The sequence below is a fragment of the Kocuria sp. WRN011 genome, assembly GCF_002295155.1.
GTDB lineage: Bacteria > Actinomycetota > Actinomycetes > Actinomycetales > Micrococcaceae > Kocuria > Kocuria carniphila.
In genome coordinates, this window is record NZ_NSGI01000001.1 from 342370 (window position 1) to 398404 (window position 56035).

The window sequence follows — 56035 nt, forward strand, 5'->3', positions numbered from 1 at the left end:
GCGACCAGCGTCGGAACCCAGGCCAGCGCCGGAACCCAGGCCCGACCCGGGCGAGTAACGCCGCACCGCCACCGTGGTCAGCTCCGTCCCCGATGCCAGGAGCGCGCGCTCCAACATCGCCAGGTCGGTGAGGCCGCCGGTACCCATGATGAGCCGCGAACCGAGCGTCACGCCGTCGATGGTCAAGTCGTCGGTGGTCATTTCAGCCTCCCTGCACGGCGGTGACGATCTCCACGGTTTGGTTCGCCTCGAGCAGTGTGTCGGACCACCGCGAACGAGGAACCACGGCGTGATCCAGGGCCACAGCAATGCCCAGTGGCCTGCCGTCAGCCGCGCGGCCCGCGGCGGTGATGTCACGGCCGGTCAGATCCGCAACGGCATCGGCCACGGACAGGCCCTCGGTGAGAGGAACCGGATGTCCGTTGACCTGGATGGTGTCCTGAGGAGCGGTATTCATGTTGTTCACCTGTTACATCTCGGGGTGCGCGGGAGAATGCCGCGCGGGGTCGGTCGAGGTCAAGAAGTCGGAGTCGTGCTCGTGGCTGACGGCCGGGTCCGCGACACCGGTCGCCAGTTCTGCGGCCAACCGGGCGGCCACGGGAGTCAACAGAATTCCGTGCCGGAAATGACCGGTGCTGATCACCAGGCCGGTCACGGAGCACAACCCCATGTACGGCAGATCGTCCGGAGTCCCCGGGCGAGCGCGGGCCAGCATCTCCAGCACATCGCAGTCGTCCACAGCGGGCAGGATGGCGCGTGCGTCCCGCAACAGTTGGTGCACGCCACCGGCCAGTACGGACGCTCGCCCGTCTTCGCGACTCGTGGCGCCCAGCACCAACGTCCGGTCGGCTCGGGGCACCAGGTACACGGCCCGCCCGTGGACCTGCCCGCGAACCGTGCGTGTGATCAAGTGTTCTTCCCCGGGCAGGAGCAGCGAATCGGGCACGCTCAGCCGCAGAATGTCGCCGTACACAGGGCGCAGCCGCAGGGTCAGGCCCGCGGGTAGCTGTCCGGTATCGCTGGTGTTCAGTCCAGTGGCCAGCACGACGACGTCGCTCTCGACCGTCTCGCCTCCCTCCAGGAGCACTCCGGTCACCTGGGGTTCGGTACCGCGGGTTGAGAGAACTCGTTCGACCTTCGCGTGGAACCAACGCGCGGGGCCGGGGTCTGTGGCACCGTTCAGCGTGTCAATGGCCGGTGCGTCCAGGGCTTGGATCAGGGATGCGGCGAGCAGTCGGGGGTCCACCTGATGGTCCGTGGGAACCCTGATGGCACCCGCGACATGCGGTGCGAGAGCGGGCTCTAGTTTCCGGGCCTGACGAGCTGTGATGTTCTCGACCTGCATGCCCGCGGCGCGCTGGTGGGCTGCGAGGTCCTGCAAGGCGTGTGCATCGGCGGAGTCGACTCCCAACACCAGGGTCTCTTCGGTGCGGTAGCCGGTGGGGAGCCCGGAGGCAGCGGAGACCCGCTCGATGAATGCCGGATACTCCACGGCGGAGGCAGCCATGAGGGGGTACAGGCTTTCCTGGCCGTACTGGGTTTCGGCGATCGGGGCGAGCATGCCCGCGGCAGCGTGGGTGGCTCCCGAGGCGGGACGGGGGTCTGCGAGCGTGACTGCTACGCCGCGGCGTCGTAATTCGAAAGCGGTCGCCAGACCAATCAAGCCGGCGCCCGCGACCACTGCGTGCCGTGGCGCACTGTGGTGCTGGACGGGTGGCATGGGTGCCACAACACTCCCTCCGGCGGCATGATCCGCATCAGGTTTCCGGTCGGCGGCTCACGCCCTCTCAGCCCGCTGCGGTGGTTGCCGGGGCAACAGTCGCGGACTCCCGTGGAACTACCGGTCATGTGACCGGTACCTCTCAGTGTAACCGTGACCCGTGGCACCATGGCCACATGAGTGAGCAACAGAGTCAGGGAACCCGTAGGCGTGATGCGTTCGCGAATGCCAAGTTGTACGTGTGTGTCACGGCGCGAAAAGAGCGCGGTGACCTGCGGGAATTCCTGCATGCCGCGTACGAGGGCGGCGTGGACATCATCCAGCTGCGTGACAAGAAACTCGAAGCCGCGGCAGAGATCGAGGCCATCGAGGTGCTCGGCGAGGTTGCACGGGAACACGGCAAGCTGTTCGCGATCAATGATCGGGCAGACGTAGCGATGCTCACCGGTGCGGATGTTTTCCACGTGGGGCAGGGCGATCTCACCACCCCGCAGGCGCGCCAGTTGCTGGGCGATGACGTGATCATCGGCCGCTCGTGCCTGTCTCGTGAGCAAGTGGACGGAGCGATTGCGGACGAGGGCCTGGACTACTTCTGCACCGGACCCGTGTGGGAAACGCCCACCAAACCCGGACGTGCCGCCGTGGGGCTGGAACTGCCGAAGTATGCCGCGGAGCACGCGGGAGACAAGCCGTTCTTCGCCATCGGCGGGATTGACGCCGAGCGGTTGCCGTCCGTGCTCGAGACCGGCGCGTCACGGATCGTGGTGGTTCGGGCGGTCACGGATGCCACCGACCCGGAAGCTGCCGCTCGCGAGCTGCGGAAATTCTTGTAATTACGTAGTTCTGGGCTCGCAGTTTTCCGGGTGACATTCGCACCACGGCGTGACACCGGGGAACTTTCCGCGGTGATCCGCGACCCATTGGTACACGCGATCCTGGGCCGTTCGTACTGGTGGGATGCGGTAGAGCTTGCCAAAAATGCGGGTGCCGAGGGCGGTGTCCAGAGTCTCGGCTACGGCCGCTGCGCCGGCCGATGGTGTCCCGCCGACCACGGCCCAGACCGCAGTGTGAGCTTGTGATTCGGTGAGACCGAAGCGCTCCAGCACGTCAGGTTCCTGATACGCGTGGGTGCTGATGCGACGGTAACGGTCGAGTCTGTGCACCCACCCCACGGCGCGGGTGCAGAAGCCGCAGCGGCCGTCGAAAATCAGGTCCAGGTGCGCCTCGGTCGGTGTGACTTGTCGGTCGGTCACAGAAGCACCGACCCACTGATGCACGTGGTGCAGTGCCCACCCACCCAGACATTCTCAGCGGCATCCGACGTGACGGTCACGCGCCCGCGGCGCCCCATGGCCGTGCCTTGCTGGGCAAAGTACGACGACGCCGCCTGGCCGGTTCGCATGAGCCACTGCGCCAGGCTCGCGTTGAGACTTCCCGTGACGGGGTCTTCGTAGCCGCCGGTGCCGGTCACGAACGCGCGGACCTCGAACTGCTGCGGGCTGCTCTCCGGATAGGGGCCCACCACGCCGATCTTGTAATTCCCCAGCGCCGGGTAATCCGGTTCGATGGCCAGGACATCGTCTGCGGAGGGCAGCAAGACAGCTGCCCACCCCGGCCCGTTGTCGACCCACTGATGGGCCACGATCTCCTCGTCATCCAGACCCAGTCCCGCAGTGACCTGCTCCAGCATGGCGGGATCGAAGTTTCCCGAGCGCGAGGTGGGCGGGGCGGCAAAGGTCAGAGCGCCGTCGTCGGTGGGGCGGACCTCGACCAGGCCCGCGGTGCATTCCTGAACAATGACGTCGCGGGAGCGAGGGGTATTACCCGCCTCGAGCCAGGCGTGGGCCGAGCCGAGCGTGGGGTGACCCGCGAAGGGGAGTTCACCGCCGGGAGTCCAGATGCGTAGCCGGTAATCGGCGTCTGGCGAGGTGGGCGGCAGGACGAACGTGGTTTCGGACAGGTGGGTCCACCGCGCGAAGCGGGCCATGTCCTGGTCGCCGAGGTCCGTGCCGTCGAGGACGACCGCCACCGGATTGCCCATGTAGGGCTCACGGGAGAAGACATCGACCTGGGCGAACGGGCGCTGGCGCTGCTGATCAGTCATGGGTCGATTCCATCACATGCTTGACTGCGCGCATCATCTGTTCGAAACCCGGTTCCTCCACCGGAAAGTGTCCGGCGTTCTCCAGCAGCCGCCACGACTTGTGGGCACCAATGCGTTCGAAGAACGGGCGGCTGATCTCCAGCGGGGTCCAACGGTCGTCACCGGGGTGGAGGAGTAGCACGGGCGTGTCCGTGAAGTCCTCAGGTTCGATCAGGGGCGCAGATTCCATGTAGCTGCGTATCCAGCCCAGAGGCACACGGCCACCGCCGCCGCGCCGGTCTCTGACGACCTCACGTACCAGTCCCGGATCGTTGGAGATGTGCCGGATGTCCGCGATCCAACGGATCGGCACGCGCAGGTTGGCAGGTGGCCCTTGCACCAACTTCAAAAATGGCCCGGTGAGTCGTGCCAGCAAGGGATGCCACGTCAACCGCGCCCGCACACGGGGATCACGCGGATCCAGAAGGCACGTGACGATCAGACGAGCGGCGAGACCTGTGGCCGCGGCGGCGTCGTAAGCCAAAAGCCCACCCATGCTGGCACCCAGGATGATCAGGGGGCGCTCGTCTTCCTCCGCGCGAAGCAGGTCGATCAGGAGTTCGCGCCAATCGTCGTAGCGGATGCGCTCCGGGCGATCGGTAACGGTCATGCCGTAGCCGGGGAGGTCCGGCACCGTGACATGGGCCCCGAGCGAGGCGAAGTGCGCGGCGTACGGCCAGAAGGCATCGCTGTTCCCGCCGGCGCCGTGAACCAGGAGGATGCGTACCGGCGCGTCCGGGGCACCCACGCGGTCCAGGTGGACCTGGGAGTCACGCCAATGCCAGGTGTCGTGGGAACGGCGGATGTCCTGGCCGTTCACGGCCGGAACATGCTTCTCGTAGCGGCGGTCATGCGGAGTGGTCACTGCAGCCTTCCGATATGAAAAAATCCCCTTGCCGTCACGGATCGTGATGACAAGGGGATCGTTGGTCGGGATGACAGGATTTGAACCTGCGACCTCGTCGTCCCGAACGACGCGCGCTACCAAGCTGCGCCACATCCCGAAATTTGCAGGCGTGCCCGCAAACAACTGCTCCAGCTTAGCGGCAGGGGAGCGTGAATGTGAAATCCAGTGGCGGACTCGAACGTGCCGGCTGTCCACGACTTACTGACCACAGTGTCGGGAATCACAGGTAAGGTCCCCTATATGAATGCGCGGCCCGCCTCCGGTGACAACAACTCCCCGTCGAAGAGCAGCCCCATCACTTCTCGCACCTGGATCCGCGTGGGACTCGCAATGTTCGCGGTGGGTTTCGGAACTAACCTCTTCGCGCCGATGCTCGAGGTCTACCGAGATCAGGACGGCATTTCGGAAGCCTCCGTAACCGCGATGTTCGGCATCTACGCGGCGGGACTGGTGCCCGCGCTCCTGATCTTCGGCCCCGTGTCCGACCACTACGGCCGCCGCGCCGTGGTGCGACCGGCACTGATTCTCGTGGCGGTGGCATCAGGAATCCTCGCGGCCGGCAGCCAAGCGCCCGAGTGGGTGCTGTACGTGGGCCGGTGGATCATGGGCTTCGGTGTGGGCATGGCCATGTCCTCGGGCTCGGCGTGGATCAAACAGCTGTCCGTGGACCGCCCGACCGCCGGCCCGCGTCGCGCGACCATTGTGCTCTCGGCCGGTTTCGGCGGCGGACCGCTCATCGCGGGCCAGTTCGCGGAGTTCTTGCCGGGTCCGCAAATCACGCCCTACCTCCTGCACATCGCACTGGTCGCGGTGACCATTCCGCTCGTGTGGGGTGTCCCCGAAACGCAGTTCCCCGTGGAAGGGCGCATCAAGCGGCCACCGCTCGTGCCGCGTATTGCGCTGACGGGTCGGTTCTTCTGGGCGGTCGCCGCGTGGGCCCCGTGGGTCTTCGGTACGGCAACCGTCGCGTTCACGAGCATCCCCGGTTTCGTCACGGACAACGTCGAATACCCGGTCGCCTACCTCGGCCTGATCTCCGGCGTGGGCATGTTCTCGGGTGTCTTCATCCAGCCGGTCGCCGCGAAGCTCGCCTCGTACGGCTGGTTGCCACTCTCGGTCGTGGGCCTTGGCGCCGCGAGTGTCGGCCTGGTGCTGGGCGCCGTCGCGATCGAGGTGGACAGCGCACTGTTGGTGATTCCGGCCGCGATCATCCTGGGCTGCAGCTACGGCATCATGATGGTTTCCGGTCTGCGCGAGGTGGAGATCATTGCCGAACCCCACGAATTGGGTGCGCTCATCGGCGTCTTCTACACCCTCACCTACACCGGATTCGCGGTGCCGTTCGTGCTTGCCGTTCTGGGTCCCTTTGTGGGCGATCTCTTCGGCATCGGCCCGGTCCGTGGCTTCATCGCATGCCTGGCCTTCGGCGTGGTCGTGTGCCTCGTCTCGACCGTTCCGGTGGCGCGGGCAGCCTCACGAGCCGTACCGCACCCGCGTCGCGAAGTCTGACGACGCCGCTCGCTCACGCCATCGACATAGCTCCCGACTCGCGGGCCGGCTGTTCACCAACGTGCGTCCCGAGAGAGCGGTGCCACCCCACGAACGACGCCGCTCTGGGGCCAAGCCTGCTTAGCGTCACCTACTCACGCGCTCGAGCACTTGCAACACATGCTCGTAGGGTTTGCCGGTGGCTTCGGTCATGCCCTGCTCGCACGTGCGGTTGAGGGAAACGTAGGCATCGTAGTAGGTGCCGTTCACCTCGGCAGCTTCCGGGGCCGTGGCGGCCGCGGTGAGCTCGGGGTGCAGCATGCCGCGATCGCCGGCGTAGCCACAGCAACCCCAGGCGAAGGGAACGGTGGCTCGTTCCGCTGCAGCATTGGCCAGCCGCATCAGGTGGTCGTTGATGCCCAGCTGAACCGACGAGCACGTGGGGTGGACGGCCACAGAACGCAACGGGTCAGATACGGCGATCCGATCAAGCACATGCTCCGAGACGAATTCCACGGCGTCCACGAAACGCAGCGGTGCGTACTTCTCGGACTCCGCCGCCAAGGTCTGCATGGTCTCCAACCCCTCGGTGCACGAGGATGCATCACACACCACCGGCAACCGACCGTGACCCGATGTCTCCCACAGCGTCTCCAGCGTGCGGTGGGACATGGTCTTGTAGCCGGTGGGTAGGCCCTTGGACTTCCAGGGTGTGCCGCAGCACGTGGCGGTGATGCCCTCGGGGATGCTCACGTGCACACCCGCCCGTTGGCACAGTTTCAGGAACGCTTCGGACACCGACGGTCCCGAGCCATCCACCGTGCCGAACATGGCACCGATGCACGCGGGGAAGAACACGGCCCGGGCTTGTTCGGCAGGAACGTTCGCGGGCGACGTCGTCAAGAAATCCCGCGATCGGCCGCCCGCCGGGAGTTGAGGCGTGTACTGCGGAACGTTGTCCGCGCCCACCACGGCACGGGCCACCGTGGTCGCACTGACCGGCAATGCGGCGGGCAGTCGCTTGGCCACGGACAACGCGAAGGCTGCGCCGGGTGCCGTCACGGACCACGAGCGTGCCAGGCCCGCCCACACGAAATCGGCGACCTTTGAGTGGTTCTCGGAGCGCAGCCGACGCACCAGGTCGCCGGTGTTGATGTGCACCGGGCACGCGGTCACACACATGCCGTCCACGGCGCAGGTGTCCAGCCCGGCGTAGTCGTACTCGCGGGACAATCGGGTGGCCAACTCGTGCTTGCCTGCCAACTCCGCCTCCGCGATCTCGCGGCGCCCGGCAATGCGCTGCCGCGGCGTGAGCGTGAGATTCTGCGACGGACAGACCGGTTCGCAGTACCCGCACTCCACACACCGGTCGACCTCCTCTTCAACGGTGGGCGCCGTCTTGAGGTCGCGCAGATACGCGGTGGGGTCATCAGTGAGGATCACGCCCGGGTTGAACCGGTAGGCGGGATCGATCAGTTGCTTGAGTTCGAGCATCACAGCGTAGAGCTCATCGCCGTACTGCCGTCGCACGAACGGCGCCATGATGCGCCCGGTACCGTGCTCGGCCTTGAGCGCGCCGCCGCGATCAAGCACGAGATCCACCATGTCCTCGGTGAAGCGTTCATAGCGCTTGAGCTGCTTGGGGTCCGTGAACTGCTCGTTGAGCATGAAGTGCACGTTGCCGTCCTTGGCGTGCCCGAAAATCACCGAGTCCTCGTAGCCGTGCGCGTCGAACAGCGCAGTCAATTCCTCGCACGTCTCACCCAACTGCGGCACCGGCACCACGATGTCCTCGAGCAGCGCATTGGAACCGGTCGGCCGGTTGCCGGCCACTGTTGTATAGAGGCCCTTGCGCACGGTCCAGAGGCTCGCGCGTTCCTTGGGGTCGGTGGCCAGCTGCGCGGGACTTTCCAACCCCAGGTTTTCGAACAACGACGACGCCGCCCGCGCTTGGTCCCGGACCTCGGCTTCCGAATCCGCCTGGTATTCCACGAGCAGCGCGGCCTGTTGGTCCACGGAGATGTCCATGATCACCGGAGGAGCCTGGCCGGTGCGTTGGGAGACCTTCAACGAGGTGGCGTCGAGGAGTTCGACGGTGGCGGAATGGACATCCACCAACTGCGGAACGGAGCTCGTAGCCGCCACCACCGTGGGGAACACGAGCAGGCCGGTGGCCACGAACCGATGAATGGGAACGGTGCGGAAGACCGCCTCAGCCACGAAACCGAGCGTGCCTTCCGAACCAATCATGAGGTGCTCGAGGACCCGCACCGGTTCCTCGAAGTCGACGAACGAGTTGAGCCCGTAGCCCATCGTGTTCTTCATGGCGAACAATCGCTCGATGGTGCGCACCGACTCGGGGTTCTCCACGACCCTGCGTCGCAGCCTGAGTAGACCCTCATGAAGTTCGGGTTCGGCGGCACGCAACTGGGAGTCCGCATCCGGGGCCGCAGTGTTGATCACTGTTCCGGAGGGCAGCACCACGGTCATGGATTCCAGGGTGCGGTAGGTGTTGAACTCGGTGCCGCACGCCATCCCTGATGAGTTGTTGGCCACCACACCGCCCACGGTGCATGCGGCCTCACTCGCGGGATCCGGACCCAGCTTGTACCCGTGGGGAGCCAGGCGGGCATTGACCTGCCGGATGGTTACCCCGGGCTGAACGCGCACCCGGGCACCGTTGTCCAGGACCTCGACGTCGCGGAAATGGCGGCGCGTGTCCACGAGAACCTGATCGGTGACGGCCTGCCCGGACAGCGACGTACCGCCCGAGCGCAACGTGAGACCCAGCCCGTGTCGAGCGGCGGCCGCGAACATACTGCCCACGTGCTCTGCGCTCTGGGGGCGTACCACTGCTTGCGGTTGCAGCAAATAGTGGGATGCGTCATGAGCCAGAACGCGGCGTTCCAGCTCGCTCTCGGCAATCGCGGTCGTACCGCATGCCTCGCGCACCTGCGCCACGAAACGCTCGGTGGCGGTGATGGATTGTTCCTGAACGGGTGCGCTCATCTGATGCTCCTGCCGGGTGTGACGGTCCTGACACCCATTGTAAGACCACAGGCCGACATGCACTCGGCACTGCCACCGGAAGCGTGGTTCTTGACAGTCAGAGGGCCGGCCGATCGAAGTCAGGCGGCGTCGGCGGGTCTTAGTCCGTGAGCGTGACCAGCACCGCTTGGGGAGGGCAGAACAACCGCACAGGGGCGAAACGGGATTCGCCGAGCCCTTGCGAAATATTGACTGGCACGCCGCGGTGATCGATCAGGCCTTTGCACAGGGCGGGGTCCAGGTCACAGTTGCTCACCAGAGCGCGGCCGCCAGGGAGGCAGACCTGCCCGCCGTGCGTATGTCCGGCGAAGATGAGGTCCGCACCGTCCGCGACGAACCGATCCAGGGTTCGCAGGTATGGGGCGTGCGCCACGCCGATGCGGAGGGCGGCGGCGTCGTCATCAGAAGGTGTCTCCGGGAAACCGGGATGGCGGTCGTACGCGAGGTGCGGATCGTCCACACCCGAGAAGTCGAGCACCGTGTCCCGCACGCGCAGGCGATTGTGGCGATTGATCAGGCCGGTCCAGCCAGCGGCGTCGAAGGCGCGGTGCATGTCCGCGGTGGGCAGACGTGTGTTGTCCGTCGGATCTTCGCTGGCAGTGGTCTTCCACAGGTACCGGAAGGGGTTCTTCAGCTCCGGCGCGAAATAGCAGTTGGAACCGGGAACATACACGCCCGGGAACTCGAAGAGCGGCTCGAGGATCTCCAGCAGATAGGGCAGCGCCCGCATGTGGGACAGGTTGTCGCCCGTGTCGATCACCAGGTCCGGACGAAGTGCCGCCAGCGATTGGACGAAACGTTTTTTGGATTCCTGGCCGGGAACCGTGTGTAGGTCGGAAATGTGCAGGATCCGCAACGGCCTGGAGCCCGCGGGGAGCACCCGCAGCGTCTCGTGCCGCAACTGGAACCGGCGCCGTTCGCCGAAGACCGCCCACGCGGCGGTGCCCGCGCCCACGGCACTTACTCCTGCGGTAAGTGCGGTGGCTGCGCGGGCACCGTTACTCATGGAACTCATTTGTCTGTGGACAGTACGCGGGACGGCGGATCCGAGAACTCGGACGTGTCGTAATCGCGGGCCACGTCACGCATGTAGTTCTCCCACTGAGCACCGGCGTACGTGGAGCCGTCCACCCAGTCGGTGTCGGTGCCACCCGTGCGGCCGCCGATCGACAGACCGTTCAACGAACGAGAACCCAACTCGTAGTTACCGACCCACGAGGCGGTGGAGAGGCCCTTGGTGTAGCCCATCATCCAGGTCTGGGTGGAGTTGTCGGTGGTGCCGGTCTTGGCTGCAGAGGCACCCGGGAGCCCGATTTCACGCTGCCAACCGGAACCGCGCGTCAGGGTCTGGTTCAGGGTGTAATTCACGCCCTGCGCCACTTCCTGTTTGATGGCGCGTTCACACTTGTCTGCGGGGACGTCGTAGGTCTTGCCGGTGAAGTCCTCGACCTTGGTCATAGAGCGGACTTCACACATCACGCCATCGTTGGCGAAGGCCGAGAATGCACGAGCCATGGTCATGGGCGCGATGTCCACCGAACCGCCCAGCAGCGAGGACAGGATGGTCGTGTCCACGGGTTCACCGGTCTTGCCGTCGTGGATGCCCAACTGCTCGGAGATCTCACCGATGTCGCACAGGTCCAGATCGGCAGCCATGGCGAACAGCGCGGAGTTGATCGAGTTGTACAGGCCGTAGTCGACCTGCATCCGACGCTCGTAACCGCGCTCCGCGTTCTGGAACTCGAAACCGTTGCCGTCGTCGCCGGGCTCGTACTTCACGCCGCCGGGCAGGCAGGATGCGCGCCACTTGTAGTCGGCCGGGTAGTGCGTGCGGCTCGCGTCAATGGTGGCCTTCACGCCCTTACCCGCGTTGATCCACTGGGCCAGGGTCAGCGGCTTGTAGGTCGAACCCACCTGGAAGCCACCGGCACCACCCATCGTGGTGTCCACGTTGAAGTTGTAGGTGGTGTTGGAGTCGCCCTCGGCACCGGAGTAAAAGGTGTTCTGTGCCATCGATGCGATGTGACCGTTCTCGGGCTCCAAGGACACCAGGGCAGTGGAGACGTTGTCCGGGTTGTTGTCACGCGGCTGGGTCTTGTTGACCTCGCGCTCGGCGGCGCGCTGCGCGTTCATGTCCAGCGTGGTGTGGATGGTCAGGCCGCCGCGCTGCAGGGTGGCCAGACGCTCGTCCGGGGTGGCACCGAAGGCCTCGGACTGCATGAACTCGTTCTGCACGTAATCGCAGAAGTACGGTGCGGTTTCAGCGGCAGTGCAGCCGGAATTGCTCGTGTGGATGTCCAGATCCAGGGGAGCCGCAACGGCCTGATCGTGTTGCTGCTGCGTAATGGAACCGGTCTGCAGCATGGTGTCGAGCACCAGGTTGCGACGCTGTTCGGAGGCTTCCGGGTTCGCTTGAGGGTTGTAGTAGTTGGGGGACTGGACCATGCCGGCCAGGACTGCCGACTGCTGAATGTCCAACTCGGACGCCGGGATGCCCCAGAAGTACTGGGCTGCGGCCTCGACACCGTAGTTCTGGCCACCGAACAAGACAATGTTGAGGTAGCCCTCCAAGATCTCGTCCTTGGACATCTCCTGTTCCATGGACAGTGCGAGCTTGATCTCCTTGATCTTGTCCACCACGCTCTTGTCGGAACCAATGGTGCTGGCCTGCTCGCCGGCACGGACCTGCTGGTCGATGAGCAGGTTGTTCACGTACTGCTGAGTGATGGTGGAGGCACCCTGACGGGCACTCGGGCGCAAGATGTTGTTGCCCATGGCGCGCACGATACCGCCGGTGTCCACGCCACCGTGCTCATAGAAGTCACGGTCCTCAATGGCCAGGATGGCATCCTGCATGTGCGGGGACATGTCCGCCAGCTCGACCGGTTCACGGTTCTGAGCGAAGAACGTCGCAATTTCGGTTCCGTCGCGAGCGACCACCGTGGAGGAGCGGGACAGCGGACCCATCTCCATCTCATCCGGGAGGGACTTGAACCATCCGATGGAAGCGTTGGAAGCCATGCCAACTGCCGCTGCGGGCGGAACGAGTAACCCTGCTGCCACGATGCCTGCGACGACTGCGGTGGCGAGGAAAGCCACAACGTTGCCGAAGACCGAGGTGGACTCGGAGTCCGAATTCTTGCGTGATGCCATTGCGCCAGTGTACAAGCCAGGACTGGAAGCAAGTGTGCACCAGAGAGCACTGTCACAGTGGTTCGCCAGCAAACTTTGAACGGACATGACCGGAGCCTGGCACTAGGGTGGTGACCATGACCACTTGGGAGTATGCAACCGTTCCGCTCATGATCCACGCTACTAAGCAGATCCTCGACAACTGGGGTGACGACGGCTGGGAGTTGGTGACCGTCCTGCCGGGCACTCAGGCCGCCGATGTTCCCGCCGGTAACGTCAACGCACCGGTCCAGACCAACCCCATCGCGTATTTCAAGCGACCCAAGAACTGATCGACCTGCATCGAAAGGGCCACCCAGAACCATGAGCAGCTCGATTGAAGAACGCATCAAAGAACTAGGACTCACCCTGCCCGAGGTGTCCGCGCCGGTGGCGGCTTACGCTCCCGCCGCGGTCTCGGGCAAGTACGTCTACACCGCGGGTCAACTGCCGTTCGTCGACGGCGCTCTGCCCGCCACGGGCGTGGTGAGCGAGACCGAGGGTGAGAACCACGTCAGCCCGGAACGCGCCAAGGAATTGGCCGCGCGCTCGGCCCTCAATGCCGTGGCGGCCGTCAAGGCCGAGATCGAAGACCTGGACCGCGTGGTCCGAGTTGTGAAGGTCACCGGGTTCGTGGCCTCGGCCCCCGATTTCTACGGTCAGCCCGGCGTGATCGATGGCGCATCCACGCTCCTGGGCGACATCTTCGGAGAAAAGGGTAAGCATGCCCGTTCAGCGGTGGGTGTGAGTGTGCTACCGCTGAACTCGCCCGTGGAGGTCGAACTGATTGTCGAGTTCAGCTAACACCACGGCTCGCGGGTCGGCCGAACGGTTGTTCCACGTTCCGCAGGCGCATCGGAAGGCCGCGTTGGCCTGGTTGGATCGGGGCGTGGGAATCCACGGTTCGGCCCCCAGGCACGCGTCCTCCGTAGTGGTGGTCCGCGATGGCGACCACGGTGTGGAAGCGCTGATGATGTTCCGCCCGGATCGGCCGTCATTTGGACAGCTTTCCTTCCCCGGCGGGCTCCTGGAACCCAGTGACGACGAACCGCTCATCTGGTCCGGACCTCGCCCCACCGAGTGGGCCAACAAGCTCGGCTCGGATGATATCGGCCTGGCTCGTCGAGCCGTGGTCGCCGCTGCACGGCGGGTGTTCGTGGAAACAGGGTTGCTCTTCGCCGGTTCCGAGGGCGACGGCATAGCCGAGCACGTGGACGGCGCGGACTGGATGCTGGCGCGTCAACAACTCTCGGACCTGGACATCTCTTTCGCCGGGGTCCTGTCCAACAGGGTGTTCGCCTTCAGAACCGAACTGCTGCGTCCGCTTGCTCGCTGGATGACCTCCGACTTCGTCCACCAGCGCGTGGACCTGAGATACTTCGCCGCGGTGCTCCCCGTGGGGCAGCGGTGTTCGCCCCTGAAAACCCGCGCCAGGGACTCATGGTTGGGGTGGGTTGATGCCGCGACCCTGCTTGAGCATCCCCACGACACTGCGGTACCCGCACTCTTTGCGGACCGGAACGCTCAGCACGGAGAATCCGGCCAGGAGTTCAATCTGGGAGAAGTGGCCACCCCGGGTGTCCAGACGATCCTCGGCATGATCGCGCGGGCGAATTCGGCCATTGCTTTCCTCAGCGCCCGCCGGGACATGACCGTTCAAACCCCGTCATTGGATGTTCGAAACGGTGACCCGGTGCTCGTACTGAACAACTGAAAACGCCGCGGCACCCGAGTGGGTGCCGCGGCGTCGTCGGCGGGTCGGCGCGTGACACGCGACCGCCGCGCGGAAGTCTTAGCGCGAACGCTGCTTGAGGCGCTGCAGGTCCAGGATGACCACGGCGCGCGCCTCCAGACGGATCCAACCGCGCTGTACGAACTCGGCCAGGGCCTTGTTCACGGTTTCACGGGAAGCGCCCACGAGCTGAGCCAGCTCTTCCTGGGTGAGCTCGTGAGCCACCAGGATGCCGTCCGTTGCGGGGCGGCCGAAGCGGTCCGCGAGGTCGAGCAGTGCCTTGGCGACGCGGCCCGGAACGTCCGAGAAGACCAGATCGGCCAGGTTCTCGTTGGTGCGGCGTAAGCGGCGGGCCAAAGCCTGCAGCAACTGCGCGGAGACCTCCGGGGAGCGGGTGATGACCTTGCGCAGGTTCTCGTGCTTCAACCCGGCCAAGCGCGTCTCGGACACGGCGGTTGCCGACGTGGAGCGGGGGCTCGGGTCGAACAAAGCCATCTCCCCGAAGATCTCACCCGGGCCCATGATGGCCACCAGGTTCTCGCGGCCGTCGCTGGCGGTGCGGCCCAGCTTGATCTTGCCGGAAATGATGAAGTAGAGCTGATCTCCGGGATCGCCTTCGTAGAAGAGGGCGGAGCCGCGGGAGAGGTCAACCTCGGTGATCTCCTCGGTCAGCGCGGAAAAAGCTTCATCGTCCAGTGAAGCAAACAGCGGGGCGCGGCGGAGGACGTCGGTATCCAAGGTGGTTCTCCTCAACAGTTGGGGGTGCGCCGACTGAAGGCGCTATTTGTCACCATCGTAACGAGTTTCACACTTGACGGGGCTGACAAGCCCTTGCGCTGAGTGTGAACGCATCGTGTGACGGGTTTATGACGGTCTGTGATCAGCGTAACGCACGGCCCGGTTTCACGGTTTTCTCAGACCCGAGCCCTAAGCTCACTAACTACTTGTCTCCCGCCCGCAGCCTGCGGCGCGACCTCGAAGGACGTACATGAACCTGGCCCTTAACCTGCTCGACATCATTTTGGTGATGGTGTTGGTGGGCTACCTGATCGCTGGGCTGTCCAGGGGTTTCTTCCGCTCGCTCGCCTCACTGGTGGGCTTTGTGCTCGGCGCTGTGGCCGCGTTCTGGGCGGGGCCATGGATCTCCGCGCAGGTGGGTTCCGAGCTGCGCATCCCCTTTGTTCTCGTCACGGTGCTGGGTCTCCTGGTTCTCGGGCAGATTTTGGGCGGACTTGTCGGAAACTTTCTGGCACGTCTTACCGAAAAGACAGGTTTGGGTGTGTTGGACCGTATTGGCGGCGGCGTTCTGAACGTTGCCGTTGCGGCCATCGTGCTGGCGCTGCTCGGTTCTCTAGTGGGCCAGTTGGGTATGCCGTCTCTGTCGCAACAGGTGGCGAGTTCCTCCGTGCTGCGCACCATTGAGAAGTACACGCCGGAGCCGGTCCGTGAGGCCATGACCCACACGCGCGACGCCGTGAGTGGTTCCCAGGGCATCCGCCAACTCGATTCTCTGCTGTTCCCCGTTGAGGCGGCCCCCGAACCGGAGCAGACCACCGACTCCAACGCGGTGGAGGCCGCGGGCCAGTCCGTGGTGCAGGTTTACGGCACCGCGGATCAATGCGCACAGAACCAGACCGGTTCAGGGTTCGTGGCCGCGTCCGGACTGGTCGTCACCAATGCCCACGTGGTGGCCGGTGTCGATCAGCCCGTGGTGCAAACCCGCGACGGTCGCGTGTATCAGGCCCACGCCGTGCAGTACGACGACGCTTCGGACCTCGCCGTGCTCTACGCCCCGGATCTGCCGGAGGCACCTTTGCCCATGAGCAATTCGGTGGAGCGAGGCCAACAGGTTTCCTTCGCTGGGTACCCGCTGGGCGGTCCGTACACGGTGCGCCCGGCAACGATCCAGGGTGAGGCGTTCGCCCCGGTCCAGAACGTGACCACCGGTGACACTCTCTCGCGCAGCATCATCCAGATCGCGGGTCGTGTGGAACAGGGCAACTCCGGCGGACCCATGTTGGACGCCAACGGCAACGTGGTGGGCGTGATCTTCGCCAAGGCAGTGGAGGGCGAGGCCGGCTACGCGATTCCCATGGAGCAGGTCACCACCATTCTGGAAGCCGCGGCAGGGTCGACCGCCCCGATTGCCACCGGCGAGTGCGTGATGTCCTGATCAGGCGAACCAGCCGTTGACCGTTTCAGGATTACGTTCCATCCAGTCCCGAGCCGCTTGCAACGGATCCTTGCCGTCCAGGTTCACGGCGCGATCCATTTCATTGACGGCCTCTAGCGGGTAATTGATCCGGGCCACCACGCGGCGAGTTTCCTCCGGAAGGTTGTCCCAGCTCTGGCGGTACGCCAAGAGCGACGCACGATCGGGTGCGGGGAACGCCCCGAGCGGATCGGCCAGCGGGCGCAGCTCGTACACGTCATTGAGGTACTGCGGCTGCCACAGGGGAGTGGCGAACCAATCCCCGGCCTTCATGCGCTGGTTGACGGTGTCGATGATGGCCTGCAGGTCACCGATCTCCTGATGCCAGCCGAGCGAGGCCAAACCGTAGGACTCGATGAGCTGCTCGGAGCGCATGGTCAACCCCGCGCCGGAAGTGGTGCCCTGCACGGTGAGCGTGGTCATCCGTTCGGCCACCCCGGGCTTGGCCAGGTCCTCGAGCGAGAAGACCAGATCCTCTGGGATGTAAGCCGGAACGGCCCAGTAGAACATGCAGCCCTCGTAGAGCACGGCGGCTTCGACCGCATTGTCCTTGACCTGTTCCCAGTAGACCTCGTGCCCGTCGGGCAGCCAGGCGTCCGCGAACAGATCCATCTCACCGGCGGCCAGTTGCGGATACATCTCCGGGTGCGGTCCTTCGACCACGTCCACGGTGTGGCCCAGTCGCACCAAGACCTCCTCCACCACGGCGGCCGCTACCTGGTGGAAGGATTCGTCGATGCGTCCGTAGACCAGACGAGCGTTCGAAGACTGTTCAGCGGTGGTCATGGAGAGGGTCCTAACTGGTCGACGTGGACGAAGTCTTGTGAAGTTCGTTGGCCACGACCTGCACGCCCAGCTCGTACCCGAGCACACCGGCACCGGCGATGACGGCCGTGGCCTGCGGGGACACGAAGGAGACGTGGCGGAATGATTCGCGCTGGTGCACATTGGAAATGTGGACTTCCACAATCGGGATTTCGCACATCTCCAGGGCGTCATGCACGGCGATCGAGTAGTGGGTGAGGGCCGCGGGATTGATCACGATTCCACACGCATCGGTGCGCGCCCGCTGGATCCATTCCACGATCTGGCCTTCGTAATTGGACTGTTCGAAGATCACGTCCAGTCCGTACTCGGAAGCCTTCGCGCGCACGTTGGCTTCAACGTCCGCGAGGGTGGTGTGGCCGTAGATCTCGGGCTTGCGCGTTCCGAGGGTGTTCAGGTTGGGGCCGTTCAACACGAAGATCGGGAGCTCGCTCATGCTCCCATTCAACACGACTTCAACGCGACGACGCCGCTCGGCGACCGTTTCGGACGAAAGGTCACCGAGCGGCGTCGGCGGTGGGTGAAGGCGATCGGCTACTTGGTGCCGAGCGAATCCACGATCTGCTGCATGACCGTCTGGTCCGCGAGCGTGGACACGTCGCCCACGGGACGATCCTCGGCCACGTCCTTGAGGAGGCGGCGCATGATCTTGCCGGAGCGGGTCTTAGGCAGCTCGGGGACGATCAGGACTTTCTTGGGCTTGGCAATCGGGGAGATCTCCTTGCCCACGTGAGCGCGGATCTCTTCGGAGAGTTCAGCCTGGTCGCGGCCTTCGGAGGTCGCCTGGTCCGAGAGGATGACGAACGCGAACACTGCCTGACCGGTGGTCTCGTCCGCGGCACCCACCACTGCGGCCTCGGCCACGGACGGGTGGGACACCAGAGCGGACTCGATCTCCGGGGTGGAGAGACGGTGGCCGGACACGTTCATGACGTCGTCCACGCGACCCAGGATCCAAACGTCGCCGTCGGCGTCGCGCTTGGCGCCGTCACCGGCAAAGTACTTGTCGCCGAACTGGGCCCAGTAGGTGTTGACGAAGCGATCGTCGTCACCCCAGATGGTGCGCAGCATGGACGGCCACGGCTTGCGGACGACCAGGAAACCGTCGGTCTCGTTGGGCAGGGAATTGCCGGCGTCGTCCACGACGTCCACGGCGATACCCGGCAGCGGGATCTGTGCCGAACCCGGCTTGGCCTCGGTCACGCCCGGCAGCGGGGAGATCATGATGGCGCCGGTCTCGGTCTGCCACCAGGTGTCCACGATGGGGCACTTGCCGCCACCGATGTGCTTGTGGAACCAGGTCCACGCCTCCGGGTTGATGGCCTCGCCCACGGTCCCCAGCAGGCGCAGGGTGCTGAGGTCGAATTCGGCGGGGATGTCCTCGCCCCACTTCATCATGGTGCGGATGGCGGTGGGGGAGGTGTAGAGGATGCTCACGCCGTACTTCTGCACGATCTCCCAGAAGCGGCCGCGGTGCGGGGAATCCGGGGTGCCTTCGTAGATCACCTGGGTGGCGCCGTTGAGCAGCGGACCGTAGGCGATGTAGGTGTGGCCGGTGACCCACCCGACGTCCGCGGTGCACCAGTACACGTCCGTCTCGGGCTTGAGGTCGAAGACGTTCTTGTGAGTGAAGGCAGCCTGGGTCAGGTAACCGCCGGTGGTGTGCAGGATGCCCTTGGGCTTACCGGTGGTGCCGGAGGTGTAAAGGATGAACAAGGGATCTTCAGCACCCTGCTCGGAAGGGGTGTGCTCGGTGCTCGCGGCTTCGAGAGCTTCGTGCCACCACACGTCACGGCCGTCCTCGAAGGGAACGTCGCTGCCGTTGCGCTTGACCACGAGCACGTGCTTGACGGTCTTGCCGCCCTTGGAGAGGGCCTCGTCCACGGCGGGCTTGAGCTGGGTGGGCTTGCCGCGACGGTAGGAACCATCCGCGGTGACCACGAGCTTGGCCTCGCCGTCGTCGATGCGGGAACGCAGGGCGTCTGCGGAGAAGCCGCCGAAGACCACGGAGTGGATGGCACCGATACGGGCGCAGGCCAGCATGGTGATGACGGCTTCCGCGATCATGGGCATGTACACGGCCACCCGGTCACCCTTGGACACGCCCAACGTTTCCATGGCGTTGGCGGCCTTGGAGACCTCGTCCTTGAGCTCCGAGTAGGTGTAGGACTTGCTGTCCCCGGGCTCGCCCTCGAAGTGCAGGGCCACGCGATCACCGTTGCCGGCCTCCACGTGACGGTCCACGGCGTTGTAGGCGGCGTTGAGCTTGCCGTCCTCGAACCACTTGGCGAACGGCGGGTTGGACCAGTCCAGGACCGAGTTGAACGGGGTGGACCAGCTCAGCAGATCGCGGGCCTGGTTCGCCCAGAACTCCTCACCCTGATCCTCGGCCTGCTGGTACAGCTCTGCGGTGGCGTTCGCCTGCGCGGCAAATTCCTGGCTGGGCGCGTACGTGCGCTGTTCCGATGCGTTTGAGTCCTGAGACATGGCGCTCCTTCGTGTGTCGCTACATGGCCATTGGCCGCGCAAGTACTCCCTGCGTGGCGCAGTTCACATTTGATCCCAGCGTAGTGGACTTCTCGTTGCCATACCCAACCGAACCGCGGGCGTGAAAAATCAAGTCGTGCTGTGACATCCCGGGCCTCGAAACGCGTTTGACCCGGGGTGCCCGGCCCAGCATGATCGAGACTATGGACAACCCCGTAGCTGCCGAGCACATCCGCCACGTCACGCCGGATGAGGCAGCCAAGGCGGCAGCGCGGCGTCGTCGGGCCGGGGAGGAAAGCTCACTCTCCGTGACCCGCCGCGCGCGGAAGATCCAGCGGATTCTCGCCGAAACCTACCCGTACGCCGTGGCCGAATTGGATTTCGACGACGCCTGGCAACTTCTCGTGGCCACGGTGCTGTCCGCGCAGACCACCGACGTGCGCGTGAACTCGGTGACGCCCATCCTGTTCGCGACCTACCCCGGCCCGCAGGAACTAGCCGAGGCCGAACCGGAATCCGTACAGGAGATCGTGCGGCCGCTGGGCTTCTACCGATCCAAGGCACGATCAATCCAAGCGCTCGCCAATCGCGTGGTGGACGAATACAACGGCGAGGTGCCGGGGAAACTCAAGGATCTGATCACACTGCCGGGGGTGGGGCGCAAGACCGCGAACGTGGTGCTCGGCAACGCGTTCGGGGTCCCGGGCGTCACTGTGGACACGCACTTCGGGCGGCTTGCCCGTCGGCTCGGGTGGACCACCCAGGAGGACCCGGTCAAGGTGGAAAAGGACGTCACCGCCCTGTTTCCGCCCAAGGTTTGGACGGAGCTGTCCCACGAGCTGATCTACCATGGCCGCCGCATCTGCCATTCGCGGAAGCCCGCTTGCGGAGTGTGCCCGATCGCGGATTTGTGCCCCTCCTACGGAGAGGGCCCCACCGATCCGCAGGTGGCGCGCAAGCTACTCGCCTATGAATTGAAACCCGGCCGCGAAGAACTGCTGGACCGGTACATGAACGGTGCCACGCGGCGAGAGCTGCGGGCCGAGGGGCACACGCTCAGCGCGTGAGTCGTGAAAGGACACCCATGAAACCTACGTCGCCCGGAACCGTTCACGCCCGCGAACAATTGTTGAAGTTGGCCCAAGAGGGGCACACGGTCTACATGGAGGACCGCGAGCCGTGGCGGATTGGAGAGCTTGCCGAGGACTACCGGCAGTCTGCCGTGCTGATCCTGTTCGGTGCGCTGGACCAAGTGCCCTCGGAATACGAGGAGCACGGTGAGGGGCCGGGGCGCGACTTGGACGTGTTGCTCGTCCAACGCTCGGCGAACCTGCGCTCGCACCCCGGTCAGGTGGCGTTCCCAGGCGGTCGCCTGGATCCACCGGACGGTGAGTTGGGTGAACTGATGACCGTTCCCGGTGGCGAGGTGAGCGCTCCGCACGTGCGCGGTGCGCTGCGGGAGGCCCATGAGGAAACGGGACTGGACCCGGACGGCGTGGAGGTGCTCGGAACCTTGCACCCTGTTCCACTGCCCATCAGTAATCACATGGTTACACCCGTCATCGGGTGGTGGCAGAGCCAGTCCGAGGTGGATGTGGTCGACCATGCCGAGTCCTCGCTGGTGTTCCGGGTTCCGGTGCTGGATCTGATCAACCCCGCGCACCGTTACTACGCGACTGTGACCCGAGGGAATCAGACCTATAAATCTCCGGCCTTTGACGTGCGGGTCAACGAGACCGGCGAAACCGTCACCGTGTGGGGGTTCACCGGCATTGTGATCGATCGGATCTTGGAATGGCTTGATTGGTCGGTCGAATGGGACCACAACGACAAGCGTCCGGCTCCGCTGTAAACCCGTGACGATCTGCCCGGGAAGGCTCAGCAAGTAGCGGGCAGGAGCATGTTTGCTCTGGTCGCGGTCTACTTTGCGTCCGCGTAACTGGTGACCACGCTCGTGGCCACCGGAACTTCCACCGGTACACGGCCGAACACGGTGCGCACCGCCTGATCGGCGGCGTCCAGAACCACTTGCTTGACCTGTTCGGCTTGTTCTTGAGCGCAGTGAACCATGACCTCGTCATGCAGGAAGAAGACGAGGTGCGCGTCCAACCCTTGCCGGTGCAAGCCCTGGCGGATGTGTCCGAGCCAGGCCAACGCCCACTCGGCAGCTGATCCCTGCACCACGAAGTTCCGGGAGAACCGGCCATGGGTCCGCGCCGCTTGGGTCGCGCGGCGCTCACCGGCGGCGGTTTCCGTGGCACGTTGGATCTCGAACCACTCTGGTTCCGGAAGTGGCGACCAACGCCCGAGATAGGTGCAGACCTGTTCTCCGCGTTCACCCACGCGGGCAGCGTGTTCCACATAGCCCACGGCCCGCGGGAACATGCGGGTGAGGTGCGGCATGAAACGGCCGGCCGCTCCCTGGGTTGCTCCGTACATGGCACCGAGTAGTGCGACCTTGGCGTGGGGCCGTTCCTTCAACTCTGAGCCGCGCTCCTGTCCCTGTTGGGCGATGGATTCGTACAGATCTCGATCCCTGGAGGCCTGAGCCAGGGCATCATCGCGGGCCAGGATGGCCAGTACGCGGGGTTCCAGTTGGGCGGCGTCGGCAACGACCAGGGTGCGACCGGGATCCGCGCGCACCGCATCGCGAATGAACTTGGGGATCTGCAACGCTCCGCCGCCGCGTGCGGCCCAGCGGCCGGTGACCACGCCGCCGACCACGTATTCGGGGTGGAAGCGGCCGTTGGTGACCCACGTGTCGAGCCAGTGCCAGCCGGTTGCAGAGAAAATGCGCGACAGTTTCTTGTACTCGAGGACGGGGGCCACGATCTCTTGTCTGCGAGGATCCGGTTGCCCTGCCACCACGGTCCACTCCTTGATCACCCAGGCACGTGTGGAATCGATGTCCACACCGGCGGTGCGCAGCGCCTTGAGGAGCTCGGGAGGAGAATCGGGATTGAGCGTGGGGGCAGCCAGGACTCGGCGAATCTCCTCGGCCAGCTTCTGCATGCGGATGGGGCGTTCGCCCTCTTTCGGGCGGGGGCCCATGGCGTCGGTGAGAATCTGTTCGTGGATTCCTGGATTCCACGGGATTCCCTGGTGACGCATGGTGGCTGCCACCAGCGCACCCTGCGATTCGAGACCCAGCAGCATCTCCAACCGTTTGGGGTTGCGTGCCGTGCTCACGGCGCGGATCTGTTCGGCCAGTTCTGCGACCAAGTCATCCAGGCCGGGACCGCGGTCCGTGGCCATGGCGAACAGCGAGGTTTGTGAGTCCTCCACCGGACGAGGACGTGGACCGGGAACATGTCGGGGGTCTGCCGGTTCGATGACTGGGGTGTACTGCATAGGCCGCGACTCGCCGGAATCGGGGTCCGGTGCTCCGGACCCCGGAGCGTCAGACGCGGTGGCCAGGATCGTTGCGCACAGTCCCAAGTCCCGGCATTTGGTGGCCCACACATCTGCTTCGCACAGGAGCGCGGCGGGCACGGACGTATCCATCCAGGTCCAGACGGGCGGCTGCACGCCTGCTTCCAACGCGGCGGCTTCGCGTGTGGAGACTATGCCAGGGAATTCCTGGTCCGTGACCGTCAGTGGTTGCCCCGCCCGCTGACCGTTGGCCGTGACCACCTGCAGGGTCCAGCCTCCGGCCCCGGTTTCCGCGGGAGCCACCACTATGTGCATGCGCTCATTATCGCGTGGGGCACTGACATGCTCCGGGCGGGCTCAGCGCTCCGCAATGAGTTCGAGTTCGAAGCCGTCCGAAACGCACACACTTTTTCAGTCCGGCGCCGCCACGTCCAGCAGTTCCGCGACCTTTCGAACCGTGCGCATGTTCCGGGCGGTGATGGTCATGTCCGGCAGTTGTTTACCGAGAGCGACCGGCAGTTTGGAAGCATGGATTCCCTTGTCACTGCCGTACCAAATATAGATTTCCGATCCGTCAACCACGATGCGTTCGTCGTCGTGGATCGGTAGCGCGGCCAGATCCAGCTCGGGGACGGGACGGTCGCAGAAGTGCACTTGATACAGCTTGTCGTCGGTGGCGATGTCGCGCAGCGGATCTGCGGCCAGCACCGCCGACAGTTCTTCGAACGTCCAGTGAACGACCGGGCTCAGGACACCGAATTCCGATTCGATGGCCGCTGACAACGTTTTGGCGAACTCCGCGGGGTCGCCTTGACGAACACAGATTAGGTTGCCGCTCTGCAGGTAAGTCTTCACCTCTTGAGCGCCGAGCTGTTCCGTGAGGAGGGCACGCAGCTCTGCCATGGGAACCCTGTTGTTGGCTCCCACATTGATGCCACGCAAGAAGAAAGCCGTTGGTCGGTTCATGGTCAGATCCTACGACCCAGGTGCCCTCCGCTTCTTGTCTCCGACCGGTGAGGTGGCCCGGTCCAACACGGATTTCACCGCGCCGTGGATGGGCGGATAGATCACACCCAGCGTCTCCGGTTTCAAGGGTTTGGAGAGCACCGCCCGCTGATGAGTGAACGTGTCGCGTGACCATTTACCGTGGTAGGTCCCCTGGCCACTGGCACCCTTACCGCCGAAGGGCAGATAAGGACTACCCACATGAGCGACCGGGATCCCGATGCTGACTCCACCGGAGGGCACCTCGTCCATGATGTAGTCGCGAACGGACTTGTCCGTGGCGAAGATGTACAGGGCCAAGGGAGCGTCCCGTGTGAGCATTCGCTGCACGGCTTCCTGAGGACCGCGCACCGGCAGGATGGGCAGGACCGGGCCGAAGATTTCCTCGCTCATCACGGGATCGGATTCGGCCACGGGGTACAGGACGGTGGGCGCGATATAGCGATCCTCCCGATCCACGTCACCGCCGCACACGATCTGCTCCGAACCCTTGGCCGGGAGCATGGCACTCACGCGATCCACCGCGCCGGTGTGGATCATGCGCCCATAGTCTTCCGATTCCTGCGGCCGAGCTCCGAAACTCTCGCGCAAGGCTCGCGCGAGTTCCTCCGCCAATGACGCCGCAATGTCCTGGTAAGCATAGATGTGATCCGGTGCCACACACGTCTGGCCGGCATTGACGAACTTGCCCCACACGATCCGGCGTGCGGCCGCATGAAGGTCGACATCGTTGTGCACGTATGTGGGGGACTTCCCACCCAGCTCCAGGGTCACGGGAACGAGATGGCGAGCTGCGCGTTCGGCCACCGCGGTGCCCGTGGCGGTGGAACCCGTGAAGAACACGTGATCGGGGCGGGCATCGATGAGGGCAGTGGCGGCGTCGGCCTGGCCGGTGACTACGGCGACGGCTTCTTGGTCGAAGTAGCGCGGGACCAGCTCGGCAAAGAGCTGTTCGACGGCCGAACTGATCTCACTGGGCTTGATGACCACGCAGTTACCCCCGGCCAGCGCGCCCATGAGCGGAGAAAACTGCAATTGCAGCGGGTAGTTCCACGGCGAGATGATCACCACGACACCCAGCGGGTCGTACCGCACCCACGAACGGGCGGGAAAAAACTGCAACGGCGTGCGAACCGGCTGGTCCTTGTGCCATTTCTTGAGATTGCGACGTGTGTGTTTGAGCTCGGTGATCACCGGATAGATCTCGGTCATTGTGGCCTCGAACGGAGATTTCCCCAGGTCTTCGCCCAGCGCCCTTTGCCACTGCTCCTTGTGATTGAGCAGCATCGCTTCGAGCGCGTTGAGCTGTCCCCTGCGCCATTCCACAGAGCGGGTCCGCCCGGTACGGAAGGTGCTTCGGAGCCTGGCCACAACGTCAGCGTTCATGGATTCAGGTTACGGGTGGCTCCTGACATGCACAGCAGAACACCGGTTGTGGGGAGCGCGGATGCCGCGTGACACAGTAGAAAGATGTCCGACCAGATTCCCGATGATCACGACATCCCCTGGGCCATGCAATTGGTGGTCTACAGGGATCGGCAGTCTCCTGCGCGGCAGGTGGACGTGGCCGAGACCGCCGCGCGCGCCGTCGTCGCCCTGCTTGCGGACCCGCGATCCGCACCTGACGGCCCCTGGTACCCGGCCGTGAAGCACTGGCGCGACGCGCGTATCCGCAAACTGGTGCGCCGCGCGGACGGCAAACGCTGGACCGACGTTCAGGAACTCGACGGCGTGACGGTCACCCAGGCAGGTAGCGGGGAATTCGGCGACGCCGCCGTGCGCGCCTTTGTGCCCGGCCCGGTCAAACCGCTGCCCAAGGAACTGAACAAACTTCAGGTTTCGGGCACAACTTTTCCCGACGACGGCGCTTCAAACGTTACTGACGCGAAGGTCACCGTTGAGGTGCGGCCGGGGCTCGAGATGACCAGTGGCAAGCTTGCGGCCCAGTGCGCCCACGCCGCGCAATTGGCATGGGAGGCCATGTCCGAAGCCGAGCGGGAACAGTGGCGGGCGGACGACTTCAGGGTGCGGGTCGATGAACCGCGTGAGGCGGAGTGGGCAGCTGCCACTCGGCCGGTTGCCGTGGTGGACGCCGGGCTCACCGAACTCGACGGGCCCACCGAGACGACTCGTGCGTGGTGGTAGTGGGACATCAACCGGAACGTTTTCGTGAGCGGGCTACTGTGGCTCGGCGGATTGAAGCCTGACTCCTACGTGATCCCCGGCAGGAGTAATCCACCAGGCCAGCCCAGATCCCAGGACACGAGGATACCGCGCGTCATCCAGGTGGAGGGCAGTGTCTTCGTCCACGGCGACGGCGGATGACACGCCACCGGACGCCACCACCGCAATCGCCCGAGTCAGCGTGCCCGCCTGCGAGGCGTGAACGTCAACGGTCCACGGCACGATACCGATCCCCGCTTGCACGGTGAGGGCCTCCAGATCTTCTGAACATTCGGATGCGCACACCTCAATGCCGTCCATCGTGTATCCGCCGAGAATTGCGTACTCCGCGGCAATCATCGCCCCCGCAGAGAAACCGAGGTAGGGCGCACCCTTGCCGACCAGGTCACGCAGCTGTGGCATCGAAGCCGCGAGCGCAGAGTGATAATCGGGGGTTCGTCCACCGCCCACGATGATCGCGTTGAATCGTTGCAGGTCGCCGACGTCGCCGCTGAGCGGGAGGAGATCGATCCGGTCACGCACGGCGTGAAGGAGTTCGAGGTACGGGCCAGCGCTGTGCTCAGTGGTGACGGCATCACCGGTCAGGAACAAGCCGATGCGGCCGGAGCCGAGGGCGAGGCACTTCTCGAGAAAGGGAGCCACACAGCCTGGACTCGTGGAATCGGGACCCCCACCGACGAGTGTGATGTTCATGGTGCAAGTCTGACTCGTTGACGTCCGCCTGGCGAGGGTGCACTCGCGGTGACGTAACTGCACAGGCCTGATGACTGCCGTGGAGGGTTGGTCCTGACTCCACAATCGGGACCCAAGGTGGTCCTCAAAGCGGGTGATTCGACGACCGTAAGGGCATGACCCCTCCAGCGCACAGGTCCCCGAACACGGCGGTGATTCCGCGGACGCGCAGAGCCCAGCGCACCGACCCTGACCGTGCGACCGTCGATCGACGTAGCCGCGACTTACTGGCAGCAGCCTTGACCAGAACGGTCCATCTTCTGAGCACTGATCCGCAGCTCATCGAATCCGTAGAAGCCGTGTGCGTGAGCTGTCGCGTGGAACTGACGGTCACCGACAGCCTCGCCGACACGAAGGGCGCGGACACCTTGCTGGTCGATGCGGCGTCGGAGGTCGAACGCGTTCCCAACGGAGCGATCATCGTCGCCTTGGCTTCCCACCAGTCAGCGTGGGAACTCGCGGCCCGCAGCGCGGCGAGCGCCGTCGTCGTGCTCCCCGACGCCGCCGAATGGCTGGCCGAGATGCTCGCGCGCTCCGAACACGAAACAGGCGCGATCGAGCTCGGACGTGTCCTCGGCGTGGTGGGTGCAACGGGTGGTGTGGGCGCTTCGACGCTTGCGTGCTGGCTCGCCCAAGAATTCTCGGAGACCGGTGTGCCCACCGCGGCGGTCGATGCCGACCCCGGTGCAGCGGGCCTGGACTTGGTGCTCGGAACGGAATCCGAGGACGGCCTGCGCTGGCCCGAGTTGCACCAGTTCTCGGGTGCTGTGGCGGCGGATCAGTTGTGGGCGGCCATGCCGAGCGCGGGATCTCTGCGTTACCTCTCCTGGGACCGCCAGGGCACGCACGCCTCCAGTGTTCCGGTGGGCACCGTGATCCACGCGCTGAGAAGCGCGGCGACCTATCTGGTCGTTGACCTGAATGCGGACCGCCTCGAGGAGCAGGCTCAGTGGTGCTCAACGGTGCTAGTGCTCACTCCGCGCACCGTCAGGGGAGTTCTGGCGGCGACACTGGCAGTCCAGCGCTGCGGCGAGATCCCAGTGATGACCGTCCTGACCGGGCTCAACGTGGCGGACGTGGATGCAGCCATCGTGGAATCGGCAACCGGAGTCGGTTGTGCCGGCTCCCTCACATTCGACCCACGCCTCCCTCAAGAGCTCGACAACGGTGCCGTGTTGCAGCGGGGCAAACGCGCGAAACATGCGAAAGCCGTCCGTGCCATAGCCCAGCAGGTGGAGGCGCGGTCATGAGCGGCACGGAACTCGACACTCAGTTCACGGAAGACGTCCGCAATCGTTTACTGCAGGAAGGTGGTGCCCTCACTGACGCCCGGATTGCCCGCGCCATCCAGGACACCGGCCGCGTGCTCGGAGCGGTGGGATCTATCCGGGCGGTACAGCACATCAAAGCCGAGCTCACGGGACTCGGTCCGCTCGAACCGCTCCTGCCCACCGAAGGGCTCAGCGACGTGTATGTCAACGGGCACGAGAACGTGTTCGTGGAGACCCTCGGCGGCGTGACCCGGGTGCCATCTCCTTTCGCGAATGAGGCAGATGTTCGCGCGCTCGCGGTGCGTCTCATCACGGCGGCCGGTCGTCGGCTCGACGACGCCAACCCATGCGTTGACGTGCAGACCGCCACTGGACTACGTGTCCACGCCGTGATCCCACCGGTGTCCACGAGCGGCACGTTGCTGTCCATCAGGTTTCAGGCTCCTCAGCGGTTGTCCCTGACCGACTTGGTGTCCTCGGGATCCATCCACCCGTTCATGGCGGACGTGCTGTGTACGGCCATCTCCGCAGGGGCCAACTTGATGATCAGCGGGGCCACGGGGTCCGGGAAAACCACCGTCCTATCCGCGCTGTTGTCGCAGTGCGATCCGGCCGAGCGTCTGGTACTCATCGAGGACGCAGCCGAACTGAACCCGGAGCATCCTCACGTGGTGGGGATGCAGGCCCGGCACGACAATGTGGAGGGCAGCGGCGCCGTGGACCTGGCAGCGCTGGTGCGCCAAGCCCTGCGGATGCGCCCGGATCGTCTGGTGGTCGGGGAGTGCCGCGGGGCCGAAGTCCGTGAGCTCCTCACGGCGTTGAACACCGGACACGCCGGCGCCGGAACCGTGCACGAACTCTGCGCAAGCTGTTCCCGCCCGCTTGGCGGCGCTGGGCTCGCTCGCCGGGATGAGCCGCGAGTCCGTCGAGTTGCAGGCTGCCAGCGCCCTTGACTTGATCGCCCACGTGAGCAGGGGAGTGGACGGCAGACGCTTGGAGACCCTGTGCACGCTCGAGCTGTCAGGCGGTCAACTCATCACCCTGGCGGCGTTGAGCTGCGATGGTGGAGAACCGGTCAAGGGCCCGGGATGGCCACGTGTGGCGGAACTGTTGTCACGCCCCGCAGCTCGCGCGAGCGCATCTGACTCTGCATTTGTCGGCGCAGCACACCCGCAGGGTGCGTCATGATCCTCGCCCTGTCCGTGGGAAGTCTCATCGCCGCGGCGGGCCTGATGTGGGCCGGGGGAGCGGGTAGCCGCGCCCTCGTCGTCCACAGCGTCGGGGTCGCACGGAGCCATGACCCAGAACGCCAACGGACTTCGCTGGCCACGGTGTCCTTCGCATCCCGCCACTGGCGACGGGACCGCGCGGCGGAATCGGCCCAATGGGTCACTCTGATCCGACGGCTGGCGGCTCTGCTCAACGCCGGTCGCAGTCCGTCCCTCGTATTCGGCCAGGCCTCCCTGGCCACGAGCCAGAGCCCCGCCAACCCCACAGCCGCCTGGATCGAACGTTTGTGCCGCGACGTACATGCGGCGTCGGAGCTGGGTGTCCCAGCCTCCGTAACCCTGGGCCGGATCGCGCAATCCACTCCGGACGTGTCTGACCACGAACTCGCTCGCTGGGCCCGCTCCGTCAGCGTGCAGCTAGCCGCGTGTTGGGAGATCTCGGAACGCTCCGGAGCATCTCTGTCGAAGGCCCTGAACGGCTTGGCTGATTCTGTCGAATCACAGATCGATGCCCAGGCCGCTCGCGACAGCGCGCTCGCCGGTCCCCGAGCCACGGTGCGTGTCCTTGCGTGGCTGCCGGTCCTCGCACTCGGTCTCGGAATGCTCATGGGGACCGACCCGATCACCACCCTGATCACCACACCGTGGGGCCGAATCGCACTTATTGCGGGAGCTGTCCTCACGGTGGCCGGTCGGTTGTGGACCCGCCAGCTCATGCGGCACGCCGAGGGGGTGGACGGACCATGACCATTGCCCTGGCCACTGGACTCTTAGTAGCCGTAGCGTTTTTCGTCTGGTCATCGCCGCGCGCGGTCGCGTTGTCCTCAACGGGTCCCGCTGGCTCGATCTCAGCGCCGACCGACGACGCCGCTCTGTTGGCTTCGCACGGCAGCTCGCCCGGGTTACCCGCAGCCACACTCGTCGAGCTGACAGCAACTCAGCTTGACGCTGGACTACCTCTCGCGGAGGCAGTCTCCGTGCTGGCCCACAGCACTGCCGGGACCGGTCATCCCGAGCTTCAAAGGGTTGCCGCAGCACTTCGACTGGGTCTGGACTGGGACACCGCGTGGTCATCGGCCAACGAGTCACCCAGAGCGTTACTGGACTACCGCGATGCGCTCGAATTCACGGCGACGTCCGGGGCGGCGTCGGCGACGGTCTTGCGGGGGCAAGCCGAGCAAGTAAGGCGAGCCCAGTTCCGTCGAGCGGAACGTGCCGCAGAAGCGCTATCAGTTCGACTGGTGCTGCCGCTCGGACTGTGTTGTCTACCCGCCTTCATGTGCTGGGGCGTGCTGCCCGTGCTCATGAGTTTGCTGCCCAAGGTGTTCGCCTCATGATCCGCGGCCGAGCGCCGCCCGCGGGCCGCGACATCAACCCCAGATCCCCGCTCGAATCACCCACCACACAGGAGAACACCATGTCCCACACCACCGTCACCATCGTCCCCGCAGCTCCGCAGGTCATCCAGCCCGATGCCGTGCTGGAAGCCCACAGCACCGAACTCGTTCTTGGCTCGGATCACCCGGATCTCGGCGCATCCACCGCGGAATACGCAGTGATCGTCCTGGCAGCCGCCGCGTTCGGCGGCGTCATGGCCGCAGTGCTGTCCTCTGACTCCGTATCGGGTCTGCTGCTGGGCATCATCCAGAAGGCTCTGTCGGTGTAATCCGATGGGAGCAACACCGTTGGGTGCGCCTCGATGGTGAGGCGTGCCCAACGGACCCACCTGAGTTCTCGGAAAGGCACCGACGTGAGAACAGAGCAACCTTGGACCTCTTTTTCCACCGCTGGCTCACGGTCAGGCAGAGAGTCCAAAGACCCCTGCGATAGGGGTGCCGTCACCGTGGAAACCGCGGTCATCATGCCCGCTCTGGTGTTATTGCTTGCGGTCATGCTGGCCGCGGCGGCAGCCGGGATGACACTGGTCCGTTTCGAAGAAGCGGCTCGAGCGTCTGCCAGGGCCGCTGCTCGAGGGGAAACCGTGGCCGTCGCCCAAGAGCGAGCACGAGAGATCGCAGGGGATGATTCCACGGTGACCGTTGCCGCCGGCTCCGACCGGGTCAACGTGACGGTCAGCGGACCGGCACCGGGGATCCTGGGCCAGTGGAGTAGCTGGACACTTCAAGCTGATGCCATGGCCGTGACCGAAGGAGCGAGGAACGCAGATGTGGGCCCGTAGTGTTCCGGAAGCGGACAGGTGTCGTTCGGTCTGGTCGAGTCCGCATCGGGATCGCCAGACGGCCGCACGTGGGAGTTCCAAGAGTCGGAACCACCCCGATGAAGGGTCAGGAACTGTCCACGGCATGACCATCGCCGTGCTCATGTGTGCGCTGCTGATCGTGATCCTGTTGCTCGGGCAGGCGGGCATCTCGATGCACCGGGCCGCCAAAGCCGCAGACCTCGCCGCGCTCGCTGCAGCCGACACGGCCCGGGGCTTAGCGAGCGGCGTGCCTTGCGACGTGGCCCGGGCCGTAGCCCAGGAGAACGGCGCGGTCATGGATCACTGCGACCTGGTGAGTCCCGAACAAACCACCGTGGATGTCCGCACGAGCATCGCGCTGTTCGGCCCATTGGAACCGCTGGGCCCGGCCATTGGAATATCACGGGCCGGACCGCCGCCGGGAGAGCCGTGATGCAGTTCGATATCGGTGAGGTGAGTTATCCGTACGCCCTCGGAGACTGCTTAGCGCTCATTCCGCTGATGTGGCAGCCGGAGCGAACCGCAGCAACCCGTTCAGCAGCTTGAGCGCGTCGGCTTTATCCAGCGGATTGTTGCGGTTTCCGCACTTGGGAGATTGCACGCAGGACGGGCAGCCGGTCTCGCATTCGCACGCGGCAATGGCATCACGGGTGGCGGTGATCCAGCGGTGAAACATGTCGTAACCGCGCTCGGCGAAACCAGCACCGCCGGGGTGGCCGTCGTGCACGAAAATGGTGGGGAGCTCGGTGTCAGCATGCAAGGCGGTCGACAGCCCACCCACATCCCAGCGGTCACACGATGCCAACAACGGGAGCAGCCCGATCATGGCGTGCTCGGCCGCGTGCAGGGAGCCGGGGATGTCCGGTTCCTCGATTCCCATGGCGGCCAATTGAGGCTGGTCCACGGTGAACCACGTGGCTGTAGTGGTCAATTGGCGCGGGGGTAACTCCAACGGTTCTTCGCCTACCACTTCGTTGGAGGCGGTGAGTTTGCGCTGGAAACTGATCACCTGGGTTGTCACGTCCACGCTGCCGCGGTGAATGGTGATGGGACCCCAGCGTTGGGTGTCAGCCACGGAACGCACTCGAACTTCCGTCACATCGCGGGCCACAGTATAGAAATCCGGGAACGCGTGCCGCACGGAGGCCACGCTGAGTTCCTCGTCCAAATCCTCGACCAGGTACGTACGGCCCTGATGCACGTACACGGCTCCGGGATGTGCTTGGTAGTGGGACTGCGGAGCACCCATGGTTCCCAGCACCGCGCCGGTCTCGGATTCGATGATCTGCACGGGCCCGCCGTCCCCGGAACGGATGGACACCATGTCCGCGGGCCGTTCGGAACGCGTCCAGAACCAGCCGCTCGGGCGCCGTCGTAAGTGGCCGGCGGCCTCAAGGGATTGCACCACATCGTGGGCGGTGGGCCCGAACAACTCGAGTTCAGTGGTCCGGATGGGGAGCTCGGCCGCCGCGGCGCACAGGTGCGGTGCGAGCACGTACGGATTGGACGCCTCGAACACCGTGGCCTCCACGGGCACGTCAAAAATCGCCTCGGGGTGGTTCACCAGGTAGGTATCGAGCGGATCGTCTCCGGCGATCAACGTGGCCAGTGCATGTTGACCAGCACGCCCCGCGCGGCCGATCTGCTGAGTGAACGAGGCTCGGGTGCCGGGCCACCCGGCGACCAGGACGGCGTCGAGCCCGGCGATGTCGATTCCCAGCTCGAGCGCAGAAGTGCTTGCAACCCCCAATAGGCGACCGTCGCGCAGGGCCTGTTCCAGTTCCCGACGTTCCTCCGGGAGGAAACCCGCCCGATACGCCGCGACTCGGTGCGCCAGCGACGGGTCAACCTCTTCGAGTTGCCGGTGCGCGATCTGAGAAATCGTCTCGGCACCCCGGCGCGACCGAATGAACGCAATCGTGCGGATCTGCTGCAGCACCAAATCAGTGAGCATGTCCGCTGACTCGGCGGTCACCGTGCGTCGTGAGGGCGCGTTGTTATCGGACCCTCCCGGCGACTGCTCCGGCTCCCACAACACCACGGTGCGCGAACCATGCGGCGAGGTATCGCGCTCCACGGCCGTCACCTCGTCAGGTGAGGCACCGATTAATCGCGCAAACGATTCCTGCGGTGATGCACTGGTCGCGGAGGCCCCCACAAAGACCGGGTCCGCCCCGTAATGAGCGGCAATCCGCTTGAGGCGCTTCATGAGCACGGCCACGTGCGAACCAAATACGCCCCGATAGGAATGAGCCTCATCGATGATCACAAAGCGCAGCCGCCGGAAGAATCGCGACCAGCCCGTGTGATTGGGCAGGATGCCGTGGTGGAGCATGTCCGGGTTGCACAGGATCACGTCCGCGTGGTCGCGAATCCAGCGGCGCTCGCCGGTGTCGGTGTCACCGTCGTAGGTGGCCGCGCGCACGTCGTCGAAACCCAGCGACCGAAGGGACATCAATTGATCCGCCGCAAGTGCCTTGGTGGGCGACAAGTACAGCGCCGTGGCTTCCTCGGGGTGGTGTAACAGTCCAGGTCGGGAGGCGATGGCAAGTTTCCCACGATGAACGGCGTTGAGCACCAGCGACTGATACACCAGTGACTTGCCGGAGGCCGTTCCGGTGGCCACGATCGCGTGCCGAGGCGCCGTCATCGCCGCGACTTGATGAGCGAACGGTTCATGAATCCCCAGCCGCTCGTACGCCCGGCGGACGGCCGGGTGGATCCACTCGGGCCACGGTGCATATTCGGCCTCGCGCGCGGGTAGTTCGCGGACATGACGAACCTGCTCGGGCTGCGGTCCGCGGCCGAGCAAATTGACCATGTCCTGGGAAGAACTCACCGTCCTATTCTTCCGTACGCAGCAACACGCATAAGCCGCCCGAAATAGTCGTCTCGCTTCCCCCGGCCATCGACGGCGTCACACGGAAACGTCCCCGACTTATAACGATCCCGTCTTGCAACGACGCCGCCGCGACCAGCCCCCGTGCCGCTCGCCCTCCACAACGGGCGCGGTTTCGTCATACGGCAGTGATCTGCGCCAATTTAGCGGTGGTCTCCCCGCTGACACGGCGCGCATGGAATTATGGGGATATGAGCACTCCGGAGCAGGGACACCCCATGAACATTGCCAAGTCACACGATCAGCAGGACGAGGCCAAGCAGCCGCCCATTCAGGAGCTTTCCGAACAGGAGAGCTGGGACCTGCTCAAGCAGGCACGTTTCGCCCGGCTGGCTACTCGCGACGGCGATGAAATCGACATCACCCCGTTGAACATCGTGACCGACGGTGAGCGCTTGTACTTCCGCTCGGCCAAGGGCACCAAGGTGCTGCAATTGCAGCTGAACCCGCACGTGACCGTGGAAATCGATCGCGCGACCGGCTCCGAGGCCCACTCAGTGGTCGTGCGCGGGACCGCACGCATGTTGACCGAGACCGAAGACATTGAGCGTGTGGAGTCGCTGGGTCTGCGCCCGTGGCTCGAGACCGAAAAGCTAGAGTTCGTGGAGATCACCCCCACCCGCGTCACCGGTCGCAAGTTCCGCCTGGGTCACTGAGCATTGACTGATTTGCCCGCTGCCGCGCCATTTAGCGCGGTGGCCGATGCGCCGCGCTCGCAGGACCCTCAGCTCATTCAGGATCTCCACCGAGACCTGGCAGACAGCAATTTCACCGTGGACGGTGTCACGGACATGCTCGGAGAGCGCGCCATGGACGCGTGGCTGCGGGAGCAACCGGTTCCTGCGCGCGTCGCCCTCGACCGCGCGAGCGAGACACAGCCGCGCCTGGCCGCGGTGATCGCGCTGTTCCTCCTGGGGGACGTCGTTCCCGCTGCGGACGTCGACGCCGCTCTGCCCACCGTGGGTGCCCCGGGGCTTGGGCGCCTTGGCCTCCTGGAATACGAGGGCGGCGGGACCAGGAGCAGCGAGCCGGACAACCTCAGCACCGCCAACGACGACACAGCCAGCAACGGCACCCCCAACGATGGGGCTGCGGACACCGACCTGGTGCGTGCGTCCGTGGATCTGCGCCCCTATTCCACCGATGTTGCGGGCGAGCTCTACGTGGTCAGCGACCTGGGAGCCTTCCAACGCCCCGGTGTGTTGCGCCGTGATCATGTGCTGGGCATTGGCGGAGCCTCACTGACGTTGGTCCGTTCCACCGAACGGCGCGACGTAGACACCGCGCTGGACGTGGGTACCGGCTGCGGCATTCAGACCTTCCACCTGCTCTCCCACGCTCGTCACGTCACGGCCACAGACCTTTCCGATCGGGCCCTGGCCACCACACGGTTCAACCTGGTGCTCAACGCCCGCGCGCTGGATCTGGACCCGTTCGACCTCGAAGCTCGTGCCACCCTGGTACAAGGCAGTCTGCTGGAACCGGTAGCGGGCCAGGAATTCGACCTGGTCGTCTCCAACCCGCCGTTTGTGATTACTCCGCGCCGCAGCAACGAAGCCGACGAGGAGCGTTTCACCTACCGCGACGGTGGCAAGGCTGGCGACCGGCTGGTCTCCGAACTGATCACCGCGCTGCCCGCCGTGATGGCTCAGGGTGCCACCGCTCATCTGCTGGCCAATTGGGAAATCCCCGACACGCCGGACACCGACCCGGAGAAGATTTGGTCCGAACGCGTCGAGGAATGGATCGCCCCGGGCGTCGGCGCATGGGTCATTCAACGCGAGATTCAGGACGTGTGCGAGTACGCGGAAACCTGGTTGCGGGACGCTTCACAGCAACGAGATATCGAAGCCTACGACGCCGCTTATCGCGACTACCTCGCGGACTTCACCTCGCGTCACGTGGGTGCGGTCGGTTTCGGCATGGTCCGCCTCGCGCGTCCGGAGCAACCCGGCGCCGAGACCGAGATCCTCCGGATTTTCGAGCACATCGACCACCCCATTCAGCAACCCATCGCGGCCACCCTGGCGGCGGAGTGGTCACGCGCGGAGGCAATGTTTCGCGGAGAGGCCGCGAGCGGCGTCGTCGCCGATGACGCCTGGCAGAACAAGCATTACTACGTCGCTCAAGACGTCACCGAGGAACGGCACGGCCGTCCCGGGGCCGAGGACCCGGCCCTGATCCTGTTGCGGCAGGGCGGTGGATTGCGCCGCACCGTGGTGCTCAGCAGCGAGGCCGCCGGTTTCGTGGGCGTGTGCGACGGCGAGCTGACGGCCCGCCAGATCCTGACCGCCCTGGGCACGCTGTTGGGGTGGGACGGCGGCCCATCGGAGCAATTGTTACGTGAAATCAGGGCACTCATCACCCACGGCGTGTTGGTGGAAGTGTAAGACTGAAGTTATGAGCACCGGCGAAACCTTTAATCCGATACTGCCCCTCGACACCACTGCCGTGTGGGAGCTTCTGGGGGAGCTTCCGTTCGGCCGCTTGGCCGTGCAGGCCGCAGGCATGGTGGACATTTTCCCAGTCAATTATGTGGCGAAGGACCGTAAGCTGTATTTCCGTACTGCACAGGGCACCAAGCTCGCGAGCCTGGTGGTCAACAATCACGTGGCTTTCGAAGTGGACCGTGTGGTCGGGGATCACGTGCAGTCCGTGGTGGTGCACGGCCGCGCACGTCGCCTGGAAACCCAGGCCGAACGCGACGCCGCCGAGCAGTTGCCACTGAAGCCCTGGGCGCCCACGTACAAGTACCACTTCGTGGTGATCGATGTTGACTCGGCCACGGGCCGTGAGTTCACCATGACCACGGAACCGGATCACGATCCGGCCTGAGCACCTGAACGAGTGGTAAAACCTCTCTTGTGAGACGGTGTGTAACCACGGGGGATTTCGTGCAGCCCCCATTGGAAGGACCAGACCCGCTCGAATCCACGGGTCATGACGAGGAGTACCGTGCCAACCAAGGCCACCAAGAACGCTGAAACCGGCAAGAGCCTGTTGATCGTGGAGTCACCATCCAAGGTGAAAACGATTGCGGGTTATCTCGGCGACGCCTACGAGGTCGAATCCTCGATGGGCCATATCCGAGACCTGCCGCAGCCTTCTGAGTTGCCCACGGACATGAAGAAGGGTCCGTACGGCAAGTTCGCGGTGGACGTGGAACACGGTTTCGACCCGTACTACGTGGTGAACCCGGACAAGAAGAAGAAGGTCACGGAGCTGCGGCGGAAGCTCAAAGATGCGGACGCCCTTTACCTCGCAACCGATGGGGATCGCGAAGGCGAGGCCATCGCGTGGCACCTATTGCAGGTGCTCAAGCCCAAGGTTCCGGTCTACCGTCTGACCTTCCCCGAAATCACCCGAGAGGCCATCGAGCGTGCCTTCGGTCAGCTGCGCGAGCTCGACAAGGATCTCGTGGACGCCCAGGAGACCCGACGCATCCTGGACCGGCTCTACGGTTACGAGATCTCCCCGGTACTGTGGCGCAAGGTGTCCTCGGGCCTGTCAGCGGGTCGTGTGCAGTCGGTGGCCACCCGCCTGGTCGTGCAGCGCGAACGTGAGCGCATGGCCTTCGTCTCCGCCGACTACTGGGATCTCACGGGCACGTTCGCGCGTCCCGAGGGACAGGACGCAGGCCGCGGCTTCACTGCTCGCCTGTCGTCCCTGAATTCTCAGCGTGTGGCCACGGGCAAGGATTTCTCGGATCGCGGCGAACTGAAGTCCGCTCGCGACGGCGCTCTGGTCCACTTGGACGAGACCTCAGCCACCTCGCTGGCCGCCGGCCTGCAGGACGCGGAGTTCACGGTTCGGTCTCTGGAGACCAAGCCCTATACCCGTCGCCCCGCGGCGCCATTCACCACCTCCACGCTTCAGCAGGAGGCCGCGCGCAAGCTGCGCTTCACCTCCCGCACCACCATGCGCGTGGCCCAGCGGCTGTACGAGAACGGTTACATCACCTACATGCGTACGGACTCCGTGGCGCTGTCCGACCAGGCGATCAACGCGGCCCGCCGGCAAGCGAAGGAACTCTACGGCGAGGACTTCGTTCCCGGTAAGCCGCGCGTCTACTCCTCCAAGTCCAAAAATGCGCAGGAGGCCCACGAAGCCATTCGCCCCGCCGGTGACTCTTTCCGTACGCCCTCGCAGGTGCGTTCGCAGCTGTCCGTGGATGAATTCAAGCTCTACGAACTGATCTGGAAACGCACCGTGGCCTCCCAGATGCAGGACGCCAAGGGATCGACCGCCACGGTCCGGCTGGGTGCCGCTGCGTCTTCGGCCGCGGGTGAGCTTTCCGGCGCCGACGCCGAGTTCTCGGCTTCCGGTACGGTCATCACGTTCCGCGGTTTCCTGGCCGCGTACGAGGAAGGTAAGGACGAAAACCCGGAGGCGGCGGCGTCGTCGGCCAAGGCCAAGGACGAGGACAAGCGACTTCCGGTCATGGCAGAAGGTGACGCCCTGGATGCCACGGACGTCACCGCGGACGGCCACACGACCACCCCTCCGGCCCGCTATACCGAGGCTTCTTTGGTGAAGACCCTGGACGAGCTCGGCATCGGCCGCCCGTCCACCTACGCGGCCACGATCTCCACGATCATGGACCGCGGTTACGTGCAGGTGCGTGGCTCCGCGTTGATTCCATCGTGGCTGGCCTTCTCCGTGGTGCGCCTGCTGGAGGACCACTTCACCGATTACGTGGACTACGACTTCACGGCCGAACTCGAAGAGGATCTGGACCGTATCGCCCGCGGCGAGGAAGAACGGGTCAAGTGGTTGACCGGTTTCTACTTCGGCGATGGCCAGGCCGAGCACGGGCTCAAGCCCATCGTGGAGGACCTGGGCGAGATCGACGCCCGCGCCGTGAACACGATTCCCATCACGGACGAGATCATGCTGCGCGTGGGCAAGTTCGGTCCCTACCTGGAGGTGGGCGGCACGGTGGACCCGGAGACCGGTGAGATCACCGACCCGGTGCGCGCCAACGTGCCCCTGGATCTGGCTCCGGACGAGTTGGACGCCGCCAAAGCCCAGGAGCTCATGGAAATCGGCAAGGCCGACGGTCGTGAACTCGGCATCAACCCGGACAGCGGTCGCATGATCGTCGCCAAGGATGGTCGCTACGGCCCCTATGTGACCGAGGTGATCCCCGAGCCCACCCAGGAGGAGCTCGACGCGATCCCCACGGAGTACTACAAGAACGGTAAGCCCAAGCCCAAGAAGATCGAGAAGCCCAAGCCCCGCACGGCGTCCTTGTTCTCGTCCATGAAGCTGCAGGACGTGACCCTGGACGATGCACTCAAGCTGCTGTCACTGCCCCGCGAACTGGGTGAGGACACGGACGGCGAAACCATCACCGTGCAGAACGGCCGTTACGGTCCGTACCTCAAGAAGGGCTCGGACTCCCGGTCGATTGGTTCCGAGGACCAGATTTTCACGATCACCCTGGACGAGGCCAAGACCATCTACTCCCAGCCCAAGCAGCGTGGCCGCCAAGCGGCCAAGCCGCCGCTCGCAGACCTTGGAACGGACCCCCTCACCGAGAAGCACATGGTGATCAAGGACGGCCGATTCGGCCCGTACATCACCGATGGCGAGACCAACGTGACGGTGCCGCGTGCGGAGAACATCGAGCAGATGACCAACGCCCGCGCCTCGCAACTGTTGGCCGAGAAGCGCGCCAAGGGGCCCGCTCCCAAGAAGACCACCACGCGCGCCCGTTCCACCAAGACCGCAACGAAGTCCAAGACGGCGACCAAGTCGAAAACCGCGAGCAAGGCTACGGCCGGTACCAAGACCAAAGCCACGACCACTCGCAAGGCGTCGACCACCAAGAAGTAGTCCACCGCGGGCCTTGGCCTGCGGCTCAGCAAAGGAACCACATGCGGCTCTCAGTCCTGGACGTCGGATCCAACACGGTCCACCTGCTCCTGTTGGACGTCTACCCCGGTTCCAAACCGGAACCGTACGCCTCCCACAAGATGGCGTTGCGGCTCGTGGAACACCAGGACGAGCAGGGCCGGATCACCGATCACGGACGAGACCTGCTGACCTCGTTCGTGGTCGAGGCCCGGGATTTCGCGGTCGAGCACGACGCCGAGGACCTCCTGGCGTTCGCGACCTCCGCAATCCGCGAGGCCACCAACGGCGCAGACGTCCTGGACCACGTGCAGTCTCGCTCAGGGGTCACGCTCACCGAGATCTCCGGGGACCAGGAATCGGCCATCACCTTTTACGCGGTGCGCCGTTGGTTCGGGTGGGGCGCCGGTCGCATCATGGACTTCGATATTGGCGGCGGTTCCTTCGAAATGGCGGTGGGCACCAACGCACTGCCCACCGTGGCCACCTCGGTTCCGTTGGGCGCCGGGCGCATGTACCGCACGTTCTTGGGCGGGAGCGACGTCGCGTCCCCGGCTGACGTGAAAAAGTTGCGCAGGCACGTGCGCACCACGTTGAAGCCCGCTGTGGAGAAGATCGAGAAGGGCGGTCGGCCGGATCTGGCCGTGGGAACGTCCAAGACGTTCAGGTCACTCGCGCGCATTTGCGGCGCAGCGCCATCGGCCCAGGGGCCCTACGTTCCACGCATCATGCATGCCGAGGATCTGCGGTTGTGGACCCGGCGCATGGAGGCGATGACCGTGTCCGAACGCGCCGAGCTGCCGGGTGTTTCCGAACATCGCGCGGCCCAAGTGCTCGCGGGCGCTATCGTGGCCGAAACTGCGATGGATATGCTGGACATCGGAACCCTGCGCATCTCGCCGTGGGCGTTGCGCGAAGGGCTCATTCTGCGCCGACTGGACCGGTTGACCACCGGGGCAGCGATCCACACCGTCAACCCCAAGAATTTGGTGGCCAAGTGATGTCCCAAACCGAGGGTCCGTACCGACCGCACGTGGCACTGTCCACCAGTTCGCTCTACCCCAAGGGCGTACCCGAGACGTTCGATGCCGCTCGACGCCTGGGCTACGACAGCGTGGAAGTGCTCGTCACCCATGAGCGCATGAGCCAGCTGACCCACCAACTCCTGAACCACATTCAGGAGTATCAGGTGCCCATTTCCACCATCCATGCGCCCACGCTGTTGTTCACCCAGCAAGTCTGGGGCAAGGCCTGGACCAAGATCCAGATGGCCGCCAAGCTCACGGAACAGGTGGGTGCCGAAGTCGTGGTAGTGCACCCGCCCTTCCGCTGGCAGACCAAGTACGCGCGCAATTTCGTGCAGGGTGTGCGTGAGGTGTCCCGGATGACCGGTATCAAAATTTCTGTCGAGAACATGTACCCGTGGCGGGTGGCTGGTCGCAAGGCCGTGGTGTACTCACCCCACTACAGCCCTTTGGGTCAGGACTACGACTGGGTCACGTGGGACTTCTCCCACGCCGCCACCGCGCACATGGACTCCCTGGCTGCGGTGAAGGAACTGGGCTCCCGCCTGGGCCACGTGCACCTCACGGACGGCTCCGGGAAGACCATGGCGGATGAACACATGTTGCCGGGACACGGTGTCCAGCCGGTGGCGGAAACGCTGGAATACCTGCGCGATACCCGCTGGCAGGGCGTAGTGGGCGTGGAGGTTTCTACTCGGAAATCCAAAGATGCCGACGAGCGGGACGCCTGGTTGTCCGAATCCTTGGCGTTCGCTCGTCGGCACATGGAGGAAACGGGCTAGGGGACCGTTCCCTGTTATTCACTCGCACCAATTGAGGTGTGATCAGCATAAGAACCCAGGTGGGGAACGAGCAGGGTAGAGCCTGAAGAACAACTGGCAGTTCTTTTCCGCCGGGGGCCCGCCACGCGAGGGTCGAGCGTTTTCATTGCTTCTGCGGGCGCGATACGGTCGAGAGAAGCCCAGATTCGCTATCGAAAGGAGCTTTCGCATGAGCGAGCTCGTCCTGTCTTTCCTCGGTTCGGGATCCATGAACGGATCTATCCTGCGCGGCGTCCTCGCCGGCGGCACGCCCGCCGGGCGCGTCCGCGCGACCACCAAGTCCGCTTCGTCTGCGGAGAAGCTGCGCGAGGACACCGGCGTCACCGTGCTCTCCGGCGAGGAGAACGAGAAGGCCAACCTCGAAGCAGTCAAGGGTGCGGACGTGGTGCTGCTGGGTGTGAAGCCCTACGCCATTCTGGATCTCGCTCGTGAGATCGCGCCGGCGCTGGAGCCCAAGACCGTGGTCGCTTCCGTGGCCGCGGGCATCACCCTCGAAGCCCTAGAAAAGGCACTCCCCGAAGGCCAGCCGGTGGTGCGCACCATGCCCAACACGCCCTCGAGTGTTGGCCGCGGCGTCATCTCCGTGACCCCCGGAACTCACACCACCAAGGAACAGTTGGAAGCCGTCAGGGAGGTGCTGTCCTCGGTGGCCACTGTGGTCGAGGTTGAGGAGCACCTGGTCCGCGCGGTCACCGGTGTATCCGGTTCCGGCCCGGCCTACGTCTTCTACCTGGCTGAGGCCATGCAGCAGGCGGGCGAGAAGCTCGGGCTCCCCAGTGACGTCGCGCGCGTCCTGGCCAAGGAAACCGTCGCGGGCGCGGGTGTCCTGCTCAGCCCCGACGACGCCGATCCCGCCGCCCTGCGTAAGGCCGTCACCAGCCCCGGCGGTACCACGGAGAAGGCCATCAACACCTTTGACGACCAGGGTCTCCGCGACGTCATCGCCGCAGGTGTCACGGCTTCGTCCGAGCGCGGGGACGAGATGGAACAGGAATACTGCGGCGACTGATTCTTATCAGTCCGCGGACCGGGCACGATGGATCGGGAAGTACGTGACCGGCTCCGCACCCGCCAGGAAATTGCGAATGATGTCCGTGACCACCTGGGGCTTCTCGAACATCAGCATGTGGGACGTTCCCGGGACCACGGCGAGTTCGCCATTCCGGAGGGACCTGTAGAGGGTGAGCTGGCTTTCCAAGGTGACCAGATCGTCGTCGGCGCTCATGATCAGCACCCGCCCCGGGTACGTGGCCAGCGCGTCCGCGGGCGCGACGTCCCGGGCCGCAAGATCGGAGACCTTGCGCACGAGGACCGGGAAGTGCTCCGGCCCGTCGGGCGAGAGTTGGGCGTAACGGTCCACGATCACGGCGGGGTAACCGGCATCCGGAGAGTCTCCGGAGGGTGGTTGAGGTCGGATGATCCAGTCCTCCGCACCGAGCGCGGAACTGATCACGGTCAAGGACCGCACCAGATCGGGGTGCTCAAGGGCCAGGCTCGTGGCCACCATCCCGCCCGCGCTGTAGCCGATCACGTGCGCCGGGCCACCCCCAAGCGACTCAATGACCGCGGCAGCGTCGGCGGCCATCTCGGTGAGGGTGAAATCCCCTGTATCGGCGGTGCGCCCGAATCCCCGGCGGTCGTAGCCGACCACACGAAACGTGTCCGCGAGACCGAAAAGTGTCGGTTCGAATTCGTCGACGTCGCTCATGCCGCCGTGGAGGAGGAGGACGGGATCGCCTTCTCCTCGGTCCTCCACCCACAGACTGGCGTCTCGAATGTTGCGGTATTCACCCATGGTGATCAGTCCCTTGCCCATCGAGCGGCGTCGGATCCGGCGCCGGAGTTCCAGCTTAGATTTATCGTGGCTGGCCGACCTAGACCCGTGCTAGGGACGCGCGGCGAAACGTTCGATGAGGTCCACGTGCCCGGAGACGATCAACAGGTCTCGTGAGGTCACCATGGTTTCCGGGCGGGCGTAGGTGAAATCCTCGCCCGGTGACTTCACGCCCACCACGGTCACGCCGTACTTGGAGCGCACGTCGGATTCACCCAGTGTGAAGCCCTGGGTCTCGCGGGGCGGGTACATCTTGACGATTGCGAAATCATCGTCGAATTCGATGTAGTCCAACAACCGCCCGGATACCAGGTGCGCGGTCCGGCGGCCGGCGTCCGCCTCGGGGAAGATCACGTGGTGGGCACCGATGCGCGCCAGGATCTTGCCATGGGCGGGGGAGATGGCCTTGGCCCAAATCCGGTCAATCCCCAGGTCCACCAGGTTGGCCGTGATCAGAACGGAGGACTCGATCGAGGTACCGACGCCCACGACCGCAGCGGTGAAGTCGGTGGCTCCAACCTGACGGAGAGCGTCGATGTCGGTGGCTTCGGCTTCGACCACGTGGGTGAGCTGACCGGACATCTTCTGGACCAGAGCGGCGTCGCGCTCGACTCCCAGAACCTCGTTGCCCTGACGGACCAGCTGCATGGCGGTGGCGGACCCGAAACGGCCCAGACCGATCACCAGGACCGGCGCGGAATGGGAGGAGTTCTTAGCCAATGATGGGCCTTTCTTCCGGGTAGGAATACAACCTACGCCGTGATCGCAACGCGAGTGCCGTGGCCACCGTGTTGGTGCCGATACGGCCGATGAGCATGATGATCGCCAGAACGTATTTTCCCGCGTCTGTGGCGTCCGCGGAAACTCCCACGCTGAGACCGCACGTGGCGTACGCGGAGATGACCTCGAACAGCACATGGTCCAGGGGACGGCCGGTGAGGCCGACCAGAATTGCGGAGCCCGTGAGCACCACCGTGGCTCCCATCATGATCACGGAAATGGAGATGCGCAGCACCGAATCCGGGATGGTGCGGAAGAACGCGATCACGGACTTGTCGCCGCGGGCCTCGGCCAGGATCGCCAGGAAGACCACGGCCAGGGTAGTGACCTTGATGCCACCGGCGGTCGATGCCGAACCGCCGCCCACGAACATCAGGGCGTCCGTGAGCAGCAGGGTGACCGGGGACGTATCGGTCATGTCCACCAGGTTGAAACCGCCCGAGCGCATCATGACGGAGGCGAAGAAGCCGTGGAAAATACGTTCACTGACCGGTTTCTCGCCGATCGTGGCCTGGTTGTCCCACTCGAAGCTTGAAAACAGCAGCCACCCGATCACCAGCAGGACACCCGTGGTCAACAGCGTCAACTTGGCGTTGAGGTTCCAGCGGGTGAAGCGGAACCCCGCCTCTCGCAGCACCAGGATCACGGGAAAACCCAGCGAACCGATGAACACGCCGATGCAGATGGGGAACAGGATCAGCCAGGAATCCAGCCCGGTGTGATCGTAGGGCACCAGGCCGTCACTGTGGGGGGTGAACCCCGCGTTGTTGAAGCTCGAGATCCCGTAGAAGACCCCGTGCCACAGGGCGGTATGAATCGGTTCCCCGGACACCAGGAAGCCCAGTGTCAGCACCACGGTCAATGCGGCCTCAATGGAAATGGAGGTCACCACGATGATCCGCAGCAGCGAACCCACCTCACCCAGGCGACCGATGTTGAGGGCCTCCTGGGTGATCAATTTGGACTTCAGGCCCAGTTTCCGGCCGATCGCCAGCGCCAGGAGCGAGGTCATGGTGAGGGTTCCCAAACCGCCGATCTGAATGGCCACGAGGATGATCACCTGACCGAACAGGGACCACTGGTCGGCCGTGGACACCGTGGTCAACCCGGTCACGGTCACGGCAGAGGTCGCGGTGAACACGGCGTCGGCCACGCTTGTTTGTTTCCCGGGTGCCGCGGACATGGGTAACCAGAGCAGAGCGGCAAAGGCCAGGTCCACGATGACGAACACGATGACGGCCAGACGTGCCGGGGAGGAGTTGGCGATACCGTCCACGAAATCGCGCACGCCGCGTGCCACGCGCGTGACGAACGGATCCCTGGTGACTGCGGGGTGCTCCGGGTGGTCGGGGACCGGATCGGCTTCTTCCAGCTCGCTCACCGCACCTCCTCCAACGACACAACTGACGAATCCATAGTGGCTGCACGCGGTGGCAGTCAGGACATTATTGCCCTAATTTCTCCGTCACAGTGCAATACGCGGCCCGGCGGGGCGTGGTCAATGATCTAATGGGAGTGTGAGCCCTGCAACAAACGGTAAAGGCGCCGTGTACCCCACCAGTGTTTATTGGGATCCCCAGTTGCTCAAGTACAACTTTGGGGATTACCACCCCATGCGCCCGTCCCGGCTGGACGCGACCATTCGGCTCGTACAGCAGCTGGGCCTTGACACCGCGGAAAACGTCCGCGTGGAGGTCCCGGAGGTTCCTGACGACCAAGTGTTGCAGCTGGCTCACAGTGCGGAGTACGTGAAATCGGTGCACGCGGTGTCGGAGGACCCCAGCATCGAAATCCCCGAGTGCGGTTTGGGTACCGAGGACACTCCCGGGTACGAGGGCATCCACGAATCCAGCGCCCGTCTGGTGGGCGGCTCCTACCAAGGCGCCGTGGACATTCTGGACGGTAAGGCCGTGCACGCCGTCAACTTCGGCGGCGGCATGCACCACGCGGCCCGAGATAAGGCCAGCGGTTTCTGTGTGTACAACGATTGTGCCGTGGCCATTCAGCACCTCCTGGACAACGGTGTGCAGCGCGTGGTTTACATCGACGTGGACGGCCACCACGGTGACGGCACGCAATCCATTTTCTTCGACGACCCGCGCGTGATGACCATCTCGCTCCACGAGACCGGCCTGTCCCTGTTTCCGGGAACGGGCTTCGCCAACGAGATCGGCGAGGGTCAGTGCGCCGGCACCTCGGTCAACGTGGCCATGCCCACGCGAGCGGACGATTCCCAGTGGTTGCGCGCCTACGACGCCGTGGTGCCGCCTCTCGTACGCGAGTTCCGTCCCGAAGTGATCGTGTCCCAGCACGGCTGCGACTCCCATTTCCAGGACGAACTGACCCACTTGCGGGTCAGCATCGACGGGCAGCGTCAGATCGCGTTGGCCGTCTCCGAACTTGCGGACGAGGTCTGTGAAGGTCGCTGGATCGCGACCGGCGGTGGCGGTTACGACTGCCACGACGCCGTTCCGCGTTCGTGGGCGCACCTCGTAGGAATCGCCAGCGGTCACCCCGTGGCGGTCACGACACCCGTTCCGCAGGAGTGGCGGACCTACATGAATGACAAGTACGGCGGGCACGCACCCGAAATGATGGGTGACAACGTGGACCTTTGGTGGCGGTCGTGGGAGATCGGCTTCGACCCCAATGACGAGACCGACCGGTCCATCATGGCCACCCGCAAGGAAGTCTTCCCCCAATGGGGCTTGGACCCCTGGTACGACTGAGCCTGATTGGGGCCTGATCAGGATTCACGTTTAGGGTGATTCCTATGGCCAATGATTCATATTCAGCTCTCTCAGACCCCACCCGTCGACGGATCCTGTCCGCCCTGCGCAACGGCTCACGTCCGGTCGGAGAGTTGGTCGAAGAGTTGGAGGTCTCCCAACCCACGGTGTCCAAACACCTCAAGGTGCTGCGCGACACGGGTCTGGTGGCAACACGGGCTGAGGGCCAGAAGCGCTTCTACAGCGTGGAGTCGCAACCCCTGAGAGACGTATCGGCGTGGATCGAGGAACTGCTGACCGCGGCCGTCGAGTCTGCGACGACCGCCGAAGTCGAAGCCGAAGACGCGCCTGGGAGGGCCGACGCGGTGGAAACCGCGGAATCGTCAACGACGGAAGCGGCGGAGGCGGCGGAGACGCCACCGGTCGAGGAAGCGTCCGAGGTGGTTGAGGTCGATCGGGACATTGCGGAGGATGCCCCGGAGATCACCGAGAACGACGAACCGGTCACCGCGCCCTTGCACGCGGAGGAGCCTCGGAACCTTCCGTGGTTCACCTCTGCCCAGGCCGTGGAGGAGCATGAGCAGGATCGAGTGGAAGCCGAGGTCACCGAAATCTCCGAGCCAATGGAATCCGAACCCGGGATTGCAGAACCACCCGCATTTGATGTGATTTCGGACGAAGAATCCGAAATCGGTCACGAAAATCTGCAAGAACTCCTGGAGGACTCCGAGGTGTCAAACATTTCGACCCTGCCGGATGCTGTTGCCTTGGACACAGAGGTCGAGGTCACAGGCACTAGTGTGGGGGCTAACACCGACGTTACTTCCGCTGAGTCCAGCGCGGATTCTGACGAGTTCGCTGATCCGAACTCCACGAAACCCGAGTTCGGGATTCCCCCTGCTCGCAGCGGAGGCGCACACCGACGCCAAAGTGGTCTGCTGTCCACTCTGACCGGGTTCCGGCGGCGCGGGCGCAGCTCGCGACGCTGATCGAGCGGTGAGCACCTACAACCGAGAGACGGCAGGAGACCCATGCACGAGAATTTGATTCCGGTTCGGCAGGCAGTCATTGCTCGCAACCCCGGCGAGTCCGAGTTCCATCAGGCAGTGGACGAAGTTTTCGAGTCGTTGGGCCCCGTGGTGGCACGCCACCCCGAGCTGCTCGAGTCGGCCATTCTGGAGCGCATCTGCGAGCCCGAGCGCCAGATCATTTTCCGTGTGCCCTGGACCGACGACAACGGCCGCGTGCACATCAACCGCGGTTTCCGTGTGGAGTTCAATTCCGCGCTCGGCCCCTACAAGGGTGGCCTGCGTTTCCATCCCTCGGTCTACCTGGGCATCGTCAAGTTCCTGGGTTTCGAGCAGATCTTCAAGAACTCCCTGACTGGCATGCCCATCGGTGGCGGTAAGGGCGGCTCGGACTTCGACCCTTCCGGTCGCTCGGACGCGGAGATCATGCGTTTCTGCCAGTCCTTCATGACTGAGCTCTACCGCCACATCGGTGAATACACGGATGTGCCCGCCGGCGACATCGGCGTGGGTGGCCGCGAGATCGGTTACCTGTTCGGTCAGTACAAGCGGATCACCAACCGCTACGAATCCGGTGTGCTCACCGGTAAGGGCCTGGCCTGGGGCGGTTCGCTCGTGCGCACCGAGGCCACCGGCTACGGCACCGTGATGTTCGCCGAGGAAATGCTCAAGACCCGCGGCCAGGACATGGACGGGCGCGAAATGCTCGTGTCCGGTTCGGGCAACGTGGCGATTTACGCGATCGAGCGCGCACAGTCACTGGGAGCCAAGGTGTTGACCGCCTCCGACTCGAGCGGTTACGTAGTCGATCCCGACGGTATTGACCTTGACCTGCTCAAGCAGGTCAAGGAAGTGGAACGCGCTCGCATCAGCCAGTACGCCGAGCGCAAGGGCGGCCGCGCACGCTTCATCTCGGACGGCTCCGTGTGGGACGTACCGGGTTCTGTCGCTCTGCCGTGTGCGACCCAGAACGAGCTCAACGGCCGCCAGGCCAAGAAGCTTCTCGCTAACGGCGTGGAGGTCGTGGCCGAGGGCGCCAACATGCCCACCACCGCGGAAGCGGTCCGAATCTTCCGGGACGCGGATGTTCTGTTCGCCCCCGGTAAGGCGGCGAACGCAGGCGGCGTGGCCACGTCCGCACTGGAAATGCAGCAGAATGCTTCCCGCGACTCGTGGACTTTCGACTACACCCAGCAGCGTTTGCAAGAAATCATGCGCGGTATTCACCACCGCTGTGCTGAAACCGCGGATGAATACGGCATGCCCGGCAATTATGTGGCCGGTGCGAATATTGCTGGATTCATCAAGGTGGCACGGGCAATGTCAGCCCAGGGTCTGATCTGATTTCCCAGTCGTACGCAGTAAGCTCGTGAGTCGAAGCATCTGCTGAGGTTGGCACGTGCTCGACTGACGATTTTTAGGCTGGTGACCATGGCAACTCATCGTGAGGTTCTGCAATGGCTCGAGAACGAGCTGTTTGACGGCAACCTTGTGCTGGGTCAGCAATTGCCCACTGACAAAGACCTCGCTGCAATCTTCAGGGTCTCGCGTAACTCCATGCGGGAGACCCTGAAGGTGCTTGAGTCCCAGGGAATCATCAAACTGTTCGACGGACCGCACCGGTCCATCCTGCCCATCCTGGTCCGTGAACCGGCCGCCTCCGCAGGCCCCGCCTTGCAGCTGCACATGGCTACTTCTGAGTATCCGTTGCGGGATATTGTTCAGGCCCGTACGGAATTGGAATCCTGGGCCCTGGAGAATGCCTCGGAAAAGCACGTTCCGCTCGCGGAACTGCACGCCATCATGGCGGAAATGGACCGCGACGATCTGGGATTGAAGCGGTTCCACAATTTATACGTAAGCTTTCATATTGCACTGGTGAAGTCCTCCGGCAATACGGCCATCGCGGCGTTGTTCACGGCACTGCGCGATTCCGTGTACGAATACACCATGGCTCTCGTGGGTCATGTGCCGTTATGGACCACCACCTCCAGCAGGATCCGCGCCGAACACCGAGCGATCTGTAGTGCCCTGGAAGCCGGCGACTTCCAGATGGCCTCTCGTCTGACCGTGGAACACATCACCTATCAGTACCAGGAGGCCGGAGTTGATCCCGATCGCGGCCGCAACGGTGAGGCTGAGGACCACGGTGATGCGGCGGCGTCGGCGGAGCGTGCCCCGGTTGGCTTGAAGGGTCGTAGACAGGCCAGCGCCTGACCCCTCATTTTCAGGGATTAGCCCCACAGGCGGTAAGGTGGATCAATAGTTTGCCGTTCATCGGATTTTGCCGCCTGGTTTGACCGGCGGCGGGGTCGTGTTCACGCGCGACCCGTACAAACAGCCAACGTCTACAACAATGCGAGGGATCCTATGGGTTCAGTCATTAAGAAGCGCCGCAAGCGTATGTCCAAGAAGAAGCACCGCAAGCTGCTTCGTAAGACTCGTCACCAGCGTCGCAACAAGAAGTAAGCGACTTCGCGGTAGGCCTCGTTCCACACGGAACGGGGCCTTTTCCGTACCCGTAGCATGGGCTCATGAGCCCGCCGCAGAATGTCAAGAAACCGTTGTTGTCCGCCGGAAACTGGGCAAACCAACCACCGGCTCACCGGGTGACATTGCTCACCAAGGACGGTTGCCACTTGTGCGAGGATGCCCGCGCGGTGGTTACCGCGGCGTGCCGAGACACGGGGAGTGAGTTCACGGAAGTGGACATCACCACCGATTCGGCGCTGCTGCGTGACTACGCGAATTACATCCCGGTCGTGTTCGTGGACGGCGCTCCGTGGGATCAGCTGCGCATCGACGAGCAGCGACTGCGCAACATGCTGGGTTGAAGGGCCAGCCCAGGCCGAGCCGATTCGGTCGATGAAGTGCGGGGGAGCGGGGGCGGAGAGCCGGGCCAGCGGCAATGAAACTGTGCGGCTCCGGTAGTTCCCTAGGAGCCCCCTGAATTGGGCGGGAGCCGGGCTTTTGAGAGACTGTAACCATGCCTTCTGCGACCGTTCATTTGCTGCGCCATGGCCAGGTTCACAACCCTGACGCCATCGTCTACGGACGCATGCCGGATTACCACCTGTCCGAGCTCGGCGCGCGCATGGCGGAAGCGGCCGCCGCCGATTTCAGGGAGCGGGTGAATCAGGGTGACCGCTACGTCCTGCTGGCCTCGTCGCCGCTCACCAGAGCCCGCGAAACCGCAGAACCCGTAGCGCGCGAGCTGGGGTTGGACGTGGTCACCGAGGAGCGCATCATCGAACCCCGCAATCACTTCCAGGGATTGCACGTGGACGAGAAGGTGTTGTCGAATCCCAGGCACTGGCCGTTCATGCTCAATCCGCTACGCCCCTCGTGGGGTGAGCCGTATCGGGGGCAGGTCGCCCGCATGGCGGAGGCCACGCGCGATCTCGCCCGCCGCGCGGTCGAGATCGGCGGCGACGGCGCTCAGGCCATTGCCGTATCGCATCAGTTGCCCATCTGGCTGACACGCTTGTCGGTCGAGGGCCGCCCGCTGCCCCACGATCCCCGACGTCGCCAGTGCAACCTGGCGTCCATCACGTCCCTGACCTTCGACGACGTGAACGAACCGGCCGTTCCGCGGGTCAGTTACCGGGAGCCCGCGGCGCGCTACTACACAGGCGTCAACCAGCTTCCCGGCTCATAATTGCTCCCGAATCCACCCCGTACCGTCAGGTGACATGCCCGTGAAATTGGCCCGAGTCCGTTCCTCTCAAACTGCTCGTCCCCGCCGCTCGCGCACCCGCGTCGCGGCGGCGTCGTTGTCCGTGTGCGCCGCGCTGGTACTGACCGCGTGCGGCGGCTCCGAATCGGACAATCTGGCACAGCAGGCCAGCGAAGGCGGCAACAAGGGCTATGTGGCCGGCGACGGTTCCGTGAGTGAATACGCACCCGGTGAGCGCGGCGAACCGGTCGAGTTCGAGGCCAAGATGTTCGACGGTTCCACCGTTTCCGCTGAGGATTTGCGCGGCGAAACCACCGTCCTGAACTTCTGGTACGCGGGCTGCGCGCCGTGCCGCGCGGAGGCTCCCGATCTGGTGAGCCTCGCAAAGGACTACGAGGGTGACGCCACATTCATGGGCGTGAACCTGCGCGATCAGCAGGCCACCTCCGAAGCCTTCGAGCGAACCTTCGAGATTCCTTACCCCTCCGCCTCGGACCTCAACGGTGAAGTGTTGCTGGCGTTGAGCGATTACGTTCCGCCGCAGGCCGTTCCCACCACCCTGGTGCTCGACTCCGAAGGCCGTGTGGCGGCTCGCGTGCTGGGCAAAGCCGACCACTCCACTCTGAACGCCCTCATCAAGGACACGGTGGCCGAGACGGTATGAGCGGCAATCCCTTCGCCGAGGTCATCCTCGACGGTTCACTGATTGCCGCGCTACCCGTGGCGCTGCTCGCGGGACTCGTCTCTTTCGCGTCACCGTGCGTGCTGCCGTTGGTCCCCGGGTACCTGGGATACGTGACCGGCCTGACCGGTGTGGACCTGCAGGACCAGAAGCGCGGCCGCGTGTTCATGGGCGTGCTGTTGTTCGTGCTCGGCTTCTCCGCGGTATTCGTGGTGATGTCCGTGGTGCTGGCCCAACTGGGTGCGTTCGCCTGGTTCCTGGGGCAGCAGTGGATCATGGTGGTGCTGGGCATCCTGGTGATCCTCATGGGTGTCGTGTTCATGGGCGGTTTCTCGTGGTTCCAGCGGGATCGCAAGATCGAGCGGAAACCACCGCCCGGATTATGGGGCGCACCCTTGCTCGGCATGACCTTCGGCCTGGGGTGGGCACCGTGCATCGGGCCGACCTTCGCTGCGGTGCAAGCGCTGGTTTACGTGGACGGCGCCTCCACGGGTAAGGCTGTGATTCTCACGACCGCCTACTGCCTGGGACTGGGCATCCCGTTCGTTCTCATTGCCCTGGCCCTGCGCCGGGGTATGGGTGCCATGAAATTCTTCCGCCGTCACCGCCTCACGCTGCAACGCGTGGGCGGTGCTGTTCTCGTGCTGATCGGTCTGGCCATGGCCACGGGCGTATGGTCCGCGCTGGTCTCCTGGATTCAGGCCGAGTTCGTAACCGATTGGGTGATGCCGATATGACGCAGGTGCGCGATCAACGCGACCAGAAGGGCAACCGCAACGATTCCGTAGCGGTGCCCGCACTCGGCCCCCTGGGGATGCTCCGGTGGGCGTGGACCCAGCTGACCAAGATGTCCACGGCACTCGTGCTGCTGCTCTTGCTGGCCATTGCCGCGGTGCCCGGATCGATGTTCCCGCAGCGCATCCAGGACCCGGACGCGGTCAACAGTTACATCGAGGCCAACCCAACCTCTGGCCCGTGGTTGGACCGGTTCCAGTTGTTCGACGTCTTTTCGTCCTACTGGTTCTCCGCGATCTACCTGCTGCTGTTCATTTCCCTGGTTGGCTGCGTGCTCCCGCGTGCGGCCCAGCACTACAAGGCGTGGCGCTCCAAGCCGCCGCGCACCCCCAAGCGGCTCACTCGCCTGCCCCAGTACCGCCGCGTACTGTTGGGCGGACGTGACGGCGCCGAAGCGCCGTCGCCGTCGGAAGCGATCCAGGAGGCGACCAAGGCGCTCAAGAAGCGCGGCTACCGCGTAGAGGCCCGCGATCTGGACGGCGAGACGCCGTCCGTGGGTGCCGAGCGCGGCATGTGGAAGGAAGTGGGCAACATCCTCTTCCACGTGGCGCTGCTGGGTGTGCTGATCTCCGTGGCCATTGGTTCGCTGTTCGGTTACAAGGGTCAGAAGATCATCATCGAGGACGAATCCTTTGTGAACACGCTGGTCGCCTACGACTCGTTCACCCCGGGTACCAACTTCAGCGCGGACTGGCTCAACCCGTTCTCCGTGCGCTTGGACAATTTCCAGGCCGATTTCCACCGCGACACCACGGACCCCGCGCAGTACGGAGCCCCCACGGACTTCGAGGCGGACGTGACCGTGACCGAAGAACCCGGCGCGGAGGAGAAGAGCGAGAAGCTCAAGGTCAACGAGCCCCTCAACGTGGGCGGCACCAAGCTGTACCTTGTGGGCAACGGCTACGCACCGGTGATCCGAGTGACGGACGGCCAAGGAAATCTGGCCTACGAGGGCCCCGTGGTGACCATCCCCACCGACTCCGTCTACACGTCCTCGCTCGTGCTCAAGGTGCCCGACGCCGCCCCGGACCAGCTCGGCTTCGTGGGCCTGTTGCTGCCCACCGCGGTCATGGACGAGGGCTCGATGCCCCGCTCCGTGGACCCGGGACTGAGCAATCCGGTGCTGATCATGTCTTCGTACTTCGGTGACTTGGGCCTGGACAACGGTGAATCCCAGAACGTCTACGTGCTGGACGTGGATTCGCTGACCGAGATGAATTCGATGATGTCCGACAACGGCGCCATCACCTTGGACGGCGCCAACCGCTCGGCGGAATTGCCGGACGGCAAGGGCACCATTGAGTTCGTGGACGTCAAGCGGTATGTGGGATTGGACATCCACAACGACCCCGGACGCATCCCCGCGTTCATCTCGTTCGTGGCCGCTTTCGTGGGACTGATCATGTCCCTGTTCATCGCCCGTCGCAGGGCGTGGGTGCGCGCGTATGTGGGCCAGGACCACAATGGCGTGCAGTGTACTGTTCTGGAATACGGACTGTTGGCTCGCGGTGAGGATCACCGCCTGGGCGCGGAAGCGGAAAAGCTGACAAGTTTGTGGACCTCGCTGTGGGAAGACCGCGGTGTGCGCGACTTCCCCCTCAACTCGTCAGATAAGGCGTGAGTGATTTATGGGTAGCAATATCAACGAAACGTTAGGTGTCTGGAGCGAGTGGTTCATGCTCCTGGCGGCCTTCACCTACTTGGTCGCGTTCGTGGCCTTCGTGTGGGACATGGCCTCGCACTCCAAGGCCATCGGCAAGGCTCAGCGTGAGGCCGAGCGTCACGGCGCGGGCAGTCGCGAGGACTCCCGGGAGCTCGTGGGCGCCGGTTCGCGCGGCGGTTCCGTGAGCGCCTCGGCGACCTCCTCAGGCTCCACCGCGGGTGACGACGGCGCTCGCAACAGTGCCGCTGGCCACGGCACCTCTGGTCGCGGTCCCGTGGCCGGCGAATTCCGCACCACTGCGGACGCGCGCTCCAAGGGTGCCGACGAGTTCGAGGCCCTCAATTACAAGGACTCCATCAGCCGCCCTGCCGCCCGTGCCGCCGTGGTGGTCATGGCCATCGCGTTCCTGCTGCACACCTTTGCCGTGGTCGCTCGTGGCATTGCCGCGGACCGTGTGCCCTGGGCCAACATGTACGAGTTCTGCTCCACGGGTGCACTCGTGGTGGCCGGTGTCTACCTGA

The 56035-nt window shown here is 64.6% G+C and carries 54 protein-coding genes, 1 tRNA gene, 1 pseudogene and 1 riboswitch (2 of these 57 running past the window's edge); of the genes and pseudogenes, 34 read left to right on the plus strand and 22 right to left on the minus strand.

From position 1 onward, the window contains the following. The 3 genes and pseudogenes from CKW39_RS01595 to thiO all read right to left on the minus strand — a co-directional run. Positions 1-201 (minus strand): annotated as a pseudogene (locus CKW39_RS01595) (thiazole synthase); its annotated part reaches 672 nt to the left of the window's first position; the annotation flags it as partial. Between the two features lies 1 nt (position 202). Beyond that, positions 203-457, minus strand: a complete 255-nt coding sequence (gene thiS, locus CKW39_RS01600) for a sulfur carrier protein ThiS (RefSeq protein WP_165189176.1) — start codon at positions 455-457, stop codon at positions 203-205. A gap of 12 nt (positions 458-469) precedes the next feature. Continuing rightward, positions 470-1720, minus strand: a complete 1251-nt coding sequence (gene thiO, locus CKW39_RS01605) for a glycine oxidase ThiO (RefSeq protein WP_095796643.1) — start codon at positions 1718-1720, stop codon at positions 470-472. Then, positions 1718-1843: riboswitch (TPP riboswitch) on the minus strand. It overlaps the preceding gene by 3 nt. A 53-nt stretch (positions 1844-1896) precedes the next feature. On the opposite strand from thiO, the gene thiE reads away from it, so the two are divergent. Continuing rightward, entirely contained in the window at positions 1897-2553 is a 657-nt protein-coding gene (gene thiE / locus CKW39_RS01610; RefSeq protein ID WP_095796644.1) for a thiamine phosphate synthase, read from the plus strand. Here the strand turns inward: thiE and CKW39_RS01615 are convergent, their stop codons facing one another. From CKW39_RS01615 to CKW39_RS01630, 4 genes are all read right to left on the minus strand, one after another. Beyond that, positions 2554-2973 carry a thiol-disulfide oxidoreductase DCC family protein gene (locus CKW39_RS01615; protein ID WP_254049224.1) on the minus strand — a complete coding sequence of 140 codons (420 nt, stop codon included), beginning with the start codon at positions 2971-2973 and terminating at the stop codon, positions 2554-2556. Further along, positions 2970-3824: a PhzF family phenazine biosynthesis protein gene (locus tag CKW39_RS01620; RefSeq protein ID WP_095796430.1), complete on the minus strand. Its 855-nt coding sequence runs from the start codon at positions 3822-3824 to the stop codon at positions 2970-2972. Before CKW39_RS01620 ends, CKW39_RS01615 begins: the two co-directional genes overlap by 4 nt. Then, positions 3817-4728, minus strand: a complete 912-nt coding sequence (locus CKW39_RS01625; RefSeq protein ID WP_158222897.1) for an alpha/beta hydrolase — start codon at positions 4726-4728, stop codon at positions 3817-3819. The genes CKW39_RS01620 and CKW39_RS01625 overlap by 8 nt, the downstream gene beginning before the upstream one ends. A gap of 62 nt (positions 4729-4790) precedes the next feature. After that, positions 4791-4867, minus strand: a tRNA-Pro gene (locus CKW39_RS01630). 143 nt (positions 4868-5010) lie between these two features. Here CKW39_RS01630 and CKW39_RS01635 point away from each other — a divergent pair. Then, on the plus strand, positions 5011-6279 hold the full coding sequence (locus tag CKW39_RS01635; protein ID WP_095796432.1) for an MFS transporter: 1269 nt from the start codon (positions 5011-5013) through the stop codon (positions 6277-6279). A 126-nt stretch (positions 6280-6405) separates the two neighbouring features. On the opposite strand, the gene CKW39_RS01640 is transcribed toward CKW39_RS01635, so the two are convergent. The 3 genes from CKW39_RS01640 to CKW39_RS01650 form a co-directional block, all read right to left on the minus strand. After that, a complete protein-coding gene (locus tag CKW39_RS01640; protein ID WP_095796433.1) occupies positions 6406-9267 on the minus strand; it encodes an FAD-binding and (Fe-S)-binding domain-containing protein in 2862 nt (953 codons plus the stop codon). 139 nt (positions 9268-9406) lie between these two features. Then, positions 9407-10312 (minus strand): metallophosphoesterase, encoded by a 906-nt coding sequence (locus tag CKW39_RS01645; RefSeq protein ID WP_371514521.1) that lies wholly within the window; start codon positions 10310-10312, stop codon positions 9407-9409. 5 nt (positions 10313-10317) lie between these two features. Further along, positions 10318-12459: a transglycosylase domain-containing protein gene (locus tag CKW39_RS01650; protein ID WP_095796435.1), complete on the minus strand. Its 2142-nt coding sequence runs from the start codon at positions 12457-12459 to the stop codon at positions 10318-10320. A gap of 116 nt (positions 12460-12575) precedes the next feature. Here CKW39_RS01650 and CKW39_RS01655 point away from each other — a divergent pair, with 116 nt between their 5' ends. Genes CKW39_RS01655 through CKW39_RS01665 form a run of 3 tightly spaced genes read left to right on the plus strand, consistent with a single transcriptional unit; the run spans position 12576 to position 14191 of the window. After that, positions 12576-12770 (plus strand): hypothetical protein, encoded by a 195-nt coding sequence (locus CKW39_RS01655; protein WP_095796646.1) that lies wholly within the window; start codon positions 12576-12578, stop codon positions 12768-12770. A gap of 31 nt (positions 12771-12801) precedes the next feature. Further along, complete coding sequence (locus CKW39_RS01660; RefSeq protein WP_095796436.1) at positions 12802-13281, plus strand: RidA family protein; 480 nt, start codon at positions 12802-12804, stop codon at positions 13279-13281. After that, a complete protein-coding gene (locus CKW39_RS01665) occupies positions 13265-14191 on the plus strand; it encodes a hypothetical protein (protein WP_238663007.1) in 927 nt (308 codons plus the stop codon). The genes CKW39_RS01660 and CKW39_RS01665 overlap by 17 nt, the downstream gene beginning before the upstream one ends. A 78-nt stretch (positions 14192-14269) precedes the next feature. Here the strand turns inward: CKW39_RS01665 and CKW39_RS01670 are convergent, their stop codons facing one another. Beyond that, on the minus strand, positions 14270-14947 hold the full coding sequence (locus CKW39_RS01670; RefSeq protein ID WP_016996325.1) for a Crp/Fnr family transcriptional regulator: 678 nt from the start codon (positions 14945-14947) through the stop codon (positions 14270-14272). A 250-nt stretch (positions 14948-15197) separates the two neighbouring features. On the opposite strand from CKW39_RS01670, the gene CKW39_RS01675 reads away from it, so the two are divergent. Further along, the gene (locus CKW39_RS01675; RefSeq protein WP_095796438.1) at positions 15198-16382 is read left to right on the plus strand and encodes a MarP family serine protease; all 1185 of its coding nucleotides are present in this window, start codon (positions 15198-15200) and stop codon (positions 16380-16382) included. Here the strand turns inward: CKW39_RS01675 and CKW39_RS01680 are convergent, their stop codons facing one another. The 3 genes from CKW39_RS01680 to acs form a co-directional block, all read right to left on the minus strand. Then, positions 16383-17207, minus strand: a complete 825-nt coding sequence (locus CKW39_RS01680) for a glycine betaine ABC transporter substrate-binding protein (RefSeq protein ID WP_095796439.1) — start codon at positions 17205-17207, stop codon at positions 16383-16385. It abuts the gene before it with no gap. Between the two features lie 10 nt (positions 17208-17217). Next, complete coding sequence (gene aroQ / locus CKW39_RS01685) at positions 17218-17682, minus strand: type II 3-dehydroquinate dehydratase (protein WP_095796440.1); 465 nt, start codon at positions 17680-17682, stop codon at positions 17218-17220. A gap of 98 nt (positions 17683-17780) precedes the next feature. After that, complete coding sequence (acs, locus tag CKW39_RS01690; RefSeq protein WP_095796441.1) at positions 17781-19733, minus strand: acetate--CoA ligase; 1953 nt, start codon at positions 19731-19733, stop codon at positions 17781-17783. Between the two features lie 203 nt (positions 19734-19936). Between acs and nth the strand changes: the two genes are divergently transcribed. Both nth and CKW39_RS01700 read left to right on the plus strand, forming a co-directional pair. After that, a complete protein-coding gene (gene nth, locus CKW39_RS01695; protein ID WP_095796442.1) occupies positions 19937-20800 on the plus strand; it encodes an endonuclease III in 864 nt (287 codons plus the stop codon). A gap of 17 nt (positions 20801-20817) precedes the next feature. Further along, entirely contained in the window at positions 20818-21585 is a 768-nt protein-coding gene (locus CKW39_RS01700; protein ID WP_095796443.1) for a CoA pyrophosphatase, read from the plus strand. 68 nt (positions 21586-21653) lie between these two features. On the opposite strand, the gene CKW39_RS01705 is transcribed toward CKW39_RS01700, so the two are convergent. The 3 genes from CKW39_RS01705 to CKW39_RS01715 all read right to left on the minus strand — a co-directional run bounded on the left by CKW39_RS01705 (position 21654) and on the right by CKW39_RS01715 (position 25496). Then, on the minus strand, positions 21654-23420 hold the full coding sequence (locus CKW39_RS01705; protein ID WP_095796444.1) for a bifunctional 3'-5' exonuclease/DNA polymerase: 1767 nt from the start codon (positions 23418-23420) through the stop codon (positions 21654-21656). A 96-nt stretch (positions 23421-23516) separates the two neighbouring features. Then, positions 23517-24071 carry a DUF1697 domain-containing protein gene (locus CKW39_RS01710; RefSeq protein ID WP_095796445.1) on the minus strand — a complete coding sequence of 185 codons (555 nt, stop codon included), beginning with the start codon at positions 24069-24071 and terminating at the stop codon, positions 23517-23519. Between the two features lie 9 nt (positions 24072-24080). Next, complete coding sequence (locus CKW39_RS01715) at positions 24081-25496, minus strand: aldehyde dehydrogenase family protein (RefSeq protein WP_095796446.1); 1416 nt, start codon at positions 25494-25496, stop codon at positions 24081-24083. An 84-nt stretch (positions 25497-25580) separates the two neighbouring features. Between CKW39_RS01715 and CKW39_RS01720 the strand changes: the two genes are divergently transcribed. Beyond that, a complete protein-coding gene (locus CKW39_RS01720; RefSeq protein WP_016996314.1) occupies positions 25581-26255 on the plus strand; it encodes a peptidyl-tRNA hydrolase in 675 nt (224 codons plus the stop codon). 33 nt (positions 26256-26288) lie between these two features. Here CKW39_RS01720 and CKW39_RS01725 read toward each other — a convergent pair whose 3' ends face one another. Continuing rightward, the gene (locus tag CKW39_RS01725; protein WP_095796447.1) at positions 26289-26987 is read right to left on the minus strand and encodes a Type 1 glutamine amidotransferase-like domain-containing protein; all 699 of its coding nucleotides are present in this window, start codon (positions 26985-26987) and stop codon (positions 26289-26291) included. Between the two features lie 278 nt (positions 26988-27265). Here CKW39_RS01725 and ssd point away from each other — a divergent pair, with 278 nt between their 5' ends. From ssd to CKW39_RS01760, 7 genes are all read left to right on the plus strand, one after another. Then, the gene (gene ssd, locus CKW39_RS01730) at positions 27266-28276 is read left to right on the plus strand and encodes a septum site-determining protein Ssd (RefSeq protein ID WP_254049225.1); all 1011 of its coding nucleotides are present in this window, start codon (positions 27266-27268) and stop codon (positions 28274-28276) included. Further along, on the plus strand, positions 28273-29250 hold the full coding sequence (locus CKW39_RS01735; protein WP_254049226.1) for a CpaF family protein: 978 nt from the start codon (positions 28273-28275) through the stop codon (positions 29248-29250). The genes ssd and CKW39_RS01735 overlap by 4 nt, the downstream gene beginning before the upstream one ends. Before the next feature lie 231 nt (positions 29251-29481). Next, on the plus strand, positions 29482-30273 hold the full coding sequence (locus CKW39_RS01740) for a type II secretion system F family protein (protein WP_095796449.1): 792 nt from the start codon (positions 29482-29484) through the stop codon (positions 30271-30273). Then, the gene (locus CKW39_RS01745) at positions 30270-30863 is read left to right on the plus strand and encodes a type II secretion system F family protein (RefSeq protein WP_095796450.1); all 594 of its coding nucleotides are present in this window, start codon (positions 30270-30272) and stop codon (positions 30861-30863) included. The genes CKW39_RS01740 and CKW39_RS01745 overlap by 4 nt, the downstream gene beginning before the upstream one ends. Positions 30864-30943: 80 nt before the next feature. Then, the gene (locus CKW39_RS01750; RefSeq protein ID WP_254049227.1) at positions 30944-31192 is read left to right on the plus strand and encodes a DUF4244 domain-containing protein; all 249 of its coding nucleotides are present in this window, start codon (positions 30944-30946) and stop codon (positions 31190-31192) included. Between the two features lie 177 nt (positions 31193-31369). Continuing rightward, positions 31370-31705 (plus strand): TadE family type IV pilus minor pilin, encoded by a 336-nt coding sequence (locus CKW39_RS01755; RefSeq protein WP_238663010.1) that lies wholly within the window; start codon positions 31370-31372, stop codon positions 31703-31705. After that, complete coding sequence (locus tag CKW39_RS01760; RefSeq protein WP_256382219.1) at positions 31692-32159, plus strand: Rv3654c family TadE-like protein; 468 nt, start codon at positions 31692-31694, stop codon at positions 32157-32159. Before CKW39_RS01755 ends, CKW39_RS01760 begins: the two co-directional genes overlap by 14 nt. A gap of 57 nt (positions 32160-32216) precedes the next feature. Here CKW39_RS01760 and CKW39_RS01765 read toward each other — a convergent pair whose 3' ends face one another. Beyond that, entirely contained in the window at positions 32217-34565 is a 2349-nt protein-coding gene (locus CKW39_RS01765) for a DEAD/DEAH box helicase (RefSeq protein WP_095796454.1), read from the minus strand. Between the two features lie 251 nt (positions 34566-34816). Between CKW39_RS01765 and CKW39_RS01770 the strand changes: the two genes are divergently transcribed. The 7 genes from CKW39_RS01770 (at position 34817) to proC (ending at position 43336) form a co-directional block, all read left to right on the plus strand. Then, positions 34817-35281, plus strand: coding sequence for a pyridoxamine 5'-phosphate oxidase family protein (locus CKW39_RS01770; RefSeq protein ID WP_095796455.1), 465 nt, complete (start codon positions 34817-34819; stop codon positions 35279-35281). Positions 35282-35284: 3 nt separating this feature from the next. Next, positions 35285-37015, plus strand: a complete 1731-nt coding sequence (locus CKW39_RS01775) for a methyltransferase (protein ID WP_095796456.1) — start codon at positions 35285-35287, stop codon at positions 37013-37015. Between the two features lie 10 nt (positions 37016-37025). Continuing rightward, on the plus strand, positions 37026-37460 hold the full coding sequence (locus tag CKW39_RS01780; RefSeq protein WP_095796457.1) for a pyridoxamine 5'-phosphate oxidase family protein: 435 nt from the start codon (positions 37026-37028) through the stop codon (positions 37458-37460). Positions 37461-37580: 120 nt separating this feature from the next. Next, on the plus strand, positions 37581-40463 hold the full coding sequence (topA, locus tag CKW39_RS01785) for a type I DNA topoisomerase (protein WP_095796458.1): 2883 nt from the start codon (positions 37581-37583) through the stop codon (positions 40461-40463). A 41-nt stretch (positions 40464-40504) separates the two neighbouring features. Beyond that, positions 40505-41482 carry an exopolyphosphatase gene (locus CKW39_RS01790; protein WP_095796459.1) on the plus strand — a complete coding sequence of 326 codons (978 nt, stop codon included), beginning with the start codon at positions 40505-40507 and terminating at the stop codon, positions 41480-41482. Then, positions 41482-42288, plus strand: a complete 807-nt coding sequence (locus CKW39_RS01795) for a sugar phosphate isomerase/epimerase (RefSeq protein ID WP_095796460.1) — start codon at positions 41482-41484, stop codon at positions 42286-42288. Before CKW39_RS01790 ends, CKW39_RS01795 begins: the two co-directional genes overlap by 1 nt. A 208-nt stretch (positions 42289-42496) precedes the next feature. Further along, entirely contained in the window at positions 42497-43336 is an 840-nt protein-coding gene (gene proC / locus CKW39_RS01800) for a pyrroline-5-carboxylate reductase (RefSeq protein ID WP_095796461.1), read from the plus strand. Between the two features lie 6 nt (positions 43337-43342). Here the strand turns inward: proC and CKW39_RS01805 are convergent, their stop codons facing one another. The 3 genes from CKW39_RS01805 to CKW39_RS01815 all read right to left on the minus strand — a co-directional run bounded on the left by CKW39_RS01805 (position 43343) and on the right by CKW39_RS01815 (position 46322). Continuing rightward, positions 43343-44122, minus strand: coding sequence for an alpha/beta fold hydrolase (locus CKW39_RS01805; protein ID WP_158222898.1), 780 nt, complete (start codon positions 44120-44122; stop codon positions 43343-43345). 90 nt (positions 44123-44212) lie between these two features. After that, a complete protein-coding gene (locus CKW39_RS01810; RefSeq protein ID WP_095796463.1) occupies positions 44213-44881 on the minus strand; it encodes a TrkA family potassium uptake protein in 669 nt (222 codons plus the stop codon). After that, a complete protein-coding gene (locus CKW39_RS01815; protein ID WP_095796464.1) occupies positions 44874-46322 on the minus strand; it encodes a TrkH family potassium uptake protein in 1449 nt (482 codons plus the stop codon). The genes CKW39_RS01810 and CKW39_RS01815 overlap by 8 nt, the downstream gene beginning before the upstream one ends. Positions 46323-46458: 136 nt before the next feature. Here CKW39_RS01815 and CKW39_RS01820 point away from each other — a divergent pair, with 136 nt between their 5' ends. The 11 genes from CKW39_RS01820 to ccsB all read left to right on the plus strand — a co-directional run. After that, positions 46459-47670, plus strand: a complete 1212-nt coding sequence (locus CKW39_RS01820; protein ID WP_238663011.1) for an acetoin utilization protein AcuC — start codon at positions 46459-46461, stop codon at positions 47668-47670. A gap of 44 nt (positions 47671-47714) precedes the next feature. Further along, entirely contained in the window at positions 47715-48659 is a 945-nt protein-coding gene (locus CKW39_RS01825; protein WP_095796465.1) for a helix-turn-helix transcriptional regulator, read from the plus strand. 42 nt (positions 48660-48701) lie between these two features. After that, positions 48702-50042 (plus strand): NADP-specific glutamate dehydrogenase, encoded by a 1341-nt coding sequence (gdhA, locus tag CKW39_RS01830; RefSeq protein ID WP_095796466.1) that lies wholly within the window; start codon positions 48702-48704, stop codon positions 50040-50042. A gap of 87 nt (positions 50043-50129) precedes the next feature. Further along, entirely contained in the window at positions 50130-50915 is a 786-nt protein-coding gene (locus CKW39_RS01835) for a FadR/GntR family transcriptional regulator (protein ID WP_095796648.1), read from the plus strand. Between the two features lie 153 nt (positions 50916-51068). Continuing rightward, positions 51069-51167, plus strand: a complete 99-nt coding sequence (locus CKW39_RS01840) for a 30S ribosomal protein bS22 (RefSeq protein WP_005504750.1) — start codon at positions 51069-51071, stop codon at positions 51165-51167. A 65-nt stretch (positions 51168-51232) separates the two neighbouring features. Continuing rightward, positions 51233-51532, plus strand: coding sequence for a glutaredoxin family protein (locus CKW39_RS01845; RefSeq protein WP_095796467.1), 300 nt, complete (start codon positions 51233-51235; stop codon positions 51530-51532). Between the two features lie 152 nt (positions 51533-51684). Beyond that, entirely contained in the window at positions 51685-52356 is a 672-nt protein-coding gene (locus CKW39_RS01850) for a histidine phosphatase family protein (protein ID WP_095796468.1), read from the plus strand. Positions 52357-52390: 34 nt separating this feature from the next. Further along, complete coding sequence (locus tag CKW39_RS01855; protein WP_095796469.1) at positions 52391-53038, plus strand: TlpA disulfide reductase family protein; 648 nt, start codon at positions 52391-52393, stop codon at positions 53036-53038. Beyond that, a complete protein-coding gene (locus CKW39_RS01860) occupies positions 53035-53793 on the plus strand; it encodes a cytochrome c biogenesis CcdA family protein (RefSeq protein WP_095796470.1) in 759 nt (252 codons plus the stop codon). Before CKW39_RS01855 ends, CKW39_RS01860 begins: the two co-directional genes overlap by 4 nt. After that, positions 53790-55472, plus strand: a complete 1683-nt coding sequence (locus CKW39_RS01865; RefSeq protein WP_095796471.1) for a cytochrome c biogenesis protein ResB — start codon at positions 53790-53792, stop codon at positions 55470-55472. The genes CKW39_RS01860 and CKW39_RS01865 overlap by 4 nt, the downstream gene beginning before the upstream one ends. 7 nt (positions 55473-55479) lie before the next feature. Next, on the plus strand, positions 55480-56035 hold the 5' end (the start) of the coding sequence (gene ccsB / locus CKW39_RS01870) for a c-type cytochrome biogenesis protein CcsB (protein WP_173674263.1). The gene runs 596 nt beyond the window's last position; only the first 556 of its 1152 coding nucleotides appear in the window; the start codon lies at positions 55480-55482; the stop codon falls past the right edge of the window.

What these genes read in the sequence shown, in the direction of transcription:
- thiS (WP_165189176.1), bottom strand. Translation starts at nt 457, where the DNA reads ATGAATACCGCTCCTCAGGACACCATCCAGGTCAACGGACATCCGGTT.
- thiO (WP_095796643.1), bottom strand. Translation starts at nt 1,720, where the DNA reads ATGCCACCCGTCCAGCACCACAGTGCGCCACGGCACGCAGTGGTCGCG.
- thiE (WP_095796644.1), top strand. Translation starts at nt 1,897, where the DNA reads ATGAGTGAGCAACAGAGTCAGGGAACCCGTAGGCGTGATGCGTTCGCG.
- CKW39_RS01620 (WP_095796430.1), bottom strand. Translation starts at nt 3,824, where the DNA reads ATGACTGATCAGCAGCGCCAGCGCCCGTTCGCCCAGGTCGATGTCTTC.
- CKW39_RS01635 (WP_095796432.1), top strand. Translation starts at nt 5,011, where the DNA reads ATGAATGCGCGGCCCGCCTCCGGTGACAACAACTCCCCGTCGAAGAGC.
- CKW39_RS01640 (WP_095796433.1), bottom strand. Translation starts at nt 9,267, where the DNA reads ATGAGCGCACCCGTTCAGGAACAATCCATCACCGCCACCGAGCGTTTC.
- CKW39_RS01645 (WP_371514521.1), bottom strand. Translation starts at nt 10,312, where the DNA reads ATGAGTAACGGTGCCCGCGCAGCCACCGCACTTACCGCAGGAGTAAGT.
- CKW39_RS01650 (WP_095796435.1), bottom strand. Translation starts at nt 12,459, where the DNA reads ATGGCATCACGCAAGAATTCGGACTCCGAGTCCACCTCGGTCTTCGGC.
- CKW39_RS01655 (WP_095796646.1), top strand. Translation starts at nt 12,576, where the DNA reads ATGACCACTTGGGAGTATGCAACCGTTCCGCTCATGATCCACGCTACT.
- CKW39_RS01660 (WP_095796436.1), top strand. Translation starts at nt 12,802, where the DNA reads ATGAGCAGCTCGATTGAAGAACGCATCAAAGAACTAGGACTCACCCTG.
- CKW39_RS01675 (WP_095796438.1), top strand. Translation starts at nt 15,198, where the DNA reads ATGAACCTGGCCCTTAACCTGCTCGACATCATTTTGGTGATGGTGTTG.
- CKW39_RS01680 (WP_095796439.1), bottom strand. Translation starts at nt 17,207, where the DNA reads ATGACCACCGCTGAACAGTCTTCGAACGCTCGTCTGGTCTACGGACGC.
- aroQ (WP_095796440.1), bottom strand. Translation starts at nt 17,682, where the DNA reads ATGAGCGAGCTCCCGATCTTCGTGTTGAACGGCCCCAACCTGAACACC.
- acs (WP_095796441.1), bottom strand. Translation starts at nt 19,733, where the DNA reads ATGTCTCAGGACTCAAACGCATCGGAACAGCGCACGTACGCGCCCAGC.
- nth (WP_095796442.1), top strand. Translation starts at nt 19,937, where the DNA reads ATGGACAACCCCGTAGCTGCCGAGCACATCCGCCACGTCACGCCGGAT.
- CKW39_RS01700 (WP_095796443.1), top strand. Translation starts at nt 20,818, where the DNA reads ATGAAACCTACGTCGCCCGGAACCGTTCACGCCCGCGAACAATTGTTG.
- CKW39_RS01705 (WP_095796444.1), bottom strand. Translation starts at nt 23,420, where the DNA reads ATGCACATAGTGGTGGCTCCCGCGGAAACCGGGGCCGGAGGCTGGACC.
- CKW39_RS01710 (WP_095796445.1), bottom strand. Translation starts at nt 24,071, where the DNA reads ATGAACCGACCAACGGCTTTCTTCTTGCGTGGCATCAATGTGGGAGCC.
- CKW39_RS01715 (WP_095796446.1), bottom strand. Translation starts at nt 25,496, where the DNA reads ATGAACGCTGACGTTGTGGCCAGGCTCCGAAGCACCTTCCGTACCGGG.
- CKW39_RS01720 (WP_016996314.1), top strand. Translation starts at nt 25,581, where the DNA reads ATGTCCGACCAGATTCCCGATGATCACGACATCCCCTGGGCCATGCAA.
- CKW39_RS01725 (WP_095796447.1), bottom strand. Translation starts at nt 26,987, where the DNA reads ATGAACATCACACTCGTCGGTGGGGGTCCCGATTCCACGAGTCCAGGC.
- CKW39_RS01735 (WP_254049226.1), top strand. Translation starts at nt 28,273, where the DNA reads ATGAGCGGCACGGAACTCGACACTCAGTTCACGGAAGACGTCCGCAAT.
- CKW39_RS01740 (WP_095796449.1), top strand. Translation starts at nt 29,482, where the DNA reads ATGATCCTCGCCCTGTCCGTGGGAAGTCTCATCGCCGCGGCGGGCCTG.
- CKW39_RS01745 (WP_095796450.1), top strand. Translation starts at nt 30,270, where the DNA reads ATGACCATTGCCCTGGCCACTGGACTCTTAGTAGCCGTAGCGTTTTTC.
- CKW39_RS01750 (WP_254049227.1), top strand. Translation starts at nt 30,944, where the DNA reads ATGTCCCACACCACCGTCACCATCGTCCCCGCAGCTCCGCAGGTCATC.
- CKW39_RS01760 (WP_256382219.1), top strand. Translation starts at nt 31,692, where the DNA reads ATGTGGGCCCGTAGTGTTCCGGAAGCGGACAGGTGTCGTTCGGTCTGG.
- CKW39_RS01770 (WP_095796455.1), top strand. Translation starts at nt 34,817, where the DNA reads ATGAGCACTCCGGAGCAGGGACACCCCATGAACATTGCCAAGTCACAC.
- CKW39_RS01780 (WP_095796457.1), top strand. Translation starts at nt 37,026, where the DNA reads ATGAGCACCGGCGAAACCTTTAATCCGATACTGCCCCTCGACACCACT.
- CKW39_RS01790 (WP_095796459.1), top strand. Translation starts at nt 40,505, where the DNA reads ATGCGGCTCTCAGTCCTGGACGTCGGATCCAACACGGTCCACCTGCTC.
- CKW39_RS01795 (WP_095796460.1), top strand. Translation starts at nt 41,482, where the DNA reads ATGTCCCAAACCGAGGGTCCGTACCGACCGCACGTGGCACTGTCCACC.
- proC (WP_095796461.1), top strand. Translation starts at nt 42,497, where the DNA reads ATGAGCGAGCTCGTCCTGTCTTTCCTCGGTTCGGGATCCATGAACGGA.
- CKW39_RS01805 (WP_158222898.1), bottom strand. Translation starts at nt 44,122, where the DNA reads ATGGGTGAATACCGCAACATTCGAGACGCCAGTCTGTGGGTGGAGGAC.
- CKW39_RS01825 (WP_095796465.1), top strand. Translation starts at nt 47,715, where the DNA reads ATGGCCAATGATTCATATTCAGCTCTCTCAGACCCCACCCGTCGACGG.
- gdhA (WP_095796466.1), top strand. Translation starts at nt 48,702, where the DNA reads ATGCACGAGAATTTGATTCCGGTTCGGCAGGCAGTCATTGCTCGCAAC.
- CKW39_RS01835 (WP_095796648.1), top strand. Translation starts at nt 50,130, where the DNA reads ATGGCAACTCATCGTGAGGTTCTGCAATGGCTCGAGAACGAGCTGTTT.
- CKW39_RS01840 (WP_005504750.1), top strand. Translation starts at nt 51,069, where the DNA reads ATGGGTTCAGTCATTAAGAAGCGCCGCAAGCGTATGTCCAAGAAGAAG.
- CKW39_RS01845 (WP_095796467.1), top strand. Translation starts at nt 51,233, where the DNA reads ATGAGCCCGCCGCAGAATGTCAAGAAACCGTTGTTGTCCGCCGGAAAC.
- CKW39_RS01850 (WP_095796468.1), top strand. Translation starts at nt 51,685, where the DNA reads ATGCCTTCTGCGACCGTTCATTTGCTGCGCCATGGCCAGGTTCACAAC.
- CKW39_RS01855 (WP_095796469.1), top strand. Translation starts at nt 52,391, where the DNA reads ATGCCCGTGAAATTGGCCCGAGTCCGTTCCTCTCAAACTGCTCGTCCC.
- CKW39_RS01860 (WP_095796470.1), top strand. Translation starts at nt 53,035, where the DNA reads ATGAGCGGCAATCCCTTCGCCGAGGTCATCCTCGACGGTTCACTGATT.
- CKW39_RS01865 (WP_095796471.1), top strand. Translation starts at nt 53,790, where the DNA reads ATGACGCAGGTGCGCGATCAACGCGACCAGAAGGGCAACCGCAACGAT.